The organism is Mesorhizobium sp. M1E.F.Ca.ET.045.02.1.1, from assembly GCF_003952485.1.
Classification (GTDB): domain Bacteria; phylum Pseudomonadota; class Alphaproteobacteria; order Rhizobiales; family Rhizobiaceae; genus Mesorhizobium.
In genome coordinates this window covers 172015-229685 of the sequence record NZ_CP034447.1, presented here as the reverse complement: position 1 = coordinate 229685, position 57671 = coordinate 172015, and the positions used below count along the sequence as shown (strand labels likewise).

The following is a 57671-nucleotide window of genomic DNA, read 5'->3' as shown; positions in this document are numbered from 1 at the left end:
GCGGGTGAGGGACACCCCTTGGCGTTAACTTTAAAACCATGAATGCAGCTGATTATTCCGCCGCATCAAGGCGGGAAAGCGCCTGCTACGTCGGGCAATGACCCTGGATCGTTCGTGAAATCAGTCCGACGCCCCGGCTTGCGGCCACTCGGTTTGAAACCGATCCTCTTGCTGTTGGCCTTCACCTTCGGCGGTCGGCGACAAACCGAGCCACCTCTGTGTCCTGGACTTCCAGATGCTCGGACCGAATTCCCAAGGTGATGGCCGATCCGATGCATACTTGTCATGTAGCGATGGTGGAATTTGTTCGGTGAACCCGAGGCCGTCGAACATTGGACCCTCCCAAAACCTGCCGTGAAGTGTTCGCGGGCTTCGAATAGAGGTCCGAGGGGTGTGCCGACCTGCTGGCAAACGCCGTCTTTGAGCAGACCGTGCGGTCCGCCAGCGTCATCGCCTCGACCTGGTCCGTGCGTGACATATATCGACGTCGCCCCGAGTTCCCTGTGCAGCTGGCGAATCTGCGCCAATGTTTCCCCTGAGCTTCGTGTCTAGGTTGTAGAGCGGTCATCGGCACGAAAAGCTTGGGCTCTCGAATTGCCGCCCGCCCCATGGCGACTCGTTGCCTCTGCCCGCCGGACAGCTGCCGGGGCTTACGATCCAGGAGATGCCATAGTTCCATCATGTCGGCGGTTCTCGAGATTCGCTCCGATGCGTCCTTCGATCCGACATCCCTGACGCGCAGCGGGAGGCCATTTTCGGCCACGGCCATGTGGTGAGGGCGTAGCTCCCGCGCACCGCCAGGGGAACATAGATCAAGGGGCTTACGCCGGCTAACGCGTGTTTCTTGGAACGCCTGATGGCAAAATGCCGTGCAGGTCATGGCGAGAAGAGCGATCTGGCTGCGATGGGATCATGGGGCATTGGCCGACGCTCGCCGAGTCGAGCCGCGCCAGGTGCCGCGCCCCAAGCCATAAGCGCGTTTGAGGCAAGAGATGCCGGCCTCGATGCCAGCCCGGAAGTTCTGAGCTTGCGATATACCGAACGGCTCTGACCCTGCTTTGATCTTGAGGTTCAACTCGCCGGACGGCATGATTTCCGATTCCACCGGTCTCCTCTGGCTTCAGACTGACGGGGAAGACAGGCGTAACGGCGAAGGTCGTGGCACGCGCTTCCTGTGCGAGGGCCCCGCCGGCATGGCATCGTTCGTGCCACGCCGAGCCCGGAGCGGATCGCCGAGGATATGTCACTGCCGCCCCTACTGAGGGGAGAATTCAATGAGGCTGACGAGGGCCTGCTCCGAGGGAGTCGGCAGCAAAGTGATTGTTGACCGTTGATTGAAGTGAGTTTAATCCGTGACGGGACAAACTCGATATGAAGGAGAAAACCCGTCGTGATGCCATATACACCACAAACTGAGAATCCTCCGTATGAAAAGGAGGCAACGTCGGCGATTGCGGACGTGAGGGATGGGGCGGCCGTAGATCGGCTGGTCGACATCGACCTTGCTCGCGGCCTGGCTGTTTTAGGCATGTGTGTCGTCCATGTCGGGGGTAACTTTCCCGACGTAGCACTGGTCCGGGATCTGATGGAGCTAGCCTATGGGCGGTCGTCCGCCCTGTTTGCCGTATTGGCCGGTTTTTCGATCATCCTGATTACCGGCCGCGAGACGCCGAAGTCGGGGGAAGCAGGTGGACAGGCCGTTGCCAGAGTCGCAATTCGTGCCCTTGTTTTGCTCGCGATTGGCTCAATCCTGACCTGCCTCGGTACGAACGTCGCAGTCATCCTGGAACCCTACGGAATCTGCTTCTTGTTGGTCCTGCCGCTCTATCGGCTCAGCGCACAGCAGCTCGGCTTGCTCGCTGCTGGGACCGCATTAGTTCTCCCGCAAGTGTGCTTCCTCCTTCAGTTGTTTGGCCCCGTGGAGTATTTGGACCCGGTGTTTGATTTCATGGTCCGCGGCACCTATCCCGCGATGACCTGGGTTTCTTTCGTGATCGCAGGCATGGCCATCGCGCGCCTTAGCCTTAATACGCAAGCAATGCATTGGCGCCTTGGCCTAGCGGGGGGCGCGCTGGCCGTGTTGGGCTATGGAGGATCCTGGCTCGCGCTGCGCTTGCTACATGGTGTACCCGCCGACCCCGATTGGTGGAGGGAGGCCACTAGCGACCCCTGGGTGTTATTGGTTGCCGCACCTCATAGCGAGAAGACGTTCTCGATCCTGGGCAACACCGGTTGCGCACTGATTGTCATTGCGGCTTGCTGGCTCGCTATGAATGCGCTCCCGCATCTGCGAAAGCTGGTCTGGCCAATAATCGCGGTCGGCTCGATGCCTTTGACGGCCTATGTGCTGCACATTGTGGGAATAGCCTATCTTAACCATGCTATGGGGATAGATCTGGTTCTCGAAGACGGGAGCCTGTCCATGCTCTTTGGCTTCGTCGTGGTTATCAGCACTTTCGCGGTGCTTTGGCTGCGCGTCTTCCAGCGAGGACCGATGGAAGTGCTGATGGGTAGGATCGCAGATCTCGCGCGTCACATCCGCTGAGCACCGCAGCGCCCCGGCCTCCAGATCACATTGGGGACAGAAAAAGCTGGGGTTTTATCCAAAGCTTGTTCGCGGCAGGGGAGGGGACTTCCTCCCCACCCTGCCGCCTTGTGAGATCGACGCGAAAACGGTCGCGCAGGCGCTTAGAGTTGGCATCGGCAATGCGGAAGGCCTCGCAGCAGCATTTTCGTTCAGCGGGCATCCCGGTGTTGCTCAATCCATGGTCCTTGACGGTTGTATTTCCGAAGCCATCCGAGAGGCTCGTCAGCGAATACCAACTCGCATGCCATGACAACTCCGCCCACGCGATCGTTATGCCAAACGTCAAAGCTGATCTCATTGACCGCTTCGTCGGTGCCTATACCGCAGAGTGGCGCTGCAATTCTCGGCAAAAGGTGTCTTCATGAACGCTCACGCGCGGCCGCTCTACAGCGGCATCGAAGCGCCCGGCCGCTACGTTCACCATCGTTTTGATCGATGCATCACTAGTGACATCAAAGCTCTTACAACTGACAATTGGCATGGCCCGCCTTATATCGTGAAGGATTATGCGGTGATCGCTGCCTTCGCGTGGCTGGTCATTGGGGTCAGCTGGTGGTTCTATCCTCTCGCGGTGATAATGATCGGAGCCCATCAGCGAGGAATCTCCACCATTCTGCACGATTCTGCGCACGGTGTGCTGACAAAGAACCGTCTGCTGAACTTCCTGCTCGGCACATTGCCAACGGCTTGGCCCATCTTTCAGCGCCACTTTGCCTACAAGGAATCACACGTCCACAGCCATCATCCCTTTCTGGGAAGAGCCGACGCCGATCCTGACCTGGAGTTCTTCATCGCGGAAGGTGTCTTCACACCCCGAGCGGATCGTTCCTTCGTCTGGAAGCTCATCATCCTGCCCCTGCTTGGATCGAAAACCTACGCCTATCTGAAGTATCTGGCCCGCAACAGATATCAAATGATCCTCAATTCCCTCTCCGGTAAGGAGAGTTCAGTAGGGGTGATGCGGGAGAAAAGTGGCGTTACGAGTTCGATCGCTGGGGGTTCTACGCGTTCTGGGCTTGTATCGTCGTGTACGCTTTGATCTATGGCTACTTCTCGGAAGTCGTCCTTCTCTGGGTCGTTCCCTACCTCACCTCATTCCACATTATCGGCTGGTTTATCGAGATGTCTGAGCATTGCAGCTCCATCGAAAATCAGACCGTGAACCTGCACATGGCTAGGAACCGCCGCAGCTGTAATATCGAGAAGTGGCTGACCGCGATTAATAACGACAACTACCATCTCGATCATCATCTCGACCCGACAACCCCGTTCTGGCGCTTACCCGAAGCACATGCCATCCGCATGGGGGACACCGTCTATGCGGCGCACTGCTCCGAAACGGGTGGGATATTCCAGCCTGGCCCAAATGGTGAGCCTTCGATCCTGAAACTGATCCGCGACCAGAACCGGAAGCGTTTCGCCCAGTCTGAATGCCGCGCCGAGAAGTATGCAACTCCCGGAGAGATCCAATGTTGACCAAACCAGAGAAAAATGACCCTTCAGCACGATGGCGCCAACGCCACACCTGCATCCGGAAACGGCAGTGTTGCATGGCGGCTATCGCTATGATCCGGCGACCCTTGCTACAACTGTACCGATCGATCTCTCGAATGCTTTTGCATTCGAATCAATTGATCACGCATCGGACGTCTTCGATCTCCGATGCGAGGGGCGCACCTATTCGCGGCTGATGAACCCGACAACGGATATTTTCGAGCAACGCGTTGCGGCTCTGGATGGTGGCGTCGCCGCCTTGGCAACCTCGTCGGGGCAAGCCGCAATTATGCTTTCAATCCTAAACATTCACCGTAGCCGGGAACAATATCGTAAGCTCCACGCACCTGTATGGTGGCACAATCAATTTGCTGGCCAGTACGTTTCAACGGCTCGGGATTGAAACCCGCTTCGTCGATCCAAGCGATCCCGAACGTTTCCGCGAAGCCTCAGATCGCCGAACGCGCTGTTGGTTCGGCGAAGCGCTTCCCAACCCCAAGCTCAGCCCTTTCCCGATCGTCGAGGTCGGGGCGATCGCGCAGGAACTCGGAATTCCGCTGATCATCGACAACACGCTGACCCCTCTTATCTCCCGCCCTCTCGAGCTTGGCGCGCACATTACCGTGCGCTCCACTTCCAAATATATCAGCGGCCACGGCACGACGATTGGCGGCATTACTGTGGATGGGGGCACCTTCGACTGGGCTGCCTATTCCGAACGCTTTTCGTTGATGTCACGTCCTGACATCTCGCACGGTAACATTCTTTGGCTCGATGCCGCGCGCAATCTGCCCGGCCCCTACGGAGCCAGCCCGTTTCTGCTCAAGATGCGCAATACGCTCATGCGCGATTTCGGTCCCTGCCCGTCGTCATTCGCATCTTTTCTCTGTATCCAAGGTCTGGAAACGTTACCTTTGCGAATGCCTCGACATTGCTCCAATGCCCGCCCGCTAGCCGAGTTTCTCATGGCGCATCCTGGCGTTCTCGACGTAACATATCCGACTTTTGGCGGGATTGTTGAACGGCATCGCGCCGAGCAGAACATGGGTGATCATGGTGGCCCGATGCTTGTGTTCGAGATCGCTGGCGGCATTGAGGCTGGGCGCCGTTTTATCGAGCGGTTGCGACTCGCCTATCACGTCTCAAATATTGGCGACGCGAGAACACTCGCCACGCATCCAGCCTCGACGACACATGCTTCGGTACCGCGCGAGGCGCGCCTTGCTGCCGGAGTTTGCGATGGAACAATCCGGATTTCTGTAGGACTTGAGCACATTGAGGATATCATCGCCGATATTGGGCAAGCTCTTGAGGGCACCTGATTGTGGCCTCGCTGATAAACAGCGGCCCCGCGTTGGTGTCATTTCCGACCGGCGGACAGAGGACGGCGTCGGTTATGAGACCGTACGCGTTCGTTATCTTGAAGCCCTGCGTACGACCGCAGGTGTCTTACCGCTAGTGATCCCGTGCGGACTGGTGGAAGGGGATTTGCGAGTCTGTTTGTCAGTCCTCAATGGCGTACTGCTGACCGGGGCGGAGTCGAACGTCTCGCCCTCATTTTACGGGGCCCAGAGGCTTTCCAAAGACGCTTGATCTTGACCGGGACAGGACAAGCTTTGCTGCGATCAAGATTGCATTATCATCGGGCATTCCCCTGTTCGGAATCTGCCGTGGGCTGCAAGAACTCAATGTCGCACTTGGTGCCAGCCTCTCAAGCAACATCTCGGAAGGTGAAGGTCGGATCACTCATGTGGAAGACCTCTCTCTCCCACGCGACCTTCAATACACCCCTTTCATGCAATTCTAGCCGAAGGCCACGGCCACATTGCCCAATGCATCCGCCGCTCGCAAAAAAATCCAGTCTTGGTTAATACCCTGCATCGGCAGGGGATCGCGCGTTTGGCGGATGGCCTTGCGGTTGATGCGCGATGCGTGGACGGCGTTATTGAAGCTATATCGGTAAAGGACACGGCAACTTTTGCTGCCGCCGTACAATGGCATCCTGAATGGTTTCACGTTGAGGATCTGCTCAGCGTCGAAATCTTTCGTGCATTCGGCGAGGCCTGCCGCTCGCATATGATAGAAACAAAGTGACCGCCATGAGAAATGCTTATTTTTCATCAATCCTTGGGGCCGGTTTCGCTCTCCTTGCAGCTCTGTCCAATGGAACCGTCGGCGTGCTTTCGCGGTCCGCTTTCAAGGAAGGCCTCGATCACACTGCAGTTGCATTTTGGCGTTGCGCCATTGCGTTTTCGCTGCTCTCGATCATCATCCTTTTAAGGTCTGGAGGTTTAGCCCGACTAGTCTCAGTGTTCACGGGATCGTGGAAGATCGCCGTCTGCTCCGCGCTTGGCATCTTCACACTTTACCATTTCGAAACCCAAGCTTTCACGTATGCACCGATCCCGCTTGTCGCGATCCTTGTTTTCGCTGGCGGCCTTGGTGCAATCGCGCTCGACATCCTCATCTTGAAGGAAACGGTAACTACGCGAAAGGCGTTCGCCATGACGATGGTCTTTCTTGGAGGCTACGTCGTGATTGCTGGGGACGGCCTGATGACCGGAAGCATTATCGGTGTCAGCCTCGCCCTTATCGCGGGTCTAGGCTACGCCAGCTTTATCTTCGCCTGGAAGTTCTTTAAGCTGCGCTCATCCCTAGAAACCTTCTGGTGGTGCCTGGCTTATGGCCTCGTTATGCTCGCTGTTCCCTATGCTTGGAGCGGAGCACCAATCCCGTCAGTGAATGCGCTGCCAAGCTTGCTATCACTGGGGGTTATCCCCTCGTTCTTTGGGTTCTACTGCACAATTCTCGCTCTTCAACATATCGAGGCATACAAGACGCAGGTCATCGAATCGAGCGAGCCGTTCTTTTCTGCGCTCTTAGCAGCCGCGCTCTTCGGCGAATGGCTGACAGGTCCAGGAATGTTTGCAGCATTAGCCATTATCGTCGGTGCGCTGATTACATCCATGCCAGAGCGCCGTGCCGTCTCTATGCAAGTACGCCCAATTGGCGAACAGGATTAGGGCAACGTGCTTATTGTCTTTTCCGAGGACTTATATGCTCATGAAAGCGCGGGCGGGCTATGGCGCGGACAGATGGTGCCCTGCTTCGACACACCAGAACGGCCGAAACGAATAATCGCTGGCCTTCGCAATGTGGGGTTCGAACGGATTCTAGCGCCGAAGCCGATTACGTCCAGCGCCCTGCAGACAGTTCACGATCCAGGTTTCATCCAGTTTTTAGAAGCAGCTTGGGATCGCTGGAGTGCGGAAGGAAGGCAGGGGATGCATTGCCTTCTGCTTGGGCCACTCGGACCTCCTGCCATCTTACTATGACGTGCAATCGTGCCGCTGCTGACCCCTTCGGCGGAGGAGCTCGCTGCGCTAACTACGGCGATCAACGAACTCGATACCGCTGGAATGAAGCTGAGGCAGGTATGGTCCGCCAACTCGAGCGTAAGGTCTGTGCGCTGATCCCACCCGAGGCCGGGACTAAAAGCGTGTCGCGATTAATCGGCCTCATATCCGGCCGCTTTGAAGAAGTTTCTGCATTCGGTTGGCTCGAACAGATGGCAGATATCGGCGAGAGCCTCGCAGACGGTAGTGGCTTGCCCATCGCGGTCTCCTTTCAACCGCAATGAATCACGAACTCAAATCAAAGGGAATCCTGAATCCCTTAAATCGCGACACGCTTTAAGAGATAGAGTATCATAGCATGCCCCTATCGCGTTTTTCAGATGGGCAGTCTAAAAAACTCCGAAGGCAGAGGTCACAGGTTCGAACCCTGTCGGGTGCGCCAAAGAAATCAGGGGTCCATTCTGGAGACATAGGTTACGGTTTATACCGGAGACATGGTGAAGTGCACCCATCTCTCGGGAAGGGCACAGTCGCTTAGATGGGTTTTCGAGCAAAGCTGCCACTTGGTCCCACACCAAGTTCCCGCACAGCGCCAAAATGCTGCTAGAAGCTGGTGACTTCCATGAAAGGGACTTTCAGGGCGGCACAGAGGCTTCTCATCGACGAGGAGTGGAGTCCGTTGTCGCCGGATACCAAATGGCATGGCGGCTTAGCGCCATTTTGCGCACAATGGACGAGCGCTATGACGGGGACCTTTTCGTTTGCGGCCGCGTTTAACCGATGCCCTGAGGTCATAAAGATTTCGTTGAGTGCGCAAGCGGCCACGTATACATCGGAATCGAGTTCGACAATTTCGATGTCCGACTCCGATATCTCATCGGCCAAGCTCTTGTCGAAGATACGAACCTGGTCGAAAACCTCTTTGGGTACCGCAATGCGTTCGACTTTCGCGCGTTGGAACAGAGCGGCTTTCAGGTTTCCGCCAGCTTCGCTAAAATAGAGGCATGCCTCTAGATCAAGCACAAAGTTGATGCCGCTATAGGCCATGCTGTTATGGCCCCAGCCGGTTAACACCGATGGCGGCGATCTGCTTTATCGTACTTGGCTTCAGATTGGTGAGCCGGTACGCATCGAACTGAGAGATTGCCTTCCTGTCGACGGCGGCGGTGAGCATGTTAGGCAGAAGATATCCGAACCTGGCAATCTGCGAGCTAATTCCACCGCCCCCGCTGTTTTCCTCACCTTCGTCTTCTTCTTCGATCATGGGGACTTCAGACGGCAGGGTCGCAGACCACGCAGCGTAAAAGCCTTTGCTCAAGCCCAAATCAGAGACGCGTAAGGCGCTCGCCTGCTTACTGGCGCCAAATCGTCTGGAAAGGAGATCAACGACGGCCCTGGCACCCCTTCCCGCGACGCTTTTATAGGCTTGGGAAAATTCCTCCGCAGGCATCATGACCGAGGCAGTCACCGAGTTGCAGAATCTTTCAACCTGGTTGTTGAGAATGGCGGGGTCTGAAACTCCCGTTTTGCCAAGGAGCACATGCACCACTTCATGCATCAGTGTGAACAGCTTGGTAGCGGGCCGCTGCCCGGTTGTATTCACGAAGATGATGGGAAAGTCACCGGTAGGAGAGTAACAAAACCCACGGAACGGGTCCGCTACCCTATCGCAGAGCACGATGATGCCTTTCCGCTCTAGCGATACACGCGTCTCCCTGAACGTTAGGGTAGGATCCACCGATCCATCGACGCGCTGGACGCGGACATAGAGCGATTTCAATAGCTTTCGCGCGGTCGACTGCTGATGGATGGTCACGCTATTTGTATTGGCGAACCTGGTGCAGTCTTCGAACGCTCGGTCCGCCAAGTAGGCGGCGATAGAACGAGCACGCGCGATTCGCGTTAGTCCTGCCGATGTAAGAACCGCTGGCCTATTATTGGCGGCGCGAAAATCAGGCATATTGGCGTCGATTTCTACGTCTTTGGCGAACAGGAACTGGACCGGTACAGCCAGAGCGGAGGCAAGTGAAAACGCCACTCGCTTGCTGACGTCGGTTGGGGTTGTTTCCATTTCAGTCAAGAAATCTGGTCGGATATTCGCCTCAATCGCGACCGCTTCAATTGACAATCGTCGCGCGCGGCGGATGCTTTCCACTGCCGAAGGTCGGGGGGTAAGTTTCAATGGCATCTCAGTCGCTCGCAACAGAGTGTTTTCGTCTGAATGAGTTTTCCGGACTGCTTCAACTAGCGTTCGGATTGAATGTAAGCGGTGTTCTTAGGCCACAGCCTTGAGCTGGAGCTTGTTGATGTAGACCCAAGGCAGGAGATCGTCGATCTGGCTGTTGGGGTGGCCGTTGACGATCCTGGTGAGGACATCGGCGAGATAGCCGAGCGGTTCGACACCATTGAGCTTGCAGGTTTCGATCAGCGAGGCGATGACTGCCCAGTGTTCGGCGCCGCCGTCAGAGCCTGCGAAGAGCGCGTTCTTGCGGTTGAGCGCGATCGGACGGATCGAGCGTTCGACGGTGTTGCTGTCGATCTCGATGCGGCCGTCGTCAAGGAAGCGCGAGAGGCCTTCCCAGCGCGAGAGCGTGTAGCGGATCGCCTCGGCGAGCTTTGTCTTCTGGCTGATCAGCCCGAGCTTTTCGCGAAGCCATGGTTCGAGTTCGACGACGATCGGGCGGCTCCTGTCCTGGCGCACGACACGGCGCTGCTCGGCCGATCGTCGACGGACGTCGTCTTCGACGCGATAGAGTTCCGCGATCCGTCTCAGCGCCTCGCTGGCGATTGGCGCGGGACCGGCCGCGGCGAGCTCGTAGAAGCGCCGGCGCACATGTGCCCAGCAGAAGGCGAGCGTCACGCCGCTCTTGTCGGCGAGCACGCGATAGCCGCCATAGCCGTCGACCTGCAGGATTCCGGTAAAGCCCACCAGATGAGCGATCGGACGCTCGGCCTTCCGATCCGGCGCATAGACATAGGCGACGCCCGGCGGGTCGCTCCCCTCCCAAGGTCGGTCATCGCGGGCATAGGCCCAGAGTTGACCTGTCTTGGTCTTGCCGCGGCCGGGATCGAGCACTGGCGCGGTCGTCTCGTCGGCGAAGAGTTTTGGCGAGGACTTCAGCTTGCCAAGCAGCCGCTCATGCACCGGACGCAGATGCCAGGCGGCGCGGCCGACCCAGTCGGCGAGCGTGGACCGGTCGAGATTGATGCCCTGCCGGGCATAGATCTGCGCCTGACGATAGAGCGGCAGGTGGTCAGCATATTTTGAGACCAGCACCTGGGCGACCGTCGCCTCGGTCGGCAGGCCGCCCTCGATCAGCCGGGCGGGCGCCGGAGCCTGAACCACTACATCCTCACAGGCGCGGCAGGCATATTTGGGCCGGCGCACGACGATCACGCGCAGCTGCGCCGGAACGATGTCGAGCCGCTCGCTCATGTCCTCGCCGATCCGATGCAAGCCATTGCGGCAGCACGGGCAGGCATGATCCTCGATGTCGACGACCATCTCCACGCGCGGCAGATGGGGTGGCAGCCCGCCGCGGTTCGCCCTGCGCTTGGCGACAGGCGCCTGACGTTCGCCAAGAGCGGTCTGTGCCTGCTCTTCGTCACCGGCGGCCTCGATCTGTTCGGCCTCTTCGAGCCCCAGCAGCAATTGATCCTCGGGGAGCGTCTCGGCACGCCGGCCGAAGCGATGACGCTGCAATTCCTTGATGATCTGAATCAGACGGGCATTCTCGACGTCGCGCGCCAGGACCATCGCCTTCAGCGCATCCGGATCGTCGGGAAGCTGGTCAGCCGTCATCGCCATGAGCGGATCAGACCATATTCGCCGACAGTCCGCGACAGCGGAATCCAGGCTGATTCACTTCGTCGCGGGTCAGCCCGCCTGGGCTGGAACGCGAGTCCGGCGCGCCTCGTGGACACGCCGCCAGTCGAGACCTTCGAGCAGCGCCGACAGTTGCGCGGCCGTCAGCCGCATCATGCCGTCATGCACTTTCGGCCAGCGGAACTCCCCATCCTCCAAACGCTTGGCATAGAGGCAAACCCCGGTGCCATCCCAGAAGATCAGCTTGATCCGGTCAGTCCGCTTGGCCCGAAAGACATAGACCGCCCCATTGAACGGGTCAGCGCCCATGGTCTCGCGCACAAGTGCGGCCAATCCCTCCGCACCCTTGCGGAAGTCCACCGGCTTCGTCGCCACCATGACCTTGACCGCACCCGTCGGCCCGATCACGACGTCGCCTTCAGCGCGCGGATCACTGCCGCCACCGTCTTGGTATCGGCGCCCCGGCCAACGCGCATCGAGATGCCGTCGATCTCAAGCTCGATCATGCCGGCACCTCGGGTGGCTTGCCGTTTCCGCTGCTTCGGTGAACGGCTGGCTACAGGTTCCGCCGCCGCCAAAACCGCCGGCACAAAGGCAGGAGAATCTTGCTGCACCGAAGTGGCCGGTTTGCACGCTTCGCGGCGCCAGGCGAAGACCTGCTGCGGCCTAAGGCCATACCGACGGGCTACCTCGGAAATGACTGCGTTCGGCTCCAGCGTCTCCGCGATGATCCGCGCCTTGTCATCCACCGACCAGTGACGCCGACCGCCGGCACCGTTGATCACCTCGAAACGCCGAAGCTGCCGCTCCGGGTCAAGCGTAAGGTCAAGTCCAGACACAAGCCGATCTCCGATCCCAATACAGGATCGGCAACCTCACAGATCGCGACCACTCCCGAAAGGTGGTCCGGAAACACCGCTTACTATTGAATTTGGCGCTGTCGATTTTTAGAGAGCTGGCAATCGTTCCTCGAGGACCGCTTGCACGCCAGATCGCGGCAATCGAAACGCTAATCGGATCAAGAAAGGTGAGAAACCCCTCATCAGCCGGCAGCCTTCGGGCACGTTTGGAATCGGCAAAGCGAGAGATCGTCATCAATGACGATAGTTTGGCCACTTGGGTAACATGCTGCGCGGCCGTCACATCCTTGTTCAGGCTAGCGGCCCTGTATTGGTCGTTCTACGCTGCGGTGGACCAGTCTTGCATGGGCGAGCCGCTCGCTCTCTTTACGACCATTGTGCATTTCGTTCCCCTCCCATTGGCTATTCTAATCCTCTACGCCAGAGCCCATTTTGTCTATAAAGACGTTTGGCAAAAGATCAATTTGCTTAAGCAATGCCCCCGACAGTCGGGGATATTCCCACGTGTCAGCGCTCGCCGCCTCAACTGCATTCCGTGTATTCGAGGGCTGAAAGCACGATGCCGATCCCTGGCTACCAATCGCTCATGCTCCCGGTTCTTGAGGTCGCTTCGAAGGACGAAACCTCCGCCCACTAGCCGAGGCCGAGATTGCTGCACGGTTTGGTCTCACCGCTGAAGAGCGTGAGCAGCTGTTGCCGAGCGGCAAGCAGCACGTGCTACACAACCGTATCCACTGGGCGAAATTCTACATGAGCAAAGCGGGACTGCTCGCCTCCCGCACGAGGGCGGTTCGTTGCCACCGAAGCAGGTCGGTCATTGCTCACCAGCGACCCTGACCGCATCGACGTGAAGCTGCTATTGAAACACCCAGAGTTTAGGAAGTTTTACAAGGGCAACGGGTCCGATGATAGTGCAGGGGAGACGCCATCCGACGTCGCGACGGAGGCGACGCCGGAAGAGCAGATCGAAAGTGCCTATCAGGCGGTACTAACCGCTTTGCGGGCAGACATTTTGGACAGGATAGGCCAAAACAGCCCGGCCTTCTTTGAGCGGCTCATTGTCGATCTACTTGTCGCCATGGGTTATGGCGGATCGCATAAGAACGCAGCCGCCCAGCTTGGCGCTCGGGCGACGGCGGGGTTGATGGCGTAATCAACGAGGATCGGCTCGGTCTCGATCGGGTGTATGTTCAAGCGAAGCGTTATGCTGTCGCAAACGCTATTGGGCGACCTGATGTTCAAGGATTCGTCGGCAGTCTGGTAGGGCTAGGAGCGACGAAGGGTGTTTTCGTGACCACCTCGACATTCAGCCCACATGCCCACGAATTCGTGAAGCACCTGTCTCAACGCGTCATTCTGCTCGATGGGCGCCAACTTGCCGACTTGATGTTCGAGCATGGCGTCGGAGTTCGTGTCCGTCGAGCCATTGAGCTACCGGACGCGCCTTTTGCTGACGCACCGGCGCAAACTGAAGGCCGAAGTTCCTCGACCTGGAGAACGCCATCCGCCACTCGCTGAAGTCGTTCGGCATCTGCCTTAGGCAAGGTCGGACGTGGCGCCTTCGAACGCGCGGTACGCCAGGCGGTGGCGGACAATCCGTTGTCGGCCGAGCTGATGGACGCCATGCTGACGGCGCGCGCGGCGCTGTGGCGACAGTACTGCCGGCTGCATGATCTCGTCGTGAGGATCGTCGCGCACAGCGAGCCGTGCCGGCGCTTCATGGCTATTCCCGACGTGGTCGGGTGACGGCGCTCTCCTTCATGACGGCGATCGACGATCCCACGCGCTTTCGCCGCTCGCGCGACGTCGCCGCTTACTTCGGGCTGACGTCGCGGCGCTGGCAGTCCGGTTCAACGATCGACATTCAGGGACGGATCTCCAAGGCCGGCGACGCGGACGTGCGGCGCGCGCTCTACGAGGCGGCGTCAGGACTGATGACGCGCTTCAAGGGCAGGGACAAGGTCAAGAGCTGGGGCCGGGACATCGCCAAACGCTCCTGCCACCGCAAGGCCTGCGTCGCGGTGGCGCGCAAGCTGGCGGTGATCATACACGCCATGTGGAGCGATGGACGTTTACGTCGGCGATGCGGCCGCGAGCGAGGCCGATGCCACGCGGCGCGCCCATGTCAAGGACCGCAAGCTGCTGGGAGCGCATCGATGAGCGGTGCGGCGGCAGATAAAACGCATGGCGCCGGCGCGCTGACGGACCCCATCTGAGCAAGGAGATCCGCTCCGGCGGATGAGCACCGATGCAAACCAGAAACAACTGAACCACGTTATCCTGCCTGCCGCCGCGCCGACAATGAGACAGCCGGACCGCGCTCGATTTCGATGCTCCGTCCGTCCGATGGAAGAGTGCGTCACGACGGTTCGAGCGCTGCGTTCATCCCCGGCGTCGGTCCGGTGACGGCGCTTTCGTTCATGAACGGCGATGGACGATCCCACGCGGTTCCGCCGCTCGCGCGACGTCGCGGCCTACTTCGGGCTGAGGTCGCGACGCCGGCAGTCGGGCACCTCGATCGACGTTCAGGGCCGCATCTCGAAGGCAGGCGACGTCGACGTGCGGCGCGCGCTCTATGAGGCGGCGTCTGATGATGCGCTTCAAGGGCAAGGACAAGGTCAAGAGCTGGGGCCAGGACTCGCCAAACGCTCCTGCACTGCAAGGCCGCCGGGCCAAGAGCCAGAACTGTCCAACAGGCTGATTGACGTGCACAAGACAGCATACGCGTCCTTCGGCGAAAGCCTCGCACGAAATACGTGGTGAGGCCCGACGCAACCGGCCGGTGCCAGTCGTCGGCTCTTGTGGGGTGAAGGCTCTGAAACGATAATTTTCCGTTCGCATCGACGGGAGAAGCAAGTGTGGACCACCAGCGGTCACCGCTGCCCCGCGCCAATGGTCGGTTTGCCGGGGCACCGAGTTATAATGGAGATAATCTTCTTTTGTATCTATGTCGATGATGATATCCGTCATGCCTGCCCAAAATGAGTCGGCGCTGGGCACAGCGTGACGACCCTATTCTGGCGGGCCGAGGCGGCTGCCCTAGCACCTAGCAGCGAGAAAACACACGCAAGGAGAACTCCATTGCCTTCTTCAGAGACCAGAGCGCAGACACTCGGCCCTAGCATGATTTGGCGGAACTGGGTGAGCAATCAGGTTTGTCGGGTGAAGCATTTTGAAATGCCAAGTTCGGACGATGACGTCTGCAGAACGATCAAGACAGCAGCTTCAACCAATCTGCGCGTCCGCGTAGTGGGTACGGGGCACTCTTATACGCCGATTGTCCCCACGGACGGAGTTCTAATCTCCGCGGAGCGTCTAACAGGGATCGAAAATATCGACCCAACCAACGGCAGCGTAACCCTCCGCGGCGGAACGCGGATTTGTGACGTTGGCCTTGAACTGCGTTCTGCTGGTTGGGCATTGCCCAACCAGGGCGATATCGATCTGCAGACGATGAGCGGGGCCGTATCGACGGGTACGCATGGCAGCGGCGATAGTTTGCAATGCTTAGCGGGCCCGATAATTGGAATGCGGATAGCGATGGGCGATGGATCCATCGCCAATTTCGATGCTTCGCAAGACATCGATGTCCTCAACGCTGCGAAAGTTTGTCTCGGAATGCTTGGCGTGGTGCTTTCCGTCACGATGAAGCTTGTTCCTGCTTTTGATCTTCATGACAAAATATGGCGTGAGGATTTTGAAGAATGCATGGATCATTTGGATCAGCTATGTCAGGAAAACCGGAGCCTCCGCGTGTTCTGGTGCCCGACCGAACACTCGGCATCGTTATACAGCCTGCCCGACACGTCTGGCATTGGTCGTACGCGCAGTAAAGCTGATGTCTGCGAAATCAGAACGCTGAACGTCACAACTCAGCCGTCAGCAGCTGTCGAAGCACAGGCCGGCGAGAGAATAGGGCCCAGCTATCGGATATTTCCGGGTTCAATTCCGATGCCGAACCATAACGAATGCGAATACTCGGTGCCCTACGAGGACGGTCCGGCGGTATTGCGTGAAATACGCAAGCTGATCCAGACGAAGCATCCGTCGCAGATATTCCCGGTTGAGTATAGAACCGTGGCGGCTGACGATATTTGGTTGAGTCCATACTTTGAGCGGAAGACCGCAATGATATCGGTGTCCGGCGCAGCAGGAGAGGACTACTGGGATTTCATCCGCGATTGCGAGACAATCTTTTCCTGGGTAAAAGGTCGTCCGCACTGGGGCAAACTTCACAGCCTGGGCCGGTCCGAGATCGAAGGCTTGTACCCAAGATACGGGGATTTTATTTCTCAAAGGGCTCGCTTCGACCCGGACGGTCGCTTCCTGAACGACTACCTGCGCGAACGTTTCAGCTAAAAGCTTTTATCTATGGTGGCTTCTGCGGTTCGCTGCATAGCCGCCTGGAACTTGCTGCCATCTTTAGCGATCATGTTGGCGAGGATGTCGATGATCAAATATTGTCCAGCGACCCTGGAGAATGCTCCTCGCGTGATGGGCGTGTCTGTTGAGGATGCTCCCAGTACAGCGTCCGCGTTGGCAGCGATCGGACTGCGTATATGACAGGTGATTGCGATGGTAAATGCGCCAGCCGCCTTGGCCGCCATAAGTGAGTTGATTGTATCCTTGCTCGAGCCAGATTCCGAAATTGCCAGTGCGACTTGCTTCGGCCCGAGATTCACTGCACTCATGACGGCGAGATGTGGGTCGTCCAGCACGCGCGACACCAGTCCGAATCGAACAAACAAGTAATGCGCGTATCGGGCCACATTCGCAGAGCCGCCGAACCCGTACAGATCTATGCTTTTTGCTCGTATGATCTGTTTTGCCGCCAATTCGAGAGCGGCGTGGTTCAACAGGTCCTTTGTCTGCTTGAGCGCGGTGATGGCCGTCGACAGCGTGTCGTCGATGACGTCACCAGACGGGCTGGCGTGTCTGATTGTCTGGTGAGTGGAGAGTTCGATCCCCAATGCCAGTTTGAAACGCTGGAAGCTCGAAAATTTGATGTCTCTACAGAACCTCAAGACGCTCGCTTCGCTCGATCCGGATCCGTCAGCAACCTCCGTGATAGTTTGGTTCACGACCTTCGCGGGATCGTTAAGGACGTACTCACTGATGCGAAGGAGCGCCGGACTGAGGCTGGGCTGAGACGAACGCAAGCGCGCCAAGATCTTTTCCTGCATTTACGATTCCCTTGATGTCGCCGAGCTCCAGCTCCCTAGGCTTGATTGACACGGGCAGTGAAAGCAATAGGAATTTTTCAGCAGATTGCCAAGCCGTGAACACTGTTTTCGTTAGAGCCCCCAGCCGCCTGCCAGCCTTTTTGCACGGCATTTGACCATCATCGCCGCGCGGGGAGAGAGTCGCGCATGATGAAAAAAACCATCTTCCGCAGACGAAAAGAAAGTGATATTCCTTCAGCAAGAGACTGGAACCGCGGCCGCTGGGCGCGAATGCGAACAGAGATGACGAGATGGGTTCTATATCGATTGGTGTCGACATCGGAGGCACCAAAACGCATTTGAGAAGCTGCCTGGAACAGGGCATGGGCCGCGACTTGGTGGTGAGGACCAGTGAATGGCGTTGTGGAGCCTATCACCACGATATTCCTGGACTAATCGCGCTAATCAGCGGATTTGCGGATGGCGCCGCTCCCAACGGCATCGCGATTGGCTCTCATGGATGTGATGATGAGGCCGAGTGTGCCATCGTGCAAAAACCACTTTCCAATCATTTTGCCTGCCCGTTGAGGGTCGTCAACGATGCAGAGCTATTTCCCCTAGCCATGGGGCTTTCCAGCGGAATTGGTGTCGTCGCGGGAACTGGCTCAATCGCCGTTGCTCGGGACCAGAAAGGCAGGATGCATGTCGCAGGCGGTTGGGGCTGGGCAATCGGAGACGAAGGGAGCGCTCCCGGTTTAGTACGTGAGGCTGGTCGAGTAGTGCGACGGCACATTGACCTCGGAGGGGCAAGGTCAGAGCCGCTTGTCGAAGCGCTTTGTGACGCATTTGGACTGAATAGCCCCACGAACATCGGCACCGCTATCGCGAAGGAAGGCGGTGCCTCGGCTCTGGGGCGACACGCACCCGTTATCTTCTACGCAGCCAATGAAGGCTCGTCGTTGGCTAAGCGCGTTATTGACGAGGGCGCAGCGGCCCTGACCCAATTAGTTCACCACCTGAAGTTGGCGGGCGTGTCCGACAAAGATGTGGTGGTAGGCGGAGGGGTCATCCTCGCCCAGCCACTTTTAGCCAATGCGTTCTCCCATCAAATTTCCGATCGTTTCGGGGCGACAGTGGCGGTCACCTTCCTCGACAAGCCGCCGGTCTTAGGCGCCTGCGTCTTGGCGCGGCAACTTTGCAGTGCCGGGGATGGCCCAGAGACCTCAATTGTCTCTCAACATATGGATATCCAATGATTTACAGGTCAACGATCGCCCGTCAACCCAATCAGTTTCGCCATACCTTGGAAGTGGTCGGAACGCAGCTTCGCGACCTTGATCTCGCGCCATTTGAAAAGGGGACTGTCGTCGTTACAGGAATAGGCGCGAGTTACGAGGCAGCGGGGGTAGTGGCCGGTGAGCTGCAACGCCGCGGCAGACGAGCAAATACTTGGCGCGCAGTCGATCTCATGGAGCCGGGGGACCCTGGCGACGCGATCATAGTCTTTTCTGTCGGAGGAAGAAGCATCGAGCCAATCGCTGCACTCACCATCCACAGCACGTTACCATCCCTCGCGATTACAAGCGGAGGCAACGACCCGCTGTCACGCACCGCTTCGGCAGCACTTCGCTTCGAGTCCGGTCCGGATTCACTGCCGTCGAGCACCGGCTACACAGGCTCGCTGCTGGCAGGCGGGCTGCTGATAGATGCGCTCTGCGGTGAAGACAGCTTCAATTGGAACGACATTCCTCTGATAGCAAGCGAGGTCTTGGAAACCTCTGCGAAAAGGATGGCACGCATTGGAGAAATGTTTCATGACCAGCGGGCGATCGATTGCGTTGGCGCGATATCGGCTTTGGGTACGGCGGGCGAGGCTTGTTTGCTCATTCGCGAGGCTGCGAGGGTGCCCACCGGCGTCGCAGACACGCTGCACTACTTGCACGGCCCGATGGAATCGATGGATCAGGCAACCGGGATTTTGATATTTGGTGACGGCCGCGAAGTGCGATTGGCGCAGGAATTGGCTGAAATCGGCTGTGCAGTTCTTCTGGTAACCGCAAGCGAGTCGCCTCAGGACGCCAAAAACCTAGCAGTTGTGAAGGTGCCATCTTTGCAGAACCGTGTGGGACGATCAATCGTGGACATCCTGCCCGCTCAGCTGCTAGCCGCAGAACTGTCCGACGCGGCCGGACTTACTGATGCCCAGTTTCGTTATAGCCAAAATGACACAAAGGTGACCGTGAATGAATCGGAGCCCCGGGTCTGAGCACGCGCGTCACGAGATGACACGTTCCGGGCATCCTTCTTGGCCCTGATCAAGACAGCAATGGCGAGCCAGTGGCAGTGATCCCGCTGTCTCGAGGCCGTTGACGGGCAAGAATGCGTCGTGCTTCGCCTGCCGATTGAATGCTGCGCAGCATTCTGTTTCCAAAGGCGTATGAAACTTGGAAAGGTAACCCTACAATAAAACTATACACCGTGGAATTGTCTCGGCACTTCATCACGTCGACGGCCGCGAATAGCTCACCACGGGGAACACTGCATCGTGACGCCCTCTGCTTACTGAAGCCCGCTTTAGCATTGCTGGCAGCAGCTTGGGGACCCATTCAGGGCGAGAATAAATAACTCCAGGACTAACGGACGATGGCATCTTCCCGGCCTAAAGTGTCTTCGGCGCTCATTACACCCGCGATCGGGTTCCTATGTCTCGCGACGCTCGTCCCGATTGCAGCTGTCGTTGCCCTCTCGTTCGGGGACTTCAACATAGCCTTCCCGGAAAAGACGCGCTTTATCGGGCTTTACAATTACGCGCGGTTCTTGTCCGACGGTCGGTTTATCAACGCCGCGCTGGTTACGTTCATTTTGGTCGTCGTCCCCGTCGTCCTCCAATTACTGTGTGGATTAGCGTTGGCAATAGCGCTTAAGGAAAATCTCGTTGGCACACGGTGGATGCGAGCATCTTTCCTGCTTCCGTCAATAACTCCGCCAGCGGTAGGCGGAATTGTGTGGAAGCTGTTCCTCATTCCTGGTGTGGGCGGCTTGTCTTATCTCGCAAGCTTGTTCGGTCACAATTTCGAAGCTGACTTACTTGGAAGCAAAACGTCAGCGCTTATCTCCGTGATCATCGTATCGATTTGGTTTGGCGTTCCCATCGTTGCTTTGCTGCTTCTCTCGTCTTTGGACTCGATCCCAGACGAGATTTATGAGGCGGCAAACCTCGACGGAGCAAGTTGGGCCCAGGCGCAATGGCATATTTCCATACCGCTCGTCTTACCTGCGATGGGAGCCGTCGCCGTGTTTCAAGCCTTAGAGGTCCTTGGGATTTTCCCCGTGATCTTCGTGTTGACAGGTGGCGGGCCGGCTGGGGCGACTGAACCCCTAAACTTCTACGCTTTTCTGACCGCATTTACATATCTCGATCTAGATTATTCCGCCGCAATTCTCGTGGCATTCACAACAACGATCGTCGGCGTGTGTTTTTGGTCTATTCGCCAAATCTCGGCCACTCGCGTTGGGAGGTAAGCCGATGCATCGATACTTTGGACGTCACATCTCCGAATATCATCCACTCGCCAAATCTCGGCCCCTCGCGTTGGGAGGTGAGCCCATGCGTCGGGACCTCGGACGTCGCATCTACGGATACCTTGTCTCCGCTGCCTTTGCGCTATTCCTGTTCTCGCCGATATTGTGGACCCTATCGACATCTCTCAAGCAGCCGACCGAGATGTTTCAATGGCCGCCCGTGATCGTGGGGGAGCCATCCGCTCAGCACTATACCGCGATAATCGCTGACAAGGACTTCTCTTCCGCGCTCATCAATTCAATTGTGGTCTCATGCAGCACCATCATATTGACCATGGCGCTTTCGATCCCGGCAGCCTTTGGCATCTCTCATTTGCAGAAAACTGCGATGCGAAGGCTATTGACGCTGGTGTTGGCACTCCGGGCGGCGCCAGCGATGATCTACATCATCCCCTACTTTCTCTTTTTTCGCCAAGTACACCTCGTCGACACGAAGATTGCGCTGATCATCGTCAACACAATGTTCGCGGTTCCGCTTGCGATATGGTATTTGTCGGCGTTTTTTGACCAAGTGCCGCGTGAAATTGAAGAAGCCGCGATGATAGACGGCGCGTCAACGCTGCAGACGATGACGCTCATCTCGATACCCATCGCCAAATCTGGTATCATGGCAACAGCAATACTGATATTTATTGGTTCGTGGAATGAGTTTCTTTTCGCGCTGACACTGACACGCGATGACGCGAAAACTGCCGCCGTCGCAATACTGAATTTCATCCCATTTGAGGGGACCGATTGGGGCAAGGCGGCAGCCGCATGCGTGCTTATGCTGGTCCCGATCGTGGTGTTCGTGCCGTTCGTAAAAAAATACGTCGCCGGCCCAACAACGACCGGTTCCGTGAAAGGGTGAAACGCTAGCTCAAGGAGAAAAGCAATGAGATGTCTTGGAATTCTTGCTGTTGCATTAGGTGTTGCCGTCGGCGGCGGAGCGTCGGCTCAGCAGCGCTATGACGGCGTGAAAATAAAGGTCCTATCGACAAACTCGGCATACGATTTGGAGCTCAAAAAATTCGCGCACGAATTCACAGAGAAGACTGGCGCTGAAGTGCAGTTTGATCTCTTCGGTTATGCGCCGCCGTTCAAGTGTCGTCGAGCTCCTACCGTTCAGTATACTTAACGAGAGTTCGGCGATACGATCATCCTGGAGCCGCTCGATAATTACATAGACATGAAGAGTGCGGACGTACAGGATTTCATCGCTCCCGTGCTGCGCCTCTACAATAAGGACGGCAAACAGCTGGCATTTCCGCATTTCGCGGCGACACAGCTCCTGTATTATCGTGCCGACTTGTTCGAGAAAGCCGGAATCAAACAGCCACCGCAAACGTGGGAAGAGTTCCGTAATGATTGTGATCTGCTGAGAAAGGCAGACATTCAGTGCACGGCGCTACGGGGTCAACCGGATACTGGCGAGAATATATGGTTTTGGGGCCAGGTTCTTTATGGTTTTGGCGGTAAATATTTTGCGAACGAACCAGCGGATCTGACGCCCACGGTAAATTCGCCCGCTGCGGTGGAGGCGCTGAAATGGTACACGGATGTGATGACCAATTTCACTGTGCCTGGGAGCATCTCAGCAACCTTCGATGATGTTGTCATCGCGATGCAGCAGGGCCGCATTGCTATGACTGTCGAAGGCGCTCCCACCGCAGGTCGCATTCTCGATCCCAAGCTGTCGAAGGTCGTCGGCAAGCTTGGGTTTGCTTTGCCCCCTGGCGGCGTAAGTGGGAGGTTCCCGCCCTTTGCGGGACAGGCGTATGTCATTCCAGCTGCATCAGAAAACAAGGCAGCTGCAGCGGCCTTCCTTCAATGGGCGACGAGTAAAGATCTCATGAAGCGGATTTCGCTCGACAGCACCTTTGTCGCCATCACCAGGACATCGCTGTGGGACGATCCGGAAATCCGTGCGAAACATGACTATGATTATGGCCATGGATCGTTTGCGGCAACGTATGCAGAAACGCTTCGCGGGGCGCCCGAGTGGTATTATCCTCGCATTCCAGAATTCAAGGAGATCGGCGATCGCCTTGGCCGTGCCCTGCAAGAAGCGGTTGTCAGGAGCAAGAGCCCAGAGGCTGCCTTGGACGATGCTCAAGGTGATGCGGTCGAAATCGTGAAGCGCGCTGGATACCTGAAATAGCCGTTACACGTCGCCACCGGCGCGGTTTTGCGCGCCGGTGCGCGCGCGAACTGAACCTTCATAGCGCGTGGGATGAGAGTTGAGGAACTTTAGTATAGTCTGGATTTGCAGCGATCAGCAGCGTTGGGACACCTTGCAGTGCCTAGGGTTCAAAGGCACGCAGACGCCCAATATTGACCGCCTGGCGGCGAGGGGCACGGCATTCGCCCGTGCGTATTGTCAGAGCCCTATCTGCACGCCGAGCCGAACGAGCTTTCTGACAGGCTTGTATCCGATCGCACACCAAGTGCATCAGAACGGCGCCGGCACATTTCCTTCGCATCTCGTTTTGCTCCCAAAACTGATGGCGAACGCCGGATACTATACAGGGCACATAGGAAAGCTGCACCTGTCTGCCACACGTGGCATGATAGAAAAGCGCCCCGATGATGGATTTGCCGAGTTCTACTGGAGCCCTGAGCCATTTCCGGAGTGGTCAGGCAACCACGACTATCATGCGTGGATGTGGTCAAAAGGGGTCAATCCCGAAGCCTACTTCAAACCCTATCTTGACCAACACTATGGTCCGGGACCAGCCGCAGAATATCGGCAGGCGCGTTGGGCAGGCGATCGGGCTGAGCGCTTCATCAAGATGCATTCTGATCGTAGTTGGTATTTAGGCGTTAACATCGACGCGCCTCATCCGCCCCTCAATCCCCCGCCAGACTACCTCAGGCGGTTCAATCCAAATGATATGCCTGATCCTGCGTTCAAGCCGATTGATCTCGAGCACCAGAAGAAATTTGAACGAGTCGATCAGCAAGCGAAATTCGCGGTGGATCCTTGGCACGCAGCAACAGACGCGGGTGAGGCGCACAACGACGAATTGGCAGGACCTACGCATGAAGCGCCACCAACGAAGTTCAATATTTGGGAGATGAGAGCGGCCTATCACGCCGAGGTGGCACAGGTGGACGATCTGGTCGGCCGGATACTAGACACTTTGACGGAAACCGGCCAGCTGGATCGCACGATCATCGTCTTCATGAGCGATCATGGTGATATGATGGGCGACCACGGCCTGCTCTACAAAGGCTGCCGGTTCTATGAGGGTGTGGTGCATGTCCCACTTGTGATTTCCGTGCCTGGCAGCCCAGCCCAAGGATCGGTGTCGAATGCACTTGTCGAGCTGGTCGATATTGCGCCCACATTGCTCTCGTTATCGGGGCTTGAGGTCCCAAAGGCCATGCAGGGGCTGTCACTCGACCAGATGCTGCTTGGGAACACTTCACTGGATTGCCATAAGCCATACGTTGTCAGTGAGTATCACAACTCCCTCAGGTTCCGCGGCAGCCGAGGGTCCCGCGCATCGATGTACTATGATGGACGTCACAAACTAAATGTATATCACGATGTTGGAATAGGAGAGCTGTTCGATCATAAAGAGGATCCCAATGAGCATTATGACCTATGGGATAGCCACCATCACAGGGGGTTGAAATACGACCTATTAGGCCGCAGCTTTTCCGCAATGATGCTTAGAAGTGGATCCGGCCCGGAGAGAATTGAGGACTATTGACCTTGGCGGACCGACGCCAGGACGGTCACGAGCGAGGCATTGTTCTCGCGACCTTGGGGCCGCCCTCGGTCGATTGTCCAGAAATTGTTCGATAATTTATGGTATCTCGCTGCTCTTTCCTTCATTCATAAGGGGTGAGGATTGTGGAAATGAGCGTCAACTCACCTGCAATGAAAGCGGCATCGCACGAGAGCATCTTGGCTCGCCTGCAGGACGACATCGATCGATTGCCCAATGCGCTCGCTCGCATTGCCAAATACATTCTGGAAAACCCGGAAAAGGTGCTGCACCAATCGGTCGCGGAGCTAGGTGAATTCGCGGCCAGTGGTGAAGCGAGCATATTGCGGCTTTGCCGGCAGATAGGCTTTTCCGGCTTCCGCGACTTCAAGCTGGCATTGGCGGCCGAGATTGGCCGCCCGGGACTGCCTCCTACTGCTGCTGGAACTGCGGATAGCGCTCTGCAATCCTTGCACGACACCATGGCGCAAAACCTCAGCATCGCACACAACAATGCCGATTCCGAAACTCTCGCGAAGGTCGCCGCCGCGCTTGCGGCAAGCAGACGGATCGACCTCTACGGCGCCGGAATGTCCGGTATAACGGCAGAACTGCTTGCCTATCGGCTTTTGCGTGTCGGGCTAACGGCCTTTGCGTTCAGGAATTCCAACATGGCTCACGAAGTCGCCAGCGGGCTTAGTCCCGGATGCGTTGCGATCGGCCTTTCGATCTCCGGCCTCACGGTTGACACCGTCCAGTTCCTCAAGGGCGCCCGTTCTGCGGGGGCACTGACCGTCGCCATCACCAACCGCGCCCGCAGCCCGCTCGAGAAAGCGGCTGACTTCACCCTGCAGGCCTCCGGCCTTCAAGACCACCCGATCGGCGGCACCCTAACATCGACGATCGGCAAGATCTTTGTGATCGAAAGCCTCATGCTGGCGCTCGGAAAGGCGATGGATAAACCGGTTGCCAAATGAAATTAAACTCCATATTGTCACGAAAATGAAATAAAGCACCGATAGAAGTCACGCCCACCGAAAGGGAACTCGGAATGGCAGCGTTAGACCTTCACATCGACGACATCGGCAAGCGGTTTGGCGCGATTGATGTCCTGCGCGGCATCTGTCTAAGGGTTGCTGCGGGGGAGTTTGTGACACTGCTGGGGCCGTCCGGGTGTGGTAAATCAACGCTTCTTCGGATCATCGCGGGGCTGGAGCGTGCCGACCAGGGCCATGTGCGTGCAGGCGGCAGGGGGCTGGACGCGGTGGCGCCGAAGGACCGCGACCTAGCCTTCGTGTTCCAGAGCTACGCCCTTTATCCGCATCTGAGCGTGCACGACAACATTGCTGCCCCGCTGGTCATGCGTGAGCTAAGCAGCTTGGAACGGCTTCCTGTGATTGGCGCGCTGCTGCCCGGAGCCATCCAACGCAAACGCTCGATCCAGGAGCGGGTCCGGCAGACATCAGGGCTTCTCAAGCTCGACGCGCTGCTCGAGCGTCGACCGTCGGCGCTGTCGGGCGGGCAGCGCCAGCGCGTGGCTTTGGGACGCGCCATGGTGCGCAAGCCGAAGATCTTCCTCATGGACGAACCCTTGGCAAACTTGGACGCAGCGCTGCGCATCCATACGCGTGGCGAGATCGCACGGCTTCACAAGGAAATGGAAACGACGACTATCTTCGTTACCCATGACCAGGCCGAGGCGGCAGCGCTTTCAGACCGCGTCGCAGTCATCTTTGGCGGCGAACTCCGTCAGGTCGCAGCCCCTGCCGATCTCTATCGCGAACCCGTCGATCTAGACGTAGCGCGCTTCCTGGCGCAGCCATTCCTGAACGAGCTGGCAGTGGCCGCACCTATAGGCGGCGGGCTCATGATCGGCGGCAGCAGGATCATCATTCGCGACGCGCTCGGATCCGGGCTGGCCGGAACGCTGGCCTTCCGCCCCGAGCATGCGACCCTGGCTGAGAAGGATCATCCAGGAGCCCTGCCGGTTCGCGTCACGCGCATTGAGCACGCAGGGATCGACGCTCACGTCTTTGTCGATGCCGAGGCCGGCGCTCAGTTCGTCGCCCGCATTTCCGCCGAGCGCGCGCGATCACTGCGTGACGGCGATAATCTGGGACTGACCATCGACGCTGAAAAGGCATGGTTCTTTCCTTCCAACGGCTCGCGCCAGCGTGGCGATCACAGCGGGGCAGCCTGACATGGCCTTAGCCAACGACATTCCGCTCAGTTCCTTAGCTCCGAACACTGCAGGCAGCTACCGGCCGACTCGGGCCCAGGCGCAAGCTGGCATAATTCTGTCCGTGCCGGCGACGCTGTTGCTTGTTGCCCTTGTCATCGGACCCGCCATTCTTGTCTTCTTTCTGTCCTTCACGAATGCGTCGCTCGGCTTGGCCGGAATCCAATTCATCGGGGTTGCTAATTATACGCGCATGTTGACCGACCCTGGCTTTGCTCAGAGTCTGCGCAACACCGCGCTCTATGTGGCTGTGGTCGTGCCGACGGCAATCGGGTGGGGGCTGCTCGTCGCCGTTTTGATCGCTAGATCACGGTTCGCAGTTCTCTATCGAACCGCTTACTTTCTGCCCGTGGCTGCAAGCTTGGTTGCTCTCGCGACCGCGTGGGAAGCAATCCTGCATCCAAGTCTGGGTTTTGCCAACACGCTGCTGCAGCTCCTGGGCGCATCGCCCGTCAGGTTCCTGTCCGACCCGGCGACGGCCATATATGCGCTCGCGGCGATCGGCGTCTGGCAGTTGGTTGGCTTCAACATGATCCTTTTCCTGGCTGGCCTTTCGACCATTCCAGAGGAGCTCTACGAAGCTGCGACTATCGACGGGGCGGACAGGGGACTGAAGCGCTTCCTTCTGGTCACCTGGCCGATGCTGGCGCCAGTTACGGTGTTCGTCACCGTGATGACAATTATCCGCGCCTTTTCGGTTTTCGAAACGGTCGCGGTCCTCACACAGGGAGGGCCGATGAAATCTACCTCCGTCGTTCTTTACACTTTTTATGAAGAAGGTTTCCGCTTCTTCCGCGTCGGATATGCTTCTGCGATCTCCGTTTCCTTTTTTGTCTTCGTGACTTTCCTGTCGCTCGTCCAGATGCGCGTCTCCGAGCGTCGGGCGCGCTGGAAAGCAAATGGAGGCCAGTGATGATCCTGGGGCAATCTTCCTCTTCCCGCATTGTCTCGCATGCTGTGCTTGTCACCGGCGCGATCATCATGGTCTTTCCGTTTCTGTGGATGATCCTTGCCTCGCTGACGCCACAGAGCGAGATCTTTGACGGCAGCCTGCTTCCAACGCCGACCCTTCACGGCGCAATCGACAATTACGGCACTGCGCTCTCGGCAATTCCGCTGCTTCGGTTCATGGCAAATGGCTTTGTCGTGTGTCTGGCAATTCTTGTGTTGCAGATCGCGATCGCCATCCCATGTGGCTATGCGCTGGCCAAGCTGTCCTTCCCGGGCCGCCCTATTCTGCTTGTCGGCGTCCTGCTCGGCCTTCTGGTGCCGGTGCAGATACCAACCATCCCGATCTACATAGCCCTCGCAAAATCCGGACTGCTCGACAGCTATGCCGCTCTGGTTCTGCCCTGGATCATTTCGGTGTTTGCCATCTTCCTGTTCCGGCAGTTCTTCGTGACCTTTCCCGATGAGGTGCTCGACGCGGCGCGGCTCGACGGTTTCAGCGAGCTATCGATCGCCTGGCGGATCATGCTGCCAGCAGCTTGGCCGGCCGTCGTCTCCTTCTCGATCTTCTCTATCGTGGCCCATTGGAACGATCTTTATTGGCCAATGGTGGTGATAACCAATCCCGACATGATGACGGCTTCGCTCGGCATTGCCTATTTCCGGCAGGCCGGCGAGGGCGCCGGAAATGTCGGTGCGCTGATGGCGGGGGGCGTTCTCGTAACTGCTCCCTTGGTCTCTTTTTTCCTTCTCATGCAGAAACACTTCATCCGAGGTCTGGTGCTCGGCCGACACTAGCTCCGTCTCTAAAAACCTCCATCTCAAAACTCAGGAGAGCAATGTGAAAACAGTTGCAATGATCCTTGCTGCCGGTGTCGCAGCGGCAGCCATGCCAGCGCAAGCCGAGACGAAACTCAATGTCTATTACGCCTGGCCCGAACACGAAGTGATCCACAAGCCGATTGCAGACCGCTTCATGGCGGACCACCCGGAAATCAAGATCAGCTTCCGCGCTGCTGCGCCGAGTTATGACGAAGCTGTCCAGACGTTGATTCGTCAGAGCATGGCAGGCGAGTTGCCGGACGTTCACTATGTCGGCTTTAACGTGCTCCGTCCGCTCGTCACGCGCGGGCTCGTAAAGCCCATCGACGATCTCGTTGCCGCCGATCACCTGGCCGATAAGGGCTACACGGAACAAATCCTGTCTCTGGCAAGAATCGAGGGCCATCTGTACGGACTTCCCTTCGCCATGTCGACGCCGGTCGTTTATTACAATGCCGATCTCGTGAAGCAGGCGGGCGGCGACCCCGACAAGGTTCCGACCGATTGGGACAGCTTCGTCGCACTGGCCGGCAAGGTCGGTGCGCTCGGCAATGGAACGTCCGGCATGTATTACCAGCTCGGCTCGGACGACTGGGCCACGCAGAACCTGGTACGCAACTTCGGCGGCCAGATGATGAACGACAAGGAGAGCGACATCGCTTTTGACGGTCCTGCAGGCCAGGCTGCCGTCAAGCTGTTCAAGCGGTTCCACACCGACGGCGCTCAGCCGGCGATCGACTCCCATGCCGCCCGGCAGCTCTTCACCTCTGGCAAGCTCGGCTTCTTCTTCGCCTCTGCCGGCAGTGTGAGCGGTTTCGAAGGTGAAATTGGAGATCGGTTCAAGCTCCGCACAGCCAAGCAGCCGCTCGGCGCTGAAGATGCGACGATGCCGACGGGCGGCATGGTTGCGATAATCCTTACCGACGATCCCGCCAAGCGCGCCGCCGCCTGGGACTACGTCAAGTTCACCACAAGTCCTGAAGGCCAGAGCATTGTCGTGCCGAATACTGGTTATATGCCGACCAACACGCTTGCCCTCGACAAGGATCATCTCGCCGGCTTCTACGATAAGCACCCGAACTGGTACACCAGCGTGCTTCAGACGCCCCGCGCCCGCCCGTGGTTCTCCTGGCCTGGTGATAACGGCGTGCAGATCGGGGAGGTCCTCCGCGACGAGATGACGGCTATTGCGCTTGGATCCAAGGAACCGGAAGCCGCTCTCGCAGACATGGTGTCCGAGGTTCGCGCACTCCTGCCGAAAACGAACTGATCGCCTCGTCCGAGACGCTGCACGCTCCTGTGCGGCATCCCTCCCTTTTCGGGATTATCCATGAAACTCATTCATCTGACCGACCCCCATCTTGTGCCGTTAGGCGCCATGCTCTTCGGCTTCGATCCTGCCCAACGGCTTCGCAAGACCATTGAGCGCATCAACCGCGATCACGCCGACGCCGAGCTTTGCGTCGTGACTGGCGATCTCACTGACGAGGGAGATTTCGCTTCCTATGTCCTACTTCGCGAGGTGCTGCAGGAACTGCGCGTGCCCGCCCGCCTTCTGCTCGGCAATCACGACAGCCGCGAGAATTTTGTTCGGGCGTTTCCTGGAGAGCCGCGCGATGAGAACGGCTTTATCCAGTCGGTTCACGACGGATCTGCCGGGCGCCTCATTTTTCTCGACACATTGGTGGAAGGTTTCGGTCATGGCTCCTTGGACGATGGTCGGCTCGAGTGGCTGCTGGCCCGGGTGGCCGAGGCGTCGGATGTGCGGGCCTACCTCTTCGTCCATCATCCGCTGCAGCCGATCGGCCTGCCGCATTTCGAACCCTGGAGCACCGAGAATTGGCGCCCGATCATGCAGGCGATTGTCAGCGCCGGCAATGTGCGGCACATTTTCCACGGCCATGTGCATGTCGATGTTGGCGGCACCTGGAGCGGCATCCCTTTCAGTGCAAACCGCGGCGTGGCGCATCAGATCATTCCACATTTCACGCGGAGAGACGCGGACTTCGTCGAGGATGCGCCCGCTTTTGACATCGCGATAATCGACGTTGATGGGGTCCTGGTGCATCGCTTCGAAGTTAGCGACCGACATGTGGTCGAGGTCTCCGCAGAAGGTTGGGTTCCCGAGGGCATGCAATGAATCAACAGGCCTCTTATGAACTGGTCATCTTCGATTGCGACGGCGTTCTGATCGATAGCGAGACGCTGGCAAGTCGAATCGATGCCGAAGAACTTACCCGCATTGGCTATCCCATGTCGTATTCTGATGTGATTCTGCGGTTTACCGGCCTTTCCTCAGCCACCATGCGGAAAATGATCGAAGAAGACTGGGGCCGCCCTCTACCCAGCGACTTCGACGTCATCGTGCAATCCCGGATAAAGGAAAGCTACCAGACGGAACTGCAAGCGATCAGCGGCATTGACCAACTCCTGCATCAGTTGCGATTGCCGCGCTGCGTCGCATCGAGCAGCGCCCCCGACAAGCTGCGGCTTGGTCTTGAACTGACGGAACTTTGGGCATACTTCCATCCCCACGTGTTCAGCTCCGCCATGGTAAAGGCCGGTAAGCCTGCACCGGACCTCTTCCTGTTCGCTGCCGCCCAGATGGGCACTAAGGCAGCGCGCTGCGTCGTTGTCGAGGACAGCATTGCAGGCGTTCGAGCCGGTGTGGCCGCGGGGATGATGGTGATCGGTTTCACCGCGGGCGGCCACTGCCACGACGACCACGGTCAACGATTGCTGTCAGCCGGCGCTGCGGTGGTCGCGCGATCAGCCGAAGAACTTAGCGTCCTGCTGATGACGAGCGAAGTCCAGCCCAATACAAAATGGCAGGAGGCGGACCCGGTGGCAGCAGGTGCCGTAAGGTGAACTGCAGCAGCTTCCCATCCACTCAACCCCACAAAAATGTCTTCCTATACCGACTGTCCCGGCGATTCCGTCCACTTGACATAAATCCGAACAAAGCTCCCTTGCATTCGATATCGGCGAAGTCTGACAGGCGGATGCGGCATGGGGCGGGCGCGCGCAAGCGACACTCAACGGTGTTCGACCGAGCTGCTCACAAATTACAATTGAGGGTCAAGAAGGAGCATTCGTGTCTGCGTGGGGGAACTCACCGGAGCTCGAAGCACAGGCCCGTGGCACCGTTTCGATGATGGACGAGTTACTTCATGATCAACCGAAAGCGATAGCGACCGAGGTCCCTTATGCGGCCCGAGCATTTACAACTCGCGACATTTATTGGCCGTTCGTCGGTCAACTGTTTGCTTGGAATCGAACACCTCGATCCGGGCGGCAGAGAGGGTCGACCCCTCACTGCTCACGGTTCGCTGTCAGACGCCTGGAATAGATGGTCACCACAACGACGGCAATCAAGTGGCCTGACGCAGCAGCGGTCTCTTGTCCCACTTCCTCCCAGGGTCGGGCCCAATCTGAGTGTGGAGCAATGCAGAAAATCATTCATATCACGGATCCTCATTTTGTTGCCCCTGGCAAGACGCTTTACGGCATCGATCCGGCGCAGAGATTGCGCGACACCTTGGACCATGTCTCGCGCGTACACGCAGATGCCAAGCTCATCCTTATTACCGGCGATCTTGCTGATACAGGCGATCCAGCCGCTTACGCACTCTTGCGCGAGATCTTGTCGGAGGTCCGGCTCCCGGTCCATTTGACGATCGGCAACCACGATGACCGCGGCGCATTTCGAGGCGTATTCGGCGGGGAAGGATTCGTTCAGGCGGCTGTCGACTTGCACGACTGGCTCGTCGTCTTGCTCGACACAAAGGACGACATCAGCCATTTCGGTTGTCTTGACGGTGGCAGGTTTGAATGGCTGCAGGACCAGCTTTTCCGTGCCGCCGGCCGACCAGTCGTGGTTGCTATGCACCATACGCCGGCGGATTTGCATGTGCCTTGTTTTAAGACGAGCGATATGAAGGAGTCCGATCGGCTCCTTTCCATCCTTCGGAAAAACGCATCGGTCCGCCACATGCTCTTTGGTCACCGGCATGTTGCTGCAGCAGGCAGTTTGTCGGGCATATCGTTTACTGCCAGCCGTGGCACGGCGCAGCATATCGTTCTGGACTGGGAACAATATGGCAAGCCCATATTTGTGGCGGCTGCGCCATCATACGATGTCGTCATGTTGGACGGATCGGATGTCGTTGTCCATCGTCACGAGGGACTTGATCAGCTGCCTGTCATTCGTCCCGGTGATCCGAAATGATGGCTTCACCATCGATCAAAACGTCCGATCGGTCGCGGCCTCGACTGATCATCTTCGATTTTGACGGCACCCTTGCGGAGACGGAAATCGTAGCATCGGAGGTGATTTCGGCAAAACTTGCCGCGGAAGGTTTCCAGGTGCATCCAGATGAAATAACGGCAACGCTCTCCGGTGTTGAGCGAGACGATCAACAACGGCATCTGGAAAGACTTGTCGGTGTAAGCCTGCCGAAGAACTTCATGGAAACGGCCGCGGCTGAGATCCAGCTGGCCGCCTCTGGGATCCTGTCGGCGACACCTGGCGCGGTTGAACTGCTCCAGTGGCTTTCCATTCCCTTTTGTGTCGCATCGAACACATCTCGTTTCGAACTCATCCACCGCATGAGAGCCGCCAATCTCTTGGGGCTTGTAGGCTCACGGTTCTTCTCCTCCGATGACATCGGTGTCCGGAAGCCTGACCCTTCTGTGCTGCTATTGGCGGCGGAAATCATGGGCGTGTCTGCCAGAGAGTGCCTTGTCATTGAGGACAGCGTCATCGGTCTTAGTGCCGCGCGAAATGCAAATATGCGCTACTGCGCATTCGGGGGCGCCCGCCACCATACGAGTCGACTGAGGAATGACCTCCGGACCTTTGAGCCGGAGGCATTGTTGCTGAACTTGGCGGAACTTAAAGGTTTGCTTTGCCCAATGTAGAAAGAGGGCAGCGGCGTGGACGGTCCGCCCGCGCCTGCATCCGGAACACCATACCCCGGCGGGCAGTGCAATGGCGGACAGGTCATCAAGCTTGGTGCGGGATGCGGTATGCGGTCTGGTCGCCAGCGGGCCTAGCTCACAATCCAGAATCGCGCATTTTGTTGCCTAAAACCCCGAGCTTCTTGGGGACTTATCTATCTCCAAACTCGTAAGTCAAACAAACAGCGGAGAAGCGTCGGTTTTGCGTTTTTGCCGTACTCTTGGCCTCTCTGGGTTTCGCGAGTTCAGGGTGGCGTTACCGGGGAGATTGAGCGCGATAAAGCCCGGCGACTGACACAGCACCTCGCCACTGAACTCGCATGTAAGACCGGAAATTGCGAACCTGAGCGCGGCCTTCCTACATTCGGTTGAGGCCTCAGCTCGCCTTCTCGACTACGCCCAGATCGAGCGCCTGACGGAGCGACTACAGAGTGCTACGCGTGTCGAAGCTCTTGGTATGGGCGTCTCCGCAATCTGCGCAGAGCTACTGTCACAGCCGCCTGATCTGGCTGGGGACCCCGGATTGTGAACATCGCTCGCGGTCTGGCTCATGGGCTGGACGCTTCGGCTTATGCTATCGGCATCTCCTATGAAAGATATGAGCGAGAGGCCGTCGCCTTTCTCAGAACTGGCCGCGACCGAGGGTAAGCGGTGTTCTTAGGCCACAGCCTTGAGCTGGAGCTTGTTGATGTAGACCCAAGGCAGGAGATCGTCGATCTGGCTGTTGGGGTGGCCGTTGACGATCCTGGTGAGGACATCGGCGAGATAGCCGAGCGGTTCGACACCATTGAGCTTGCAGGTTTCGATCAGCGAGGCGATGACTGCCCAGTGTTCGGCGCCGCCGTCAGAGCCTGCGAAGAGCGCGTTCTTGCGGTTGAGCGCGATCGGACGGATCGAGCGTTCGACGGTGTTGCTGTCGATCTCGATGCGGCCGTCGTCAAGGAAGCGCGAGAGGCCTTCCCAGCGCGAGAGCGTGTAGCGGATCGCCTCGGCGAGCTTTGTCTTCTGGCTGATCAGCCCGAGCTTTTCGCGAAGCCATGGTTCGAGTTCGACGACGATCGGGCGGCTCCTGTCCTGGCGCACGACACGGCGCTGCTCGGCCGATCGTCGACGGACGTCGTCTTCGACGCGATAGAGTTCCGCGATCCGTCTCAGCGCCTCGCTGGCGATTGGCGCGGGACCGGCCGCGGCGAGCTCGTAGAAGCGCCGGCGCACATGTGCCCAGCAGAAGGCGAGCGTCACGCCGCTCTTGTCGGCGAGCACGCGATAGCCGCCATAGCCGTCGACCTGCAGGATTCCGGTAAAGCCCACCAGATGAGCGATCGGACGCTCGGCCTTCCGATCCGGCGCATAGACATAGGCGACGCCCGGCGGGTCGCTCCCCTCCCAAGGTCGGTCATCGCGGGCATAGGCCCAGAGTTGACCTGTCTTGGTCTTGCCGCGGCCGGGATCGAGCACTGGCGCGGTCGTCTCGTCGGCGAAGAGTTTTGGCGAGGACTTCAGCTTGCCAAGCAGCCGCTCATGCACCGGACGCAGATGCCAGGCGGCGCGGCCGACCCAGTCGGCGAGCGTGGACCGGTCGAGATTGATGCCCTGCCGGGCATAGATCTGCGCCTGACGATAGAGCGGCAGGTGGTCAGCATATTTTGAGACCAGCACCTGGGCGACCGTCGCCTCGGTCGGCAGGCCGCCCTCGATCAGCCGGGCGGGCGCCGGAGCCTGAACCACTACATCCTCACAGGCGCGGCAGGCATATTTGGGCCGGCGCACGACGATCACGCGCAGCTGCGCCGGAACGATGTCGAGCCGCTCGCTCATGTCCTCGCCGATCCGATGCAAGCCATTGCGGCAGCACGGGCAGGCATGATCCTCGATGTCGACGACCATCTCCACGCGCGGCAGATGGGGTGGCAGCCCGCCGCGGTTCGCCCTGCGCTTGGCGACAGGCGCCTGACGTTCGCCAAGAGCGGTCTGTGCCTGCTCTTCGTCACCGGCGGCCTCGATCTGTTCGGCCTCTTCGAGCCCCAGCAGCAATTGATCCTCGGGGAGCGTCTCGGCACGCCGGCCGAAGCGATGACGCTGCAATTCCTTGATGATCTGAATCAGACGGGCATTCTCGACGTCGCGCGCCAGGACCATCGCCTTCAGCGCATCCGGATCGTCGGGAAGCTGGTCAGCCGTCATCGCCATGAGCGGATCAGACCATATTCGCCGACAGTCCGCGACAGCGGAATCCAGGCTGATTCACTTCGTCGCGGGTCAGCCCGCCTGGGCTGGAACGCGAGTCCGGCGCGCCTCGTGGACACGCCGCCAGTCGAGACCTTCGAGCAGCGCCGACAGTTGCGCGGCCGTCAGCCGCATCATGCCGTCATGCACTTTCGGCCAGCGGAACTCCCCATCCTCCAAACGCTTGGCATAGAGGCAAACCCCGGTGCCATCCCAGAAGATCAGCTTGATCCGGTCAGTCCGCTTGGCCCGAAAGACATAGACCGCCCCATTGAACGGGTCAGCGCCCATGGTCTCGCGCACAAGTGCGGCCAATCCCTCCGCACCCTTGCGGAAGTCCACCGGCTTCGTCGCCACCATGACCTTGACCGCACCCGTCGGCCCGATCACGACGTCGCCTTCAGCGCGCGGATCACTGCCGCCACCGTCTTGGTATCGGCGCCCCGGCCAACGCGCATCGAGATGCCGTCGATCTCAAGCTCGATCATGCCGGCACCTCGGGTGGCTTGCCGTTTCCGCTGCTTCGGTGAACGGCTGGCTACAGGTTCCGCCGCCGCCAAAACCGCCGGCACAAAGGCAGGAGAATCTTGCTGCACCGAAGTGGCCGGTTTGCGCGCTTCGCGGCGCCAGGCGAAGACCTGCTGCGGCCTAAGGCCATACCGACGGGCTACCTCGGAAATGACTGCGTTCGGCTCCAGCGTCTCCGCGATGATCCGCGCCTTGTCATCCACCGACCAGTGACGCCGACCGCCGGCACCGTTGATCACCTCGAAACGCCGAAGCTGCCGCTCCGGGTCAAGCGTAAGGTCAAGTCCAGACACAAGCCGATCTCCGATCCCAATACAGGATCGGCAACCTCACAGATCGCGACCACTCCCGAAAGGTGGTCCGGAAACACCGCTTACGACCGAGGAGCGCATACGCTTGCAATAACGACGCGTGACAAATCGCCAGTCTCTGGGGTGGCGCATGCTCGAGGCCGAGATGGACAGAGGCTCTGGGTGCTTCGAAAGGCGAGCGCACACCGGAGCGGCTCGGCTATCGCTCGGGTTATTATGGCCGCACTCTTGTCACCCGTGTCGGCAAGCTTGAGCTGCGAGTTCCGCAGGACCGGGCCGGCCGCTTCTCCACCGAGCTTTTCGAGCGTTACCAGCGTTCGGAGCGGGCCTTGGTGGCCACGCTTGCGGAGATGTATGTGCAGGGCGTGTCGACCCGCAAGGTCAAGGCGATAACGGAAGAGCTGTGCGGCCATGCCTTCTCGGCCTCGTCCATCTCGGCCATCAACAAACGCCTGGACGAGAGCCTGAAAGCGTTTGCCGAGCGCCCGCTTCAAGAGCCTTTTGCCTACCTCATCCTCGATGCTCGCTACGAGAAGGTGCGCGAGGCCGGCATCGTCATGAGCCAGGCGGTGCTGATCGCTGTCGGCATAGACTGGGACGGCCGGCGTCAGATCCTGGCCGTGGAGATGGCCAATCGTGAGAGCCGCTCGGCCTGGAGGGACTTTCTCGTTGGCTTGAAGGCGCGCGGCCTCAAGGGCGTCGAGCTGGTCGTGTCAGACGATCATGCCGGCCTGGTCGCGGCGATCGGCGAGGTGATCCCGGAAGCGGCATGGCAGCGCTGCTACGTGCACTTCCTCAGGAACGCGCTCGATCACCTGCCGAGAAAGCATGGCGACGATTGCCTGCAGGAACTGCGCTGGCTCTACGACCGGCGCGATCTCGCCGAGGCCAAGGCCGATCTCGCCGCATGGCTTTCCAAATGGTCGGCCCGCTACCCACGACTGACGACATGGGTGGAGGAGACCATCGAGTACACGCTGACCTTCTTTCGTCTGCCACGCCAGCACCACAAGCATCTCAAGAGCACCAACATGCTTGAACGGCTCAACGAGGAAATCCGGCGCCGCACCTATATCGTGCGCATCTTTCCAAACTCACAGAGCTGCCTACGCCTCGTCAGGGCGCTGGCCGTCGAAACCAACGAAAACTGGATGGAGGCCAACCGCTACATCAACATGGACGACCTGCGCGAGCACAAGAAGCTCACTCTGCGCCAAGCCGCATGACCAGCACCATGGCCGCCCCTTTTTGCAGAACTTGACGCACACAACCGGCTTCCGCATCCGAGCGCCGCGGCTGGCCATGGTCACACCTCATACGCATGGTGTATGCAGCTGAGGCGGCGCGCGGTGCATGCGTCATGTCCGGATGTCGAGAAATAGCACGCCGCAGAAACTCAAATTCTGCTAATCGAACGTTCAAAGGACGTCGAAAAAAGGGGAAGCGTAGAGATGTGGTTCTGCAAAAATGCGGCCCAATGTCGTCGGACAGAAATGCCCAGTTTGGCTATTGAAGCCAAGAAGAACGCAAAAGCCGATGCAGCCTACGACGCGGTACTTCAATTGCTCTACAGCAAATCCCACATGCCGGGGCAGCATCTCAGCGATAAAGAGCTAGCGTCCGTCCTCAACATCGGCCGGACTCCTATACGCGAAGCACTTATCCGACTTGCAGCGGAAGGGAAGATCGTGTCCTTTCCTCAAAGGGGTTACTTTACGAGACCTCTGGTCGAGTGGGTTCTATTGGACTCGTATGTGGTGGCGCGCGAAACACTTACCTTCGCCCTAACTCGTACACGGACTCACCCTCTCGACCGAACCGCCCCCTCTGGTGAGTTATCTCCAACGGAGCTCGCTCTTCGAGCGGAAGAAATATTCACTGACATAGCTCTGGGGGCATGTAATTGCGAAATCTGCCATATCATCGACAAGTTCTGTTTCTGCTCTCATGCCCTTCGCATGGAAATAACCGCGTCTGAGCTTTCCCCGGCTTTTCGAACCAGTCTTGCAAGGCTAACTGACGCAATGCCTCAGCTCGGCAAGACTACGAGCGCAGTGGCATCCGCATTGACTAACCACCTTGATGTAGAACAGCGCGCAGTGTCGCGCGCTTTGCAAAACATGAGCAGGAGACAGCTGGCAAACTTCACGTTTACAAAGAAGTATTGGTGAGCGATTTTCGCCGACATCAGCCGAGTAGCTGAGCCATTCGGCTTGGGCCGTCGCAGGAGGGCTGCGGGTCCCGTGCGATATGATGCTGGAGGCGGTCAAGACACGCTTCGGATCGACGAGGGTGCCTCATCCGATCGAGACCTGTCGGAAAATGGCACCCCTACACCGGCAAGGAACACGCGCCTTCGCCTCTGCGCTGACCGCGTTACTTGCTCCACGCCCGTGAAGCGCCCCACTCCAGCGACGTTTCGGAAGCCTGGGTCAAAACCTTCAAGCGTGATTGCCTTCGCATCACTCCTTGCATGATCACCCATGGTTCTCCGCCAGATCGCCCGGTGGGATGACTACAACGAGATACATCCTCACTGAGCGCTCAGAATACGATCCCGGGAGGTCATTCTGACACAAACCCACTAGCCGGAGTGTTCGCGAAAGGGGCTACTAACATTGGACGCCGGCCCTCGGTCCGGCGAGTGCTTCAACCAATTACGGAAGCTCGGGGTGCTTCCAGCTCGCCAAGGTTGGCTGATTATCTGGCCCGCGGCTTTGGCGGGATGATATTCCTGCGCATCCGCGCTGCGCTTTTTATCTTTTAAATGGTGCCGGTACTAGAGGCTGAAAAAGCAACCTCGCGTTGTCACTTCCGATACTAAAATATCTCAGATAGGAGGCTAAAGGTCGGCGGAGAATAAATAGTATATCCATAAATATATTTCAGAGGACCACTTCCCCTTCTTGTCAAGGGCTATTAGGTGTTGATTTACGAAGGAGGGACTGCATCGTTCAGCGAGTTCATTTCCGACGAGGTTGACGCCTCATAAGCCGGTTGCGAGCTTGAAAGCTCTTTCCTGAACTCAACGTAGCGAGGGCGCTACGGCGCCCAGCCTGTTCTCAGGAGCGACTCTGCTCTTGTGGGTTAGCCGAGCCTCGTTGCAAGACGCAAAAGTATGCGAGAGACGGGTCGGTTCGGCTCGTGACTTCGCGAGTGGCCGATGGCCGATGTAACACAACCAGGCTAGATCATATGACCAAGGATGTAAGCTTAGCCACGGCAGCAAGCACACGATGCGTCCACCAGAAGGACACTTCTCTTGCGCTCTTTGGAGGAGATCCCACGGTGCCGGCTGGGCGAGTTGTTCTTTGGCCAGCTGCGAAACGTAAACATTTGAAGGCGCTCGCAAATGTTGTCGAAAGCGGCAAATATCATCGCGTCAATCACCCTATGGTGATTGAGCTCGAAAAGCGGCTAGCGGATTGGTCGGGTAACTGGTCTGTGCGCGCCGTTGGAAGCGGCACAGCCGCTATTCACGTGGCTCTCGACTACTACCGGAACCGAGGTCGCCGAGTCGTTACGTCGGCTTTGAACTGGCCGGGAGCCGTAGGCCCAATCGCGATCAGTGGACTCGAACCGGTCTTTGTCGATGTTGAGCCAGACCTTGCCGGAGTTGATGAGAAGATGGCGGCCTCCCTCATCAAGCCAGGTGACGCGGCGACGCTCATAACTCATCTGTTCGGAAATAACCTCTTGGTTCCCAGCTTGAGATTGGCGGCGCGAGCGCGAGGCGTGGCGATTATCGATGATGTTTGCCAATCAATTGGCGCTGCGAAAGATATTGTCAATGGAGCTTACTTGGAGAGCGATGCACTCTCTCTCTCCGGCAACGGAGCTAAACACCTCGGGGCAGGTGAGCTTGGATTTGTCCTGACGAGGGACCCTGCTCTGATCCACCATGTAGATAATGTTTCGCTGACAAGCTCGTCGCGATGTGGAGCTAGGATATTCTCCCCGAACTCCAAAGGCTACAATTACCGACCCAATGTATTCTCTGCTGCCATTGCTAATCACAGGCTCAAGCAGCTTGACCGGCAGCTTAAAAAAAGGCGAAGGAATGCTAGGTTCCTTTGGCAGGAGATTGGCCACCTCTCAGGGCTTCTGCCTCTTTTCGATCCAGCAGATCATCAACAATCGATGCTGAATCTCCCGTTGCGTCTTGAGCCGGAAAAGCTCGGTTTTCTACCTGGCCCTACGGCCAGGGATTTCATCATTAAGCTTCTTCAAGCCGAGGGAGTTCCCGTTGCGGTCTGGCTGACGAAGCCCGTCTTTGAATATCTGCCGGATATCTGCGGCCAATGGTCAAGGACCGATTTTCCAAACGCCATGAAGATATTGAACACCATGTTTTACGTGTCGGAGATCGCTCCACCAAACGACGTTGAAGTGATGAAATTGTACGCGGCCGCGTTTCAAAAGGTCTGGGCAGCGCTTCCAAACCTAGCTTCAAAAATTCCTGAGATCGTATCTGTTGCCTGAGGGCGGGATGGCAAGCCGATGGACTGCTCAATAAAAGGTTTTCCACCATATGGCTTTTCGATTGTTCTCAAATTCGGCGGGAGCATCATGCGTGATCTTGCCGTGTGTAAGCTCGCACTGGCTGAACTTGAGCGTCTCGCCGATAAGGGCCATCGAATCCTACTTGTTCCAGGCGGCGGCATCCCGGACAAAGCAATTGAGGCGATTGATGCAGCCGAGCGATTAGATCCGTGTACCGCGCATCATGCGTGTGCTCTAGCACAGGACCAAACGGGGTATTTGCTTGCGGATGCCGCCTTCTCTTCCAAACTAGTTCCATCGGCCAGCCTAGGCGAATGCCGAACTCTCGCGAGACTTGGGAAGATTCCAGTGCTGCTGCCTTCCCGTTTGCTGTTTGCGGCTGACCCAGTGGAATGGAGTTGGGACGTCACATCCGACGCCGTTGCCGCGTGGATCGCTTGGTTAACTGGGGCACCACAGCTGGTGATTTTGACAGATGTCGATGGCGTGCATCGCGGTGGAGCAACCGACGATCCCGCTGCACTTATAGAGCAGATCGCTGCTCAAGATCTTGTCCTTCTCGGCCACACCTCGATTGACGCCTGCGCGGTCGAATTCATGGCGAAGAAAAGCCTTCCCGGCGTTGTGATTAATGCCCGTCATCCCGCTCGTCTCGCCGATTGGCTGGAAGGGAGACGCGTTAGAGCGACTAGGATCACCGTCGCGAGCAGGAAGGCCCATATCACAAGCGACCCTTTGGGGGGGGCGGCATGATGTCATCCACGGCGCTGATAGTGTATGGCCCGGAAGTCGCGCGCTCTGGCCTAACCTCGCTGCTCGACGAATTTATTCGCCGGCGAACCGGTTTGGAACTCTCGGAACGGTTCTTTTCGATTCATAGTCGCAAATCCATTGATGCGTTTTATACCCTTACCTGTTCCACCGGCGGGAAGCATTGGCCATTGGTGCTGGACTTATTCGACATGCGTCCGGTTTGCGCCACGATCTGGAGCGGACCTAATGCGCTGCACTTGTCGCAAAAACTGAAGGGTAACACACAGCCGGCCCAGGCTTTATGCGGCACCGTACGTAGTCTCTTTTTCTGCGATAATCCCGTGACGAACCTCCTTCATGTGAGCGATAGTCATCAAGTAATGGATGCTGAGCTGAGAATACTTAGGTGCCGGTCGTTGGGCGACGAAGCGACTGCTTGGATTTCTCTCGATTCCGGCTACATTGCCCATTCATCTTTCCAAATGTTGCTAAACGTTCTCGGCGACAGGGGAGCTGCGCCGATGCCGGACAATCGGAGTGATGGTAGCGCCTTTGCCCACGCAAGATTCTGTTACGACAGAGCACTCCTAACCGCAGCAAAGTCGGGCCTAACGACAGCCGTCCAGCGGTATTTCCAGGGGGATCGAGCCGGTCTAGAAGGCCTCTTCCGGTATGCACCCCTCCGCTCATCTTGGGACCGCCTCATTCTTGAGGCCGGTCTGTTTTCAATGCCTCTTTGGAATTGCTTACTGAAGCGAACCGTTGATGCCGTCGAGCCGGGAAAACAACCAGGCATGGCACCGCGCCGGAAGGCCGGAGAACAATGAGCGAACTTGATCGTATCAGGACAACGCTTCGGACAAGTCAACAAGCCACTTTCCCGCGTCAGATGCAGGCATTCGGACTGGATCTGGTCGTACAGGAAGGGGTTTTTCCTCCAGAGCACTTCCAGAGTTGGCGTTGGATTAGCGAGAATTTTCCCCCATTCGACGGAAAGACCGTCTTAGAAATCGGCTGCGGTTTCGGTCTTCCCGGCCTTCTGTTGGCAAAGACTGGCGCGCTGTCGTTGCTGACTTGCGACATCAATCCGAGGGCCGTCAAGAACACGTTGGAGAATGCTGCAAGAAACGGCATTAGGAACGTCGAAGTCATCGCAAGCGATATATTTACCAATGTTCCACCTGGCAGAAGGTTCGACATCATATTTTGGAACTACCCGTCGAGCTACGCTCCAGAAGATTACGAGTTTGTCCACGACCTCGAAGGTGGTGCGATCGATCCAGGGTACAACTTGCTCGAGAGATTTCTTTCAGATGGCCCAAGATTCCTTACGGAAACAGGTCGTATCGTTCTTGGGTTCGGCACTAATGCCCGTGACGACCTTCTTGAAAAGATTGCGGGTTCAAATGATCTCACATCTGTGCTTCTGCGAGCCGGGACCTATCCCGACGTCAACGTAACTTACAGGCTGTTCTCAATATCAAAGAAGGCCACAAGCGCATGATGCCCGAGCTGATGCGCATTGCGTTAGTCGCCATTTCGCGCAATCGGAGCAAAGATAGCTGGGTAGCGGGCAGTAGCGTCCTTTCTCAGTTCATCCAGCGTGCGCCGAACGACATTGACATTCATCATGTCAATTTGGCCGCATTCACTCAGGCTGTGGATAAGGATACCAGGGCTCTGGCGGATGCGGGGTTCTCCATTGCCACATCGCGACCTGCCGACGCGGAGCTGGAGATCGTATTCTTGAGATCGAACGGGACCCTGGCGATAAATTGGGTTCTCGAACAGGAACGACCGACGGCGTTAATCAACGATCCGCTTTTTGGGACAAGGGCGAGTTTCGCGGACGTCATCGCGCGAAAGGTCGAGATGCACCTGGAGAACCACCATTCGAAGCACAGGGATGATCTCCTTGCACTCCTGGAGCATTCCGCCTCAATCTCGGCCGAAATGAGTCTGGACCAATTGGTTGGTAGCATCTCCGCGCTAGACCTCGCGAAATACGTCAATACCAACCTTCGTGGCAGCACCCGATAGATGTCAGCCCCCAATCTCCCAGGAATTCCCGAACACCGTGGCAAACGTAGAAGTGGACATGGAAGAAGCTCGACCTGGTCCACCGATCTGCCGACCGGCAAAAGGAGCCGCTGACTTGCTGTCGGTGAAGAAGGAAGCCAGGATCTTGCCTGCCTTCCTGCGTCCCACGCTGCTGCGGCCGACCCATGCCCTCTCGAGGCCCTCCAGCGCCACTCAGTCGGCGAGCGCGCCGTCGAACCTTGCGCATGGACCGCCTAGGGCACGGAGTCGACCTGGTGCTGCAGCCTTGCCAACGACGAGGAACCTGCCTTGTCCTCCGGTTTGATCCCGGTGTAGTAGTTCGTCAGCTTCTCAATTGTTGAAGCTTCCCCTATGATCACCAAACACCCCCGCGCCGTGGCAAGAGGGTTGCTCGGTGAGTTCGTCGTTTCCATGTAACAAGCACGCAGTACGCACAGTCGAAAGTGCGGTTCAAGTTTATCGCTTCAATGGCTCGTGCACGCGAGCACGCGCGACGAAGACCGAGGTGGGATCCGGAAATAACCTCGGAACTGCCCGAATTGGCCTTGGTGGGGATTCAGACTTCCGCCATCTGCAGACACTGGCAAAGATATTCGCTCAGCAACACCAGAGGCGGCACGTGCATCGCCGACCCGGCCTGTGGCCAAGCCTCAGCCGAGGTAAACAAGACCACCTCGTCCGCAGTCCGGGCGATCGGGCAGTCAACGCGGGTCGTAATGGCAATCGTGTATGCTCCGGTTTCGCGCGCAATGGCCAGAAAATCCTTGGTTTCCACAGTGTGGCCACGCGACGAAATGCCAATGGCGAGGCTCAACGAGCCAAGCCCTCGCGCGAGAGCGTGAGACACGGTGGCGGACCCCGAGCAATGTGCGGGGAAACCTAGGCAGATCAGTCGCATGGCCAGAATATCAGCGCAGACGGATGACGGCCCCGTGCCGAACAGTTCGACGCGTCGGGCCGCTCGGATGCGGTTGGCAAGCCCACTAATTTGAAGGTCGTCAAAACCACGAGCGGACGCGGAAATTGAGTTTTGTAAAGCAGAACTGAGGATGGCGATCCGAGGAGCTGTGTCTACAGCTTCTGATGGCGCGCGTTCAGCCAGTTCGCCGCTCAACTTCCGCCGCTCAATTTCGCCGCTGAGCGCAATCTTAAACTCGCGAAATCCCGAGAGTCCCAAGGTTCGGCAAAATCTTACAATTGAAGCAGAACCGGTAGCGGTGTTGCGCGCAAGGTCGGCAATGGACAGCGCCAGAACAGCCTCGGGGTCTTGTGCAACATACAGAGCTATACGTGCGAGCGCATTCGGAGCCGTGTTAATTGCATCATAGATGATGTCTAGCAGCAATTTCTGTGTATGTCGGGGCTTCCGCATGTGTCTTAGTGTTCGTTCCAAGCTGGCAGTCGACCCGCGAAGGCCTAGCAAAGCCCTGCATATTCGAGTCTCGCTGACGGTTCACTGACGCAGATCATAGACAAGGTTGATATCGGATTCCGGCTGCCGCTCCGTTCGCGCCCATGTCTCGGCAGTCGGGGCAATGGACGCGAGGGCATGCGCTCGGCCGCTCGCGAGGCGGTCTTGCGAGTGGCCTCGTTTAACGACGTCTCCTGGCCCGATGCTGTCAATGGAGCTTACTTTACTGGCTGCGCATGCGCCGCGCAAACCGTGGTGTCCTCGTCGTCAGGGCAGTGGGGACGACTGCACGGCAACGCAAGCGGTGCCGTCTGGGAAAATATATTCATTAGTATATTGGCGACATAACCAATCTTACTTGCGTTATTCTATGATTAGGTTCATCGTCCGATCGAAAACGGGGGTATGACAAGGTGACTACATCTCTAGGGAACGCCGACGTGGCGTTTGGTAAATAGCTCATCTCAGCAAGTTGGCCACGAGCTCGCCGATGCCACCCGTACTAGCGGTTCGTCTCGCGGCTAGCGCATGCGACGGGCTTTACTTCTCTGGTACGGCAACAGAGGGCGCGACTGCTTGGGGTCAAGCTGGTCAGGAACTTGTCCTGTCGCGCATTGGCTCCGGCTGTTTAAAAAAGCCGCTGCAACAGTGAGGAAACCACAATGTTTCACCCGCTTCCAGAAGAGCTGCGCGATATCGCGGGTCAACCCTTTCCACTTTATCCCTGCTCGAATGAATCTTGGTCAATCAAGCCGACGGCCGGCCGCTCAAGCTCGCGGGTTATGATATGTTCCATTCCGAAGGCGGGCACCCACCTATATGCCCGTCTGCTTGGACTGCTCGGGCTTGTACAGTCCGATGTGTTCTTTAATAAAGACTATCTTGGAGACTTCCGCTTTGTGGATGTCGAGCGAGCTCGCTTCACTCATTCCGAAAATATTCTATGGATACCGATCGAGATATCCTCGCGCTTTATTCAGCCCGGTCAGTTTGGCTATGGGCATCTACCGTGCGACATCGGCACTCGCCATTGTTTAGCGGATTTCAAGATCGTCTTTCTTTCGCGCGAAATGCGTGCGGCAATTGTGTCGCAGATGCGATATGTAGGTGACAGCGATTGGTGCCCGCCTGAGAGGGCTGAGATTACGTGGCGCAATGAGCCGGACGGACCTGACAAAATGCTGAAGTACTTCGATGAGATCGCGCCTTTCATTTTCAATGATCGCTGCCATCCAGTGGCACCGTGGGCGGATCAGGAGAATGTTCTTGGATTGAGCTATGAGCAGATCATAGGCGACCAAGGACGCGAAGTTCAGCTCGAGACCATTCGCAGAATTGTAGAGTTTTGCGAGATCGAGCGGCCGCCGCAGCCTGAGCTGATCTTAAACCAGCTAATCGGACAGCAGACCTTCACCCTGTCCAGCGGGCGAACTTCGTGGGAGGCTTGCTGGAATGCCGAGATCGAGGCGCGGTTTACCGCGCTGGGAGGGACGAGACTCAACGAGCGATTCGGATTTGGTTCGAGATAGATTTCAGGCTGTCGCAGAGCCGGGCGATGGCAGGTACGCTCGGAGCCGCTCGCCGGACGTTTTGCGAGCGATATTCTGGAAAGGCGCGCTGACCACTGCCCACCTGCCGCCCGCGCAATCACTTCCTGAAGTGCCGACATCGCGATTGGCGCGGGGCTTGCAAGGACCCTTGGTGCAACGTTCGACCGGAGCGCAGCGACGGGAGATGCCCGGGAGGGAGGATCCTGCCTCGATCCGGTTAGGAGACAAGAATTATTGAATATAGTCCCGCACACCGCAGCGCGAGTCCCGCGCCCCCTAAGCCCTCTTATCCCAGCTTTACGTGCAGGTGTTTGCTGCAGTCACGCTCAGCCATCGCACTCGGCCGCCTGAAGCCGCTCGGCGAACGGCGACCGCGGCTGGGCAGTTCGCACGCACACAGCGCCGCTCACGGATGGGTCGACTGTTGGGCGCAGCCATCCCACCGCATCTCTTCGAATAGCACGAGCCCCTTGACCTCCCGTCATCCGCGAACAGCGGGTGAGGCATTAAAGCGGTGCATACTTTGACGTCAAAAGGCCGCCCGTTGCCGCCCTGCCGTTCACTGTTAATTGGAGCCTAACCATGCCTTACGCCAAAAGCCGGCCTTATCGCTCTTTCAGCCCTAGCCCTGCCTTTTTTCGGGCTGGCGACGCGATATGGTCCAGTTGCCAAAGACTACGTGCGCCAGCATGAAAACCATAGCCGGCTCGTCGCGTTTTGGTGGAAGCTCATTCCAGAGCGGCGCGACCACTCTTAAACGACGCTGCTGCGCCAACTGCTGGCAACCCGAATGGCGACGTCCCTCTCGTCTTATTTTTGGACTACAACTGCCCGCGGTGCCGGGCGGAAGACCGTACAATCCAGCAAGCCCTCAAGCATGATCCCATGCTGAAGGTTGTCTACAAACATTGTCCGGGCAAGAGACCGGATTCCAAATTTGCCGCACTGGCGGCGCTCGCCTCCAGCAAACAGGGAAAATATGAGGCGTTCCATCACGCCCTTATGGCTGCTCGCGGCCAGCTCAGCGAATTCGACATCTTGACTATCGCACTACACGTTGGCCTCGACGTTGAGCAGCTCAAGCGGGACATGGAAGACCGCGCCATCGAAAGCGTCCTCGAGCGCAATTGCGCGCTCGCCAGGGAGCTGTACATCAACGTCACGCCGGAGTTGGTTCTCGGCGACGAAGTGATTTCAGGTGTGCTCAAGATTCACACGCTGGAACGCTTCATCGCCAAAGAGCGGGAACAAGCTAAGCGTCGTGCCGGATCACCAACTTCGGCATTTTGAAAGTGGTGGCCGGTCCAATCCCGTTCTCTGGCCACGAGTGCCGCCTCTCGCGCTGGGCCAAATTTCTTATATGGCCCGCAATGCGGTGCCAGCGTGCAAAGTCCTGCATTCAGCTCGCTTTCCTCAACTTGGCCGAACGCGATCGCACAGCTCGGGATCTATTCAGCCGGTGGTGTTTCCGTTCCGCCATCGGGGTCTTTCACCGAAGCCTCGCCAGAAGATAGGCGGGAGGCGCGCCGACGCCTGCTTCAGATCGCGGCCGGCGCGACGATGATCGTCATGGGCTCTCGCCCCCCTGGGGTGATCGTACAAGTCCCGATTGTCAGAAGAATCTGTTGACGTGGACGCCTAGGCGCCAAGCTCGCGCCGCCTGTCGACATTGTGGTCCTTGGCGTGTTGGATAAAGCCGCAAAGCGGTCGCAAGACGAAAATGACGGTGGCCGCATCCCATGCACCTGCATCATGCCATTCAAGGCCGAGGCTCTGGTCGAGGTCACCTCATTGAGGATGACGGCGGCCTGAATTGCCTGGATCAAGCAGCCAACCGTGGTGCGCGACACCTCATTTATGAATTGAGGGTGGCGCCGGTGTTCCGGCATTGAAGTCCTGATATCAATTGTGCGACAGGCTGCCTCATCGAACCGCTGGCGGAGGCAAGCGTGGGCTGCAGCACCAGATCACAGGCATGCCGCCAGCGAGGCCATCCCATGTGCTTAATGGCCATCCCGCCAAGATCGAATTCGCTACCGGCATGAAACCTCGGTGTGGTGGAGGTGTTGAGAGGCACCTGCGCCAGGCTGGCGAACGGTTAGAAGCGAGCAAAACCCGTAGCTCAGCTCATAGCCCGCCTAAACAAAGGCGGGCATCTTAGAAGGCCGCAGTCCTTCGGACTTAGGTCCAAAAGAGCGGCCCAGGTGATTTCGCAAGCCGGGCGGGGGTTTGCGCCGTTCGCATCAAGAGCTGTCCGCCCGGCCAATTCTGTCCCTTACATAAACCTGACAATCAGCCGCAAACGGTATACCAGCTGTCGAATCGGCCATTGTTTGGAACCGCACACAGAGCGCCGTAACAAACCTTCTCACCCTTGAAGTAGGCCAGGAACTGCAGTAAATGCGATATTTCGCGCTGTTCATCTTCGTCCCGGATAAGCTCCGGACCGCCCTGCGACTTCAGTGCCAGCTCGATCAACTCGATCGCCCGATCTTTGTTGCCGCTCTCGTGATAGTACAGGGCTGCCAAACGATAAGGCAGGAGCTTACGTTTGTCGCTTTCCGGGGGATTCAGTGCCAGGATGTGTTCGGACAGCTGTTTTCCCATCGCCAAGCGCTCAGCAGACGGAAAGTGCGAATGGTCAAGGTTCGGAAAGAAGAGCTCGTCTAACGCCGCAACCATCCAATTCTCGGAGTTTCTGTTGATCGCGTCGCGAACGAATTGGCGCATGACGGGCAAGCCGACCTGCATGTCCTTCATTTTGTGAAGCAACAGATTCACATGAGAACGGCGGAAACCGAGGTTGTCCGGCATCAAGGCGATGCCTTCTTCGATCGCCGAGAGCGCCGTCTTCCAATCCTTTTTCTCCACCGCCGCCCGATATCTGTCCTTGATCGGCTTCTTCAGCGCTTGTTCGCGCGCTATGGGTTCGCCTTCCGCGATCCGCTCCGCATCGGCGGATTTTGCCTGATCGCTGGTGCGCCAGCTGCCGTTAAGCACCTTCGGCAAGACCTCATCGAGTTCCGTCGGTTCACCAATAAAGGCGATGCAGCCGTCTCGGTCGACCACGAAACTGGTGGGAATCCAGAAAGAAAAGCTGGGCTCCATCCAAAGCTTGTCCATTTCGCCTGTGGAGTCGAATGCGATCCGATAGTTCAGATTCGGGAACTTTTCCGTCAACCAAGCGTCCAACGTGCTTCGGGCCTCATCGGCCGTTGGAGCGCGTTCACTAGCCGCGACTCCTACGATCTCAACGCCGCTTTCCCTGTATTTCTCCTGCAGCTGCATCAGATGGGGCATCCCGTCCACACACGAACCGCACCAAGTTGCCCAAAATTCGACGATGTACACTTTGCCGGGCTCGAAGCTGGTGAGGGGCTCGCCACGCAGCCAGGTTTCCGCTTGAATCGAAGGAGCCGGGGACTCGATCTGCAACACCACGTTGTTCTCCAAAGCCGTTGTCAAAGGTTGTGAGATTTTCTGCACGAGCTTATTTCCCTCTCAGAGACGGCACACGGTTCAGGGGAGAGAACATCCTCGTCTGCTCCATTGCATACCGTCCTGCTGCAAGCGTTGCAAGGTCCATGCCAGCGGGCTCAGCGCGCAAGTGCATGAATATGCTTTGAAAAACCTCCGCAGTGCCCGGATGGCGGTTGGATTGAACCTGACAAGTTTCTGCCTTTGTCAGGTTTTGAACGCGCATTGCCCGTGTTTCGCGCCGCCAGAAAAGCGTGGCCCATCCGCACGATCCTGAAGCCCAAACCGTCGAACACGTGCGACACCGCCGCAATATGTCGTGCCATGCATCGATGCCAAGCGCCTCGGCGTTGAGCTCGCAGCACGCCAGAACATCATCGACGAGACGTTCAAGCTCGACCCGGGAACGGGAAAACGGCCCGAGGTTTGGCCTTGGTCGGGACGGCCGAACGGCAATATCGCCGAGAGGGAAAGACGCAGAAGAAGATCATCACACCCGGCGAGCCGAAAGTGTCGGCAAGCCATCGCAGAAGGCAGCAAACATGCAGGCCCAGACGTATCGCTGGGCGATCTGAGGGAGTGGCATACCTTGCGCGCCTGGTGCAGAAATTGCTCGCATCATGCCGAAGTAAGGTCGGCCGCGCTAATCCGCCGGTATGGCAAAGGCGCACTATTCAGCACGGTCGAGGGCACTTGGTTGCCCGGGAATTGAACCGGCTCATCACTGGTCAGTGATAATGCCAGCCAGTTCATCTCGAACGCCATCCTCTCCTGCGCGGATCAGAACCGGTCGAATGGCATTCCATGCGCATGGCAAGCATCGCTATCGCCTGTGGCGCGCCGACTGCAACACCGCGCGGCCGCACTCCCAAATCGCCTGGCAGACACCGGCCAAGTTCGCCACCACCTTCAATCCGCGACGGTCGCTCGCGCTGCGCTATGCGAAAGGCTCCGCGCCAGCCCCCGTCGCTTCACCCGCCCAGCAGCGCACAACCCACGCCGGAAACGAACCCAAAACTGGAGAAACTCGGGGCGACGTCATTTAGATTCCACCCATGCAGAGGTACTTCATTTCGAGGTAGTCTTCGAGCCCGTGGCGGGAACCCTCCCGCCCGATGCCGGACTGCTTCATGCCGCCAAAGGGCGCCGCTTCCGAAGACATACGCCCCGTATTGATGCCAATCATGCCATATTCCAATGCCTCGGCCACGCGCCAGACACGCCTCAGGTTCGAGGGATGGAAATAGGCGGCGAGCCCGTAAATCGTGTCGTTTGCCTCACAGACAACCTGATCCGCATCGTGGAAGCGGATGATCGGCGCCAACGGCCCGAAAGTCTCCTCTTGCGCAACCGCCATGATGCTGGAGATCTCGGTGAAGGCTGTGGGTTGAAAACGTTCGGCCCCGCATCGAATTATCCCACCCTTGGCAACGGCATCTGCGATGTGGGACTCGATCTTGGCCAAAGCATGCATGTCGATGAGTGGTCAGACGTCCACTCCCGGAGCGAAGCCGTCGCCAACCGATAAGTGCCGGACTTTCTCCACGAACTTCTCGACGAACTCATCGTGAACGCTCGATTGGACGTAAAGCCGGTTCGATGAAACGCAAGTCTGGCCGGCATTGCGGAACTTCGCCTGGATCGCCCCGTCAACGGCAGCGTCAATATCCGCGTCGTCGAAGACGATGAAGGGCGCATTGCCGCCGAGCTCGAGGCTGACCTTCTTGATCTAGTCCGAGCACTGGCGCATGAGCAGTCGGCCAACCTCGGTGGAGCCTGTAAAGCTGATGTTTCGGACCTTGGCATTGGAGCAGAGTTCGCGGCCCCACGCGATCACCTTCGGACGCATAGACCAGGTTGACAACGCCGTCAGGAAAGCCGGCTTGCTGCGCGAGGGCAAACATTGCACCTGCCACGAGCGGCGTCTGTTCAGCAGGTTTGAGCACGATCGCGCAGCCCGCCGCCAGGGCCGGCGAGATCTTGCGCGCCACCATCGACGCTGGGAAATTCCATGGCGTAATCGTGCCGACGACACCGATCTGCTGATTGATCACCATCATCCGACGGTCTGTAGACGGTGCGGAGATCGTCTCGCCATAGATGCAATTGGCTTCTTCGGCGTACCATTGCAGATACGCGGCCGCATGCGAAACCTCCGACTTGGCTTCGGCAAACGGCTTGCCCATTTCCGCAGTCAGAATCGCGGCGAGATCGCCTGCATGGCGATGATCAGCTGATGCCATCGCCAAAGAAGGTCGCTGCGCTCTCGGGCGGTCAGCGCCGCCCATCCAGGCTGCGCGACATAGGCCTCGTCTACCGCAGCCCGTGTCTCCTCCACGCCCATGTCGGACGTCCTGCCAGCACTTCGCCGCTCGACGGGTTGAGGACCACAAATGACCGCTCGCGAACTGACGTGCCAAGTGCCGGCAGGCGATGGACGGCGCCAAACAGGTCCGGGGATTTCAGTGGCGGATCATCGGCAGGCACAGGGGCAAACCGGGTTCCTCTCAAAGGCAGCTGATATGTATAATCGGCAGAGCCTCGGCGTGTACTCCGCACCTGCGGGTCCTTATAGGGCCTCGGCCATACGGCTGGTAGACCATCCACTCAACTTGAAAGGGAGAATTCTTGAACGCTTCTGGTCGATGGCTTGCGGTTCTCATCAGGTGCAAACTGAACAATGGACATCGGCTTCCCGACCGCGCGTACCGGCCATCGGTCCGAATAGCAGCAGTGCAGCCAAATGCCTTTTTTGAGCATCATCGGATTGAAATTGCTTTCAAAAGTCCTCGATCTTGCCGCCCCCCATCGCGAGCGCCACAAACGGGCGTGGAAAATCAAAAGGGACCACAATCGAGAATCAGCACGGTGATGCCTTCTTTGCGACCGTAGGCACGCAGATCATCTGCCAGCTGGGCTCGGGACCGTGCAGGTCGCGCCCCAAAAAACGAGAAGGGGGGTCGTTGTGGTGGAAGAGGTCGGGGATTTTCGAAAGAGCGTCGTTTACGGCGGGTCGTCCCTGTAGAGCATTCCCCTCGAATGCGACCGCCTTCAAAGGAGGACTTGCCATCGACGCCACGCTGATAACCGCTGCTGGCAAGCTGGAACTCAATACCGGTTAATTGCACTGAGGGCGGCGGCAACCAGCCCTCGAAAACTTTTTGCCCGGGGGCTTAAGCTCGGAAAGAGTGTTCCTTATCATATTGTGTTCAAAGTAAATGGACGTGGTGCGTTTCGTGGGTTGAATCACATAAAGTAGTCTGTGTTAACGTCTGCCGTACCACGTTCCCTTGCCGGTTCCATGTTGGGGCTAGATGTTTATTTCGACCAGGGTTGCCACATGTTTTTTGACGGTGTTCCGGTTTGCACCGGTCAGGTTGACGATCTCGCCAATGGTCATTCGCCCGCGCTCCTTGATGGCTTCAACTATTTGAAGGGAGAGTTCCGGAAGCGTACCGAGCACGAGACGCTCGCGCTCGATTTTCTTCTCAAGCCGCTGCTTTTGCTGCTGAAGAGCGCGCAGGAAATAAACAGCCCAGGGCTGCCAATTAGGCCTCGGACTGCGGATCGTTTTTTGAGTTTGCCGAAGCGCCAGATAGTAGCCCTCCTTGCTGTTCTCGATCACGCTTTCGAGCGAAGAGTAAGGCACATAAGCATAGCCACTGCGCATCAGCAGAAGCGTCGTCAGAACGCGATAGCCTTCCATTGCCGTCCTGGAATGGATGGATCTCCAAAAAGACCACCGTGAACATTGCCACGACGAGCAGAGATCTCGACCGCATCGACTGCGCCAGCCGACGCCCGAAGGGATTGTGCAGACGATCGAGCGGTTACGTCGCCGGCGCTAGAAAATAGGCCCTCCACTGAGCATCTATCATTAGCCTGAACTTTCGAGCCCTTGCCAAGCTTTGTCGGGGCGGTCTCGCCCATCACGGCTGGGAAGTGCGGTCCATGGAAACCGGCGTATCAGTTAGATCGATCATCTATGCAAACCCTTCGATGCGTTCGTGGACAATCGCGCGCATTTGCTCCGCCATCTTCGCGCCTTGAGAGCCGTCTGATAGAGGCGGCGGCAATTCGAGGTGGTTGAGCGCGCGTGAGAGGGCTGCAACAAGATCGTCGATGCTGGTATCCGCATCGGCTGCCTTGAGGCCAGCCGTGCTCGCGAAAGCCTTGAAGTCGGCGCGCCGCAGACGATCGTCCTTGCCGTTCAGCTTGAGGGCCATCCGGTCTTTTTCGAGGCGTGGAAACACGCGAGTCGTGACCGCGTCGTAGAGCGGAGCCATGCGAACTGAGCTGAATTGCGTGCTGCCGGGCTCTGCGATTTCCAGCAGTGCCATGTTCTTCAGGTGCATGTCGCCATCGGCGATCAGCCAGGCGAATAAGGATCGCTTCAGGACAAGCAGGACGTCTTCTTCGGGAGAGGTCGATAGCGGCCTTAGTGCCCGCGCGATGCGCTCCATCGTGCCGTCGTATTTTGCTTCGGTGGGCACGCCAAGTACCGAGCAGAAGTCCTCAAGCGCGAGCAGGTGTTTGTCCTCAAGGCTCGTTCTGATATCGAACCGCTCCACGAGTAGCGCCGGAGGCATCCCGTCAGGCATCGGGACGAGCGCTGTCGCGGGCGTCTTGAAACCGGCCGCGCTGCCCAAAGCGAGCGACTGCCATTCGATAACTGGCAGGGCCTCAAATCCGCCCGTACCCGCAGGTTTGAGAATGTGGGTAAAAGGCCGGCCGATACTGGGAGAGAGGGTGCCATCCGCACTGAGGAACATAGGCGCTTTGATCTGAACACCCGAAAGGCGAGGCGTATCAGTACGCTCGAATATCTGTGCGAGATTGCGTTCGAAACTCTGCTCCAGGTCGCCGCGACCCGGCCCTGCATACTGGCCAGTGAAGACAGTGTTTCTAGTGAAGCCATTGAGCCGGGTTAACAGGATGTCGGGCGGCAGGGCGGAGAGATCGCTCGCACGCTCGACGATGGTGATGTTGGACATGTAGCGTTTGCCCGAGCGTAGCGTCGCGCGCTCGTCGCGGTCGTTCAACACTGACGCAAGCCAGCCTTCAGGCAGCAGCGACAGAATGAAAGGAGGGAGCTTGCCCGGCGTGGTCTGGCGAACAAGTGGCGGGCCCTGATCGTCTGCATTCCAGCGCCACTCAAAACCATCATGTGTGAGATTTCCGAGCGGAGCGCCGTGCCACGCCACGATCAGATCGAGCGCGGCTCCGTTGCGTGCCGGTTCTGTGGTCAGTGGAGGGCGGAGGAAAAAGCGCTCGGCGTGCTCGCCCTCGCGATACCACTGGTTCGCGCGGGCAAGCGCCCATGTCGCGTCGGCAGCGCCCTGGGCGCTGCCGTATTGTTCTATGAGGCGGTTCGCGATTGCCTCGCGCATCGTCTCGTCGATGGATGCCGCGTGTTCGCTGCGCAGGCGGAAAGCTTCGAGGAAGCGCTGGCGCATCGAGGAGACGTCGATCCGGATTTCTCCCATTCCATCATCGACAATCGCTTGAGCGACTGATGGGTGGTCGGGAGCTGCGTTCTGAATGATTTCCAGCAAGCGCAAGCGCCTGCGCTGTATTCGTCGCCCGCTCAGGAACAGGCGGCCATCCCGGGTCGGGCCGAGAAGCACAGCGCTCGCCGCCGAGAGGTAAGCGTTGGGATACAGGTATTTGGCGATGCGGACGGCGTGCTTGAGTATCGTGGCCTCGATATCCTCCCCGGCATCGACATAGATGCCGCGCATTAGCTGGACGAGCTTGCCCGTTTCAGCCTGATAGTGGCTGCGGGTTTTATCGATGTTTTCCCCAACGAGGTGAAGGGCCATTTTCTAACTTTCCCGTATCTGATATACGGGAAAGCTAGCATAATCGGCTTCATATTCAAGAGTTTCTAACTTTCCCGTATTTGGTATACGCAAAAGTTAGAATACTTTCTCGGAACGACGGCGTTCTTCGGGTCGGGAATCGAACCACGGGAGAGAACTTGGTCTGCGAAGGCGAGCAGGCAGAACTCAAGGCGTTCATTCTGCCACACCATAGTCGGATCAGCCACACGTAGGTCGGCGAGTCCTTCAGCTATTGTAGAGCGTGGGATTATTCGCTGTCACGGGCCAACGCCCATAATCGCGGGCTCGGCCGAAAGCAGCTTCTTCGCCGCCGCCCTGCCTGCTCGAGGATCACCTGCCCGATGAGGGCCGGGCGGCGCTGGATGTAGTCTATGCCGAGTTTGTCGAGCTGCAACCCGACAAGCGTGGCGGAAATCGGCCTGGAGGAACCCAGATTGTCGATAGCATAGGCGCCGATCAGATACTTCTTGCTCGCTTCGAGTTCGGCCGCTGTTGGGCCTGTGTCCACCAACTCCTTGATTAGTTGTCTTATCAGGTCGAGCGTCTCGGCCGCCCTGTCGGCGCGCGTCGACGTCGTCACGACAAGCATGTTGGGCTGGTAGTCTTCCAAGCTGGACGAGACACCGTAGGCAAGGCCGCGCTTTTCGCGCACTTCCTGGAACAGACGTGAGGTAAATCGTGAGCCTCCGACTATATCGTTCATCAGCTGTCCCGCGTAGAATTCCGGGTCGTTGCGTCCCATGGCGGGAAAAGCCAGCTGGAGCGAAGTCTGGGGGAGGGCGTTGCGACCTGCGTCCGCTCGCCGCTTCGGGGTGACATCAGGTACGGGGGCGAGCGCCTGTTTCTGAGGCAAATCGCCGAACAGCTGGTCGAGCCTTGCTCTCAGGGCTTTGGCATCTATGTCGCCTACGACCGCCACATGCAGCCCGTCGCGGGCGAAAGCGGCTTTGTGGAAGGCGCTTAGATCGGCGGGCGTTACGCTGGTCAGGCTCCCTTGGGCGGTCTCGAATACGGATGCGTGCCGTAGAGTCCGCGCCGCCAGGCCAGCTCGGGGATCGCGTGAGGTTCGCGCTCATCGGCAATGATTTCGGAGAGAAGCTGGGCGCGTATGCGGTCGAAAACTGCTGGTATAGCCGGCTGCGGGTCCCGCCGCCGAGGATGTCGGCCAGCAGTCGAGCGCCTCGGCCTCGCCGGGTGCGGCCGTATGATAGGACGGCAGCATCCATTGCGTGGAAAAGCGCGGCACCGAAATGCGCACGTCGGTCAGCGTCACCGTGCGCTTGGCGTTTTGCTCCGGCTCGACTGGGCGGATGCGGGTTAGACCAGGAGCCGTCGGCACGGTTCCCTACGTCTTATCGGCCAGCGCCTTGACCGTTTCCGGCTCGACATCGCCGGCCACCACTAGGACGGCGTTGCTGGGCGTGTAATATTTTGTCATAGAAGGCCTGGCGTCGGTGCCGTAGCGGATCGTGTTGGAA

General features: G+C 58.1%; 48 protein-coding genes and 9 pseudogenes. 38 read left to right on the top strand and 19 right to left on the bottom strand.

Annotated elements, in window-relative coordinates:
• Positions 1 to 30: 30 nt before the first annotated feature.
• Positions 31 to 191 (bottom strand): annotated as a pseudogene (locus EJ070_RS36785) (ISNCY family transposase); the annotation flags it as partial.
• 1202 nt (positions 192 to 1393) lie between these two features.
• On the opposite strand from EJ070_RS36785, the gene EJ070_RS01060 reads away from it, so the two are divergent.
• The 5 genes from EJ070_RS01060 to EJ070_RS01045 all read left to right on the top strand — a co-directional run bounded on the left by EJ070_RS01060 (position 1394) and on the right by EJ070_RS01045 (position 5403).
• Positions 1394 to 2545 (top strand): DUF418 domain-containing protein, encoded by a 1152-nt coding sequence (locus EJ070_RS01060; RefSeq protein WP_126043860.1) that lies wholly within the window; start codon positions 1394 to 1396, stop codon positions 2543 to 2545.
• A 403-nt stretch (positions 2546 to 2948) separates the two neighbouring features.
• On the top strand, positions 2949 to 3626 hold the full coding sequence (locus EJ070_RS37370; RefSeq protein WP_126038453.1) for a fatty acid desaturase: 678 nt from the start codon (positions 2949 to 2951) through the stop codon (positions 3624 to 3626).
• On the top strand, positions 3614 to 4063 hold the full coding sequence (locus EJ070_RS37365; RefSeq protein ID WP_189350294.1) for a fatty acid desaturase: 450 nt from the start codon (positions 3614 to 3616) through the stop codon (positions 4061 to 4063). The genes EJ070_RS37370 and EJ070_RS37365 overlap by 13 nt, the downstream gene beginning before the upstream one ends.
• Before the next feature lie 67 nt (positions 4064 to 4130).
• Positions 4131 to 4484, top strand: a complete 354-nt coding sequence (locus EJ070_RS37550; protein ID WP_348629318.1) for a PLP-dependent transferase — start codon at positions 4131 to 4133, stop codon at positions 4482 to 4484.
• Positions 4450 to 5403: a PLP-dependent transferase gene (locus tag EJ070_RS01045; protein ID WP_348629319.1), complete on the top strand. Its 954-nt coding sequence runs from the start codon at positions 4450 to 4452 to the stop codon at positions 5401 to 5403. Before EJ070_RS37550 ends, EJ070_RS01045 begins: the two co-directional genes overlap by 35 nt.
• Before the next feature lie 481 nt (positions 5404 to 5884).
• Here EJ070_RS01045 and EJ070_RS36770 read toward each other — a convergent pair whose 3' ends face one another.
• A complete protein-coding gene (locus EJ070_RS36770) occupies positions 5885 to 6202 on the bottom strand; it encodes a hypothetical protein (RefSeq protein WP_245455143.1) in 318 nt (105 codons plus the stop codon).
• Between EJ070_RS36770 and EJ070_RS01025 the strand changes: the two genes are divergently transcribed.
• Positions 6181 to 7104, top strand: a complete 924-nt coding sequence (locus EJ070_RS01025) for a DMT family transporter (RefSeq protein WP_126038463.1) — start codon at positions 6181 to 6183, stop codon at positions 7102 to 7104. The genes EJ070_RS36770 and EJ070_RS01025 overlap by 22 nt on opposite strands.
• Before the next feature lie 413 nt (positions 7105 to 7517).
• The gene (locus EJ070_RS36765; protein ID WP_245455144.1) at positions 7518 to 7721 is read left to right on the top strand and encodes a hypothetical protein; all 204 of its coding nucleotides are present in this window, start codon (positions 7518 to 7520) and stop codon (positions 7719 to 7721) included.
• A 319-nt stretch (positions 7722 to 8040) separates the two neighbouring features.
• On the opposite strand, the gene EJ070_RS01015 is transcribed toward EJ070_RS36765, so the two are convergent.
• The 5 genes from EJ070_RS01015 to EJ070_RS00995 form a co-directional block, all read right to left on the bottom strand.
• Complete coding sequence (locus tag EJ070_RS01015; RefSeq protein WP_126038466.1) at positions 8041 to 8484, bottom strand: hypothetical protein; 444 nt, start codon at positions 8482 to 8484, stop codon at positions 8041 to 8043.
• Between the two features lie 4 nt (positions 8485 to 8488).
• Complete coding sequence (locus EJ070_RS01010; RefSeq protein WP_189350289.1) at positions 8489 to 9619, bottom strand: ImmA/IrrE family metallo-endopeptidase; 1131 nt, start codon at positions 9617 to 9619, stop codon at positions 8489 to 8491.
• A gap of 93 nt (positions 9620 to 9712) precedes the next feature.
• The gene (locus EJ070_RS01005) at positions 9713 to 11245 is read right to left on the bottom strand and encodes an IS66 family transposase (protein WP_126089929.1); all 1533 of its coding nucleotides are present in this window, start codon (positions 11243 to 11245) and stop codon (positions 9713 to 9715) included.
• Between the two features lie 69 nt (positions 11246 to 11314).
• On the bottom strand, positions 11315 to 11671 hold the full coding sequence (gene tnpB, locus EJ070_RS01000; protein ID WP_027154943.1) for an IS66 family insertion sequence element accessory protein TnpB: 357 nt from the start codon (positions 11669 to 11671) through the stop codon (positions 11315 to 11317).
• Positions 11668 to 12048 (bottom strand): transposase, encoded by a 381-nt coding sequence (locus EJ070_RS00995; protein ID WP_189350287.1) that lies wholly within the window; start codon positions 12046 to 12048, stop codon positions 11668 to 11670. Before EJ070_RS00995 ends, tnpB (EJ070_RS01000) begins: the two co-directional genes overlap by 4 nt.
• A 768-nt stretch (positions 12049 to 12816) precedes the next feature.
• Between EJ070_RS00995 and EJ070_RS36620 the strand changes: the two genes are divergently transcribed.
• The 6 genes and pseudogenes from EJ070_RS36620 to EJ070_RS00975 all read left to right on the top strand — a co-directional run bounded on the left by EJ070_RS36620 (position 12817) and on the right by EJ070_RS00975 (position 16482).
• Entirely contained in the window at positions 12817 to 12960 is a 144-nt protein-coding gene (locus EJ070_RS36620) for a winged helix-turn-helix domain-containing protein (RefSeq protein ID WP_245455145.1), read from the top strand.
• On the top strand, positions 12941 to 13276 hold the full coding sequence (locus EJ070_RS36615; RefSeq protein WP_210211059.1) for a hypothetical protein: 336 nt from the start codon (positions 12941 to 12943) through the stop codon (positions 13274 to 13276). Before EJ070_RS36620 ends, EJ070_RS36615 begins: the two co-directional genes overlap by 20 nt.
• 29 nt (positions 13277 to 13305) lie before the next feature.
• A pseudogene (locus EJ070_RS36760) lies at positions 13306 to 13458 on the top strand (restriction endonuclease); the annotation flags it as partial.
• A gap of 94 nt (positions 13459 to 13552) precedes the next feature.
• Positions 13553 to 14283: pseudogene (locus EJ070_RS36605) on the top strand (IS110 family transposase); the annotation flags it as partial.
• A gap of 224 nt (positions 14284 to 14507) precedes the next feature.
• Positions 14508 to 14778, top strand: a pseudogene (locus tag EJ070_RS00980) (IS110 family transposase); the annotation flags it as partial.
• A 486-nt stretch (positions 14779 to 15264) separates the two neighbouring features.
• Positions 15265 to 16482: a D-arabinono-1,4-lactone oxidase gene (locus EJ070_RS00975; RefSeq protein ID WP_189350285.1), complete on the top strand. Its 1218-nt coding sequence runs from the start codon at positions 15265 to 15267 to the stop codon at positions 16480 to 16482.
• Here the strand turns inward: EJ070_RS00975 and EJ070_RS00970 are convergent.
• On the bottom strand, positions 16479 to 17306 hold the full coding sequence (locus EJ070_RS00970; protein WP_029354755.1) for a MurR/RpiR family transcriptional regulator: 828 nt from the start codon (positions 17304 to 17306) through the stop codon (positions 16479 to 16481). The two genes, EJ070_RS00975 and EJ070_RS00970, sit on opposite strands and share 4 nt — an antisense overlap.
• A gap of 290 nt (positions 17307 to 17596) precedes the next feature.
• On the opposite strand from EJ070_RS00970, the gene EJ070_RS00965 reads away from it, so the two are divergent.
• The 15 genes from EJ070_RS00965 (at position 17597) to EJ070_RS00895 (ending at position 33491) form a co-directional block, all read left to right on the top strand.
• Positions 17597 to 18541: a BadF/BadG/BcrA/BcrD ATPase family protein gene (locus EJ070_RS00965; RefSeq protein WP_126089935.1), complete on the top strand. Its 945-nt coding sequence runs from the start codon at positions 17597 to 17599 to the stop codon at positions 18539 to 18541.
• The gene (locus tag EJ070_RS00960; protein WP_126089934.1) at positions 18538 to 19551 is read left to right on the top strand and encodes a glucosamine--fructose-6-phosphate aminotransferase; all 1014 of its coding nucleotides are present in this window, start codon (positions 18538 to 18540) and stop codon (positions 19549 to 19551) included. Before EJ070_RS00965 ends, EJ070_RS00960 begins: the two co-directional genes overlap by 4 nt.
• A 377-nt stretch (positions 19552 to 19928) precedes the next feature.
• Positions 19929 to 20807, top strand: a complete 879-nt coding sequence (locus EJ070_RS00955; RefSeq protein WP_126089933.1) for a sugar ABC transporter permease — start codon at positions 19929 to 19931, stop codon at positions 20805 to 20807.
• A gap of 85 nt (positions 20808 to 20892) precedes the next feature.
• Complete coding sequence (locus EJ070_RS00950; protein WP_189350283.1) at positions 20893 to 21717, top strand: carbohydrate ABC transporter permease; 825 nt, start codon at positions 20893 to 20895, stop codon at positions 21715 to 21717.
• Positions 21718 to 22002: 285 nt separating this feature from the next.
• Positions 22003 to 23007, top strand: a complete 1005-nt coding sequence (locus EJ070_RS00945; RefSeq protein WP_348639603.1) for an extracellular solute-binding protein — start codon at positions 22003 to 22005, stop codon at positions 23005 to 23007.
• A gap of 79 nt (positions 23008 to 23086) precedes the next feature.
• Entirely contained in the window at positions 23087 to 24565 is a 1479-nt protein-coding gene (locus EJ070_RS00940) for a sulfatase-like hydrolase/transferase (RefSeq protein WP_091597859.1), read from the top strand.
• A gap of 149 nt (positions 24566 to 24714) precedes the next feature.
• Positions 24715 to 25539, top strand: coding sequence for a MurR/RpiR family transcriptional regulator (locus EJ070_RS00935; RefSeq protein WP_051695325.1), 825 nt, complete (start codon positions 24715 to 24717; stop codon positions 25537 to 25539).
• 74 nt (positions 25540 to 25613) lie between these two features.
• Entirely contained in the window at positions 25614 to 26762 is a 1149-nt protein-coding gene (locus EJ070_RS00930) for an ABC transporter ATP-binding protein (protein ID WP_126089930.1), read from the top strand.
• Position 26763: 1 nt separating this feature from the next.
• The gene (locus tag EJ070_RS00925) at positions 26764 to 27714 is read left to right on the top strand and encodes a sugar ABC transporter permease (RefSeq protein WP_126095611.1); all 951 of its coding nucleotides are present in this window, start codon (positions 26764 to 26766) and stop codon (positions 27712 to 27714) included.
• Positions 27714 to 28547 (top strand): carbohydrate ABC transporter permease, encoded by an 834-nt coding sequence (locus EJ070_RS00920; RefSeq protein ID WP_029354774.1) that lies wholly within the window; start codon positions 27714 to 27716, stop codon positions 28545 to 28547. Before EJ070_RS00925 ends, EJ070_RS00920 begins: the two co-directional genes overlap by 1 nt.
• 43 nt (positions 28548 to 28590) lie before the next feature.
• Positions 28591 to 29841 carry an ABC transporter substrate-binding protein gene (locus EJ070_RS00915; protein WP_029354776.1) on the top strand — a complete coding sequence of 417 codons (1251 nt, stop codon included), beginning with the start codon at positions 28591 to 28593 and terminating at the stop codon, positions 29839 to 29841.
• A 60-nt stretch (positions 29842 to 29901) separates the two neighbouring features.
• On the top strand, positions 29902 to 30711 hold the full coding sequence (locus tag EJ070_RS00910) for a phosphodiesterase (RefSeq protein ID WP_091597850.1): 810 nt from the start codon (positions 29902 to 29904) through the stop codon (positions 30709 to 30711).
• Positions 30708 to 31439 carry an HAD family hydrolase gene (locus EJ070_RS00905; RefSeq protein WP_051695327.1) on the top strand — a complete coding sequence of 244 codons (732 nt, stop codon included), beginning with the start codon at positions 30708 to 30710 and terminating at the stop codon, positions 31437 to 31439. The genes EJ070_RS00910 and EJ070_RS00905 overlap by 4 nt, the downstream gene beginning before the upstream one ends.
• 577 nt (positions 31440 to 32016) lie before the next feature.
• Entirely contained in the window at positions 32017 to 32799 is a 783-nt protein-coding gene (locus tag EJ070_RS00900) for a metallophosphoesterase (protein WP_029354781.1), read from the top strand.
• Positions 32796 to 33491: an HAD-IA family hydrolase gene (locus EJ070_RS00895; protein ID WP_091597848.1), complete on the top strand. Its 696-nt coding sequence runs from the start codon at positions 32796 to 32798 to the stop codon at positions 33489 to 33491. Before EJ070_RS00900 ends, EJ070_RS00895 begins: the two co-directional genes overlap by 4 nt.
• 696 nt (positions 33492 to 34187) lie before the next feature.
• Here EJ070_RS00895 and EJ070_RS00885 read toward each other — a convergent pair.
• The 3 genes from EJ070_RS00885 to EJ070_RS00875 form a co-directional block, all read right to left on the bottom strand.
• Positions 34188 to 35720 carry an IS66 family transposase gene (locus EJ070_RS00885; protein WP_126089929.1) on the bottom strand — a complete coding sequence of 511 codons (1533 nt, stop codon included), beginning with the start codon at positions 35718 to 35720 and terminating at the stop codon, positions 34188 to 34190.
• 69 nt (positions 35721 to 35789) lie between these two features.
• A complete protein-coding gene (gene tnpB, locus EJ070_RS00880) occupies positions 35790 to 36146 on the bottom strand; it encodes an IS66 family insertion sequence element accessory protein TnpB (protein WP_027154943.1) in 357 nt (118 codons plus the stop codon).
• Positions 36143 to 36523 carry a transposase gene (locus EJ070_RS00875; protein WP_210211967.1) on the bottom strand — a complete coding sequence of 127 codons (381 nt, stop codon included), beginning with the start codon at positions 36521 to 36523 and terminating at the stop codon, positions 36143 to 36145. Before EJ070_RS00875 ends, tnpB (EJ070_RS00880) begins: the two co-directional genes overlap by 4 nt.
• Positions 36524 to 36725: 202 nt before the next feature.
• On the opposite strand from EJ070_RS00875, the pseudogene EJ070_RS00870 reads away from it, so the two are divergent.
• The 7 genes and pseudogenes from EJ070_RS00870 to EJ070_RS00840 form a co-directional block, all read left to right on the top strand.
• Positions 36726 to 37821 (top strand): annotated as a pseudogene (locus EJ070_RS00870) (IS256 family transposase); the annotation flags it as partial.
• 225 nt (positions 37822 to 38046) lie between these two features.
• On the top strand, positions 38047 to 38766 hold the full coding sequence (locus tag EJ070_RS00865) for a GntR family transcriptional regulator (protein WP_126089927.1): 720 nt from the start codon (positions 38047 to 38049) through the stop codon (positions 38764 to 38766).
• A 1024-nt stretch (positions 38767 to 39790) separates the two neighbouring features.
• On the top strand, positions 39791 to 41077 hold the full coding sequence (locus EJ070_RS00860) for a DegT/DnrJ/EryC1/StrS family aminotransferase (protein WP_126089926.1): 1287 nt from the start codon (positions 39791 to 39793) through the stop codon (positions 41075 to 41077).
• A gap of 18 nt (positions 41078 to 41095) precedes the next feature.
• Positions 41096 to 41851 (top strand): aspartate kinase, encoded by a 756-nt coding sequence (locus EJ070_RS00855; RefSeq protein WP_051695332.1) that lies wholly within the window; start codon positions 41096 to 41098, stop codon positions 41849 to 41851.
• Entirely contained in the window at positions 41848 to 42678 is an 831-nt protein-coding gene (locus tag EJ070_RS00850; protein WP_245464782.1) for a nucleoside-diphosphate kinase, read from the top strand. The genes EJ070_RS00855 and EJ070_RS00850 overlap by 4 nt, the downstream gene beginning before the upstream one ends.
• Positions 42675 to 43355, top strand: a complete 681-nt coding sequence (locus tag EJ070_RS00845) for a methyltransferase (RefSeq protein WP_126089925.1) — start codon at positions 42675 to 42677, stop codon at positions 43353 to 43355. The genes EJ070_RS00850 and EJ070_RS00845 overlap by 4 nt, the downstream gene beginning before the upstream one ends.
• Complete coding sequence (locus EJ070_RS00840; protein ID WP_126089924.1) at positions 43352 to 43891, top strand: hypothetical protein; 540 nt, start codon at positions 43352 to 43354, stop codon at positions 43889 to 43891. The genes EJ070_RS00845 and EJ070_RS00840 overlap by 4 nt, the downstream gene beginning before the upstream one ends.
• A gap of 577 nt (positions 43892 to 44468) precedes the next feature.
• Here EJ070_RS00840 and EJ070_RS00835 read toward each other — a convergent pair.
• A complete protein-coding gene (locus EJ070_RS00835; protein WP_189350281.1) occupies positions 44469 to 45257 on the bottom strand; it encodes a MurR/RpiR family transcriptional regulator in 789 nt (262 codons plus the stop codon).
• Between the two features lie 728 nt (positions 45258 to 45985).
• Here EJ070_RS00835 and EJ070_RS00830 point away from each other — a divergent pair.
• Positions 45986 to 46852: a sulfotransferase domain-containing protein gene (locus EJ070_RS00830; protein WP_108722861.1), complete on the top strand. Its 867-nt coding sequence runs from the start codon at positions 45986 to 45988 to the stop codon at positions 46850 to 46852.
• A 741-nt stretch (positions 46853 to 47593) separates the two neighbouring features.
• Positions 47594 to 48163, top strand: coding sequence for a DsbA family protein (locus EJ070_RS00825; RefSeq protein ID WP_245464781.1), 570 nt, complete (start codon positions 47594 to 47596; stop codon positions 48161 to 48163).
• A gap of 1002 nt (positions 48164 to 49165) precedes the next feature.
• Here the strand turns inward: EJ070_RS00825 and EJ070_RS00820 are convergent.
• Positions 49166 to 50359, bottom strand: a complete 1194-nt coding sequence (locus tag EJ070_RS00820) for a TlpA disulfide reductase family protein (RefSeq protein WP_245464780.1) — start codon at positions 50357 to 50359, stop codon at positions 49166 to 49168.
• A 715-nt stretch (positions 50360 to 51074) separates the two neighbouring features.
• Here EJ070_RS00820 and EJ070_RS00810 point away from each other — a divergent pair.
• Positions 51075 to 51396 (top strand): annotated as a pseudogene (locus tag EJ070_RS00810) (hypothetical protein); the annotation flags it as partial.
• Here EJ070_RS00810 and EJ070_RS37360 read toward each other — a convergent pair.
• From EJ070_RS37360 to EJ070_RS00785, 6 genes and pseudogenes are all read right to left on the bottom strand, one after another.
• Positions 51393 to 52037, bottom strand: a pseudogene (locus EJ070_RS37360) (aldehyde dehydrogenase family protein). The pseudogenes EJ070_RS00810 and EJ070_RS37360 overlap by 4 nt on opposite strands.
• Positions 52012 to 52694, bottom strand: a pseudogene (locus tag EJ070_RS37355) (aldehyde dehydrogenase family protein). The pseudogenes EJ070_RS37360 and EJ070_RS37355 overlap by 26 nt, the downstream one beginning before the upstream one ends.
• Before the next feature lie 966 nt (positions 52695 to 53660).
• A complete protein-coding gene (locus EJ070_RS00800; RefSeq protein ID WP_245464779.1) occupies positions 53661 to 54056 on the bottom strand; it encodes a helix-turn-helix domain-containing protein in 396 nt (131 codons plus the stop codon).
• Positions 54057 to 54333: 277 nt separating this feature from the next.
• Positions 54334 to 56172 (bottom strand): HipA domain-containing protein, encoded by a 1839-nt coding sequence (locus EJ070_RS00795; RefSeq protein ID WP_126089922.1) that lies wholly within the window; start codon positions 56170 to 56172, stop codon positions 54334 to 54336.
• A gap of 268 nt (positions 56173 to 56440) precedes the next feature.
• Positions 56441 to 57118 carry an insulinase family protein gene (locus EJ070_RS00790; protein WP_348632937.1) on the bottom strand — a complete coding sequence of 226 codons (678 nt, stop codon included), beginning with the start codon at positions 57116 to 57118 and terminating at the stop codon, positions 56441 to 56443.
• A 199-nt stretch (positions 57119 to 57317) separates the two neighbouring features.
• Positions 57318 to 57625: pseudogene (locus EJ070_RS00785) on the bottom strand (insulinase family protein); the annotation flags it as partial.
• Positions 57626 to 57671 lie beyond the last annotated feature (46 nt).

Bases quoted from the DNA above. Each gene is read 5' to 3' on its own strand.
- EJ070_RS00850 (WP_245464782.1), top strand. From the start codon at position 41,848: ATGATGTCATCCACGGCGCTGATAGTGTATGGCCCGGAAGTCGCGCGC.
- EJ070_RS00800 (WP_245464779.1), bottom strand. From the start codon at position 54,056: ATGGAAGGCTATCGCGTTCTGACGACGCTTCTGCTGATGCGCAGTGGC.
- EJ070_RS00970 (WP_029354755.1), bottom strand. From the start codon at position 17,306: ATGCAGGAAAAGATCTTGGCGCGCTTGCGTTCGTCTCAGCCCAGCCTC.
- EJ070_RS01060 (WP_126043860.1), top strand. From the start codon at position 1,394: ATGCCATATACACCACAAACTGAGAATCCTCCGTATGAAAAGGAGGCA.
- EJ070_RS00935 (WP_051695325.1), top strand. From the start codon at position 24,715: ATGAGCGTCAACTCACCTGCAATGAAAGCGGCATCGCACGAGAGCATC.
- EJ070_RS01015 (WP_126038466.1), bottom strand. From the start codon at position 8,484: ATGGCCTATAGCGGCATCAACTTTGTGCTTGATCTAGAGGCATGCCTC.
- EJ070_RS00950 (WP_189350283.1), top strand. From the start codon at position 20,893: ATGCGTCGGGACCTCGGACGTCGCATCTACGGATACCTTGTCTCCGCT.
- EJ070_RS00920 (WP_029354774.1), top strand. From the start codon at position 27,714: ATGATCCTGGGGCAATCTTCCTCTTCCCGCATTGTCTCGCATGCTGTG.
- EJ070_RS37370 (WP_126038453.1), top strand. From the start codon at position 2,949: ATGAACGCTCACGCGCGGCCGCTCTACAGCGGCATCGAAGCGCCCGGC.
- EJ070_RS00795 (WP_126089922.1), bottom strand. From the start codon at position 56,172: ATGGCCCTTCACCTCGTTGGGGAAAACATCGATAAAACCCGCAGCCAC.
- EJ070_RS00830 (WP_108722861.1), top strand. From the start codon at position 45,986: ATGTTTCACCCGCTTCCAGAAGAGCTGCGCGATATCGCGGGTCAACCC.
- EJ070_RS00840 (WP_126089924.1), top strand. From the start codon at position 43,352: ATGATGCCCGAGCTGATGCGCATTGCGTTAGTCGCCATTTCGCGCAAT.
- EJ070_RS00910 (WP_091597850.1), top strand. From the start codon at position 29,902: ATGAAACTCATTCATCTGACCGACCCCCATCTTGTGCCGTTAGGCGCC.
- EJ070_RS00965 (WP_126089935.1), top strand. From the start codon at position 17,597: ATGGGTTCTATATCGATTGGTGTCGACATCGGAGGCACCAAAACGCAT.
- EJ070_RS36765 (WP_245455144.1), top strand. From the start codon at position 7,518: ATGGTCCGCCAACTCGAGCGTAAGGTCTGTGCGCTGATCCCACCCGAG.
- EJ070_RS00900 (WP_029354781.1), top strand. From the start codon at position 32,017: ATGCAGAAAATCATTCATATCACGGATCCTCATTTTGTTGCCCCTGGC.
- EJ070_RS00905 (WP_051695327.1), top strand. From the start codon at position 30,708: ATGAATCAACAGGCCTCTTATGAACTGGTCATCTTCGATTGCGACGGC.
- EJ070_RS00930 (WP_126089930.1), top strand. From the start codon at position 25,614: ATGGCAGCGTTAGACCTTCACATCGACGACATCGGCAAGCGGTTTGGC.
- EJ070_RS00865 (WP_126089927.1), top strand. From the start codon at position 38,047: ATGTGGTTCTGCAAAAATGCGGCCCAATGTCGTCGGACAGAAATGCCC.
- EJ070_RS00885 (WP_126089929.1), bottom strand. From the start codon at position 35,720: ATGGCGATGACGGCTGACCAGCTTCCCGACGATCCGGATGCGCTGAAG.
- EJ070_RS01005 (WP_126089929.1), bottom strand. From the start codon at position 11,245: ATGGCGATGACGGCTGACCAGCTTCCCGACGATCCGGATGCGCTGAAG.
- EJ070_RS00925 (WP_126095611.1), top strand. From the start codon at position 26,764: ATGGCCTTAGCCAACGACATTCCGCTCAGTTCCTTAGCTCCGAACACT.
- EJ070_RS01025 (WP_126038463.1), top strand. From the start codon at position 6,181: ATGAGAAATGCTTATTTTTCATCAATCCTTGGGGCCGGTTTCGCTCTC.
- EJ070_RS00960 (WP_126089934.1), top strand. From the start codon at position 18,538: ATGATTTACAGGTCAACGATCGCCCGTCAACCCAATCAGTTTCGCCAT.
- EJ070_RS00855 (WP_051695332.1), top strand. From the start codon at position 41,096: ATGGACTGCTCAATAAAAGGTTTTCCACCATATGGCTTTTCGATTGTT.
- EJ070_RS00895 (WP_091597848.1), top strand. From the start codon at position 32,796: ATGATGGCTTCACCATCGATCAAAACGTCCGATCGGTCGCGGCCTCGA.
- EJ070_RS36770 (WP_245455143.1), bottom strand. From the start codon at position 6,202: ATGAAAAATAAGCATTTCTCATGGCGGTCACTTTGTTTCTATCATATG.
- EJ070_RS00860 (WP_126089926.1), top strand. From the start codon at position 39,791: ATGACCAAGGATGTAAGCTTAGCCACGGCAGCAAGCACACGATGCGTC.
- EJ070_RS00845 (WP_126089925.1), top strand. From the start codon at position 42,675: ATGAGCGAACTTGATCGTATCAGGACAACGCTTCGGACAAGTCAACAA.
- EJ070_RS00955 (WP_126089933.1), top strand. From the start codon at position 19,929: ATGGCATCTTCCCGGCCTAAAGTGTCTTCGGCGCTCATTACACCCGCG.